At 54.6% G+C, this 57671-nt stretch carries 46 protein-coding genes and 14 pseudogenes (2 of these 60 running past the window's edge); 38 read left to right on the top strand and 22 right to left on the bottom strand.

The features are described 5' to 3' along the window. From rpsA to ihfB, 3 genes are all read left to right on the top strand, one after another. A protein-coding gene (gene rpsA, locus KGB20_RS13740; protein WP_007973639.1) for a 30S ribosomal protein S1 crosses the window boundary here: on the top strand, nt 1–1608 show its 3' portion. It extends 84 nt beyond the left edge of the window; 1608 of the gene's 1692 nt are visible here — the last part of the coding sequence; the start codon falls outside the window, past its left edge; its stop codon occupies nt 1606–1608. 210 nt (nt 1609–1818) lie between these two features. Further along, the gene (locus KGB20_RS13745; RefSeq protein ID WP_223532529.1) at nt 1819–2103 is read left to right on the top strand and encodes a hypothetical protein; all 285 of its coding nucleotides are present in this window, start codon (nt 1819–1821) and stop codon (nt 2101–2103) included. A gap of 149 nt (nt 2104–2252) precedes the next feature. After that, on the top strand, nt 2253–2555 hold the full coding sequence (gene ihfB, locus KGB20_RS13750; RefSeq protein WP_223532531.1) for an integration host factor subunit beta: 303 nt from the start codon (nt 2253–2255) through the stop codon (nt 2553–2555). Between the two features lie 255 nt (nt 2556–2810). On the opposite strand, the gene KGB20_RS13760 is transcribed toward ihfB, so the two are convergent. After that, entirely contained in the window at nt 2811–3137 is a 327-nt protein-coding gene (locus KGB20_RS13760) for a hypothetical protein (protein ID WP_223532626.1), read from the bottom strand. Between KGB20_RS13760 and KGB20_RS29290 the strand changes: the two are divergent. The 15 genes and pseudogenes from KGB20_RS29290 to KGB20_RS13830 form a co-directional block, all read left to right on the top strand. Then, a pseudogene (locus tag KGB20_RS29290) lies at nt 3030–3458 on the top strand (asparagine synthase-related protein). The gene KGB20_RS13760 and the pseudogene KGB20_RS29290 sit on opposite strands and share 108 nt — an antisense overlap. 45 nt (nt 3459–3503) lie before the next feature. Then, the gene (locus tag KGB20_RS13770) at nt 3504–4640 is read left to right on the top strand and encodes a glycosyltransferase family 4 protein (RefSeq protein ID WP_223532533.1); all 1137 of its coding nucleotides are present in this window, start codon (nt 3504–3506) and stop codon (nt 4638–4640) included. A 3-nt stretch (nt 4641–4643) separates the two neighbouring features. After that, nucleotides 4644–5888 (top strand): glycosyltransferase family 4 protein, encoded by a 1245-nt coding sequence (locus tag KGB20_RS13775; RefSeq protein ID WP_223532535.1) that lies wholly within the window; start codon nt 4644–4646, stop codon nt 5886–5888. Beyond that, nucleotides 5885–6742 (top strand): dTDP-4-dehydrorhamnose reductase family protein, encoded by an 858-nt coding sequence (locus tag KGB20_RS13780; protein ID WP_223532537.1) that lies wholly within the window; start codon nt 5885–5887, stop codon nt 6740–6742. The genes KGB20_RS13775 and KGB20_RS13780 overlap by 4 nt, the downstream gene beginning before the upstream one ends. Before the next feature lie 33 nt (nt 6743–6775). Continuing rightward, entirely contained in the window at nt 6776–7786 is a 1011-nt protein-coding gene (locus KGB20_RS13785) for a polysaccharide biosynthesis protein (protein ID WP_223532539.1), read from the top strand. Continuing rightward, nucleotides 7779–8906, top strand: a complete 1128-nt coding sequence (wecB, locus tag KGB20_RS13790; protein WP_150812250.1) for a non-hydrolyzing UDP-N-acetylglucosamine 2-epimerase — start codon at nt 7779–7781, stop codon at nt 8904–8906. The genes KGB20_RS13785 and wecB overlap by 8 nt, the downstream gene beginning before the upstream one ends. Nucleotides 8907–8925: 19 nt before the next feature. Next, on the top strand, nt 8926–9888 hold the full coding sequence (locus KGB20_RS13795; protein ID WP_223532541.1) for a UDP-glucose 4-epimerase family protein: 963 nt from the start codon (nt 8926–8928) through the stop codon (nt 9886–9888). A 64-nt stretch (nt 9889–9952) separates the two neighbouring features. After that, nucleotides 9953–10978: an MraY family glycosyltransferase gene (locus KGB20_RS13800; RefSeq protein WP_150812252.1), complete on the top strand. Its 1026-nt coding sequence runs from the start codon at nt 9953–9955 to the stop codon at nt 10976–10978. Nucleotides 10979–11079: 101 nt separating this feature from the next. Beyond that, the gene (locus tag KGB20_RS13805; RefSeq protein WP_223532543.1) at nt 11080–13074 is read left to right on the top strand and encodes a polysaccharide biosynthesis protein; all 1995 of its coding nucleotides are present in this window, start codon (nt 11080–11082) and stop codon (nt 13072–13074) included. Nucleotides 13075–13186: 112 nt separating this feature from the next. Then, nucleotides 13187–13315: pseudogene (locus tag KGB20_RS13810) on the top strand (competence protein ComEA); the annotation flags it as partial. A gap of 249 nt (nt 13316–13564) precedes the next feature. Then, nucleotides 13565–14527, top strand: coding sequence for an NAD-dependent epimerase/dehydratase family protein (locus KGB20_RS13815; RefSeq protein ID WP_223532622.1), 963 nt, complete (start codon nt 13565–13567; stop codon nt 14525–14527). After that, nucleotides 14524–15642, top strand: a complete 1119-nt coding sequence (locus KGB20_RS13820) for a glycosyltransferase (protein WP_223532545.1) — start codon at nt 14524–14526, stop codon at nt 15640–15642. Before KGB20_RS13815 ends, KGB20_RS13820 begins: the two co-directional genes overlap by 4 nt. Nucleotides 15643–16201: 559 nt before the next feature. Next, nucleotides 16202–16276: pseudogene (locus KGB20_RS29030) on the top strand (IS66 family insertion sequence element accessory protein TnpB); the annotation flags it as partial. After that, nucleotides 16272–16559, top strand: a complete 288-nt coding sequence (gene tnpB, locus KGB20_RS13825) for an IS66 family insertion sequence element accessory protein TnpB (protein ID WP_263293087.1) — start codon at nt 16272–16274, stop codon at nt 16557–16559. The pseudogene KGB20_RS29030 and the gene tnpB (KGB20_RS13825), both read left to right, overlap by 5 nt. An 18-nt stretch (nt 16560–16577) precedes the next feature. Next, nucleotides 16578–16901: pseudogene (locus tag KGB20_RS13830) on the top strand (transposase domain-containing protein); the annotation flags it as partial. Here the strand turns inward: KGB20_RS13830 and KGB20_RS13835 are convergent. The 3 pseudogenes from KGB20_RS13835 to KGB20_RS13845 all read right to left on the bottom strand — a co-directional run. Further along, nucleotides 16893–17224, bottom strand: a pseudogene (locus KGB20_RS13835) (transposase domain-containing protein); the annotation flags it as partial. The pseudogenes KGB20_RS13830 and KGB20_RS13835 sit on opposite strands and share 9 nt — an antisense overlap. 17 nt (nt 17225–17241) lie before the next feature. Further along, nucleotides 17242–17624, bottom strand: a pseudogene (tnpB, locus tag KGB20_RS13840) (IS66 family insertion sequence element accessory protein TnpB). 49 nt (nt 17625–17673) lie between these two features. Then, a pseudogene (locus tag KGB20_RS13845) lies at nt 17674–17808 on the bottom strand (helix-turn-helix domain-containing protein); the annotation flags it as partial. A gap of 689 nt (nt 17809–18497) precedes the next feature. Here KGB20_RS13845 and KGB20_RS13850 point away from each other — a divergent pair. Both KGB20_RS13850 and tnpB (KGB20_RS13855) read left to right on the top strand, forming a co-directional pair. Further along, nucleotides 18498–19385, top strand: coding sequence for an NAD-dependent epimerase/dehydratase family protein (locus KGB20_RS13850; protein ID WP_317850883.1), 888 nt, complete (start codon nt 18498–18500; stop codon nt 19383–19385). 234 nt (nt 19386–19619) lie between these two features. Beyond that, complete coding sequence (tnpB, locus tag KGB20_RS13855; protein ID WP_223532549.1) at nt 19620–19898, top strand: IS66 family insertion sequence element accessory protein TnpB; 279 nt, start codon at nt 19620–19622, stop codon at nt 19896–19898. Between the two features lie 30 nt (nt 19899–19928). Here the strand turns inward: tnpB (KGB20_RS13855) and tnpC are convergent. The 8 genes and pseudogenes from tnpC to KGB20_RS13890 form a co-directional block, all read right to left on the bottom strand. Next, nucleotides 19929–21389, bottom strand: a pseudogene (gene tnpC, locus KGB20_RS13860) (IS66 family transposase). 62 nt (nt 21390–21451) lie between these two features. Further along, on the bottom strand, nt 21452–21628 hold the full coding sequence (tnpB, locus tag KGB20_RS29105; protein ID WP_317850884.1) for an IS66 family insertion sequence element accessory protein TnpB: 177 nt from the start codon (nt 21626–21628) through the stop codon (nt 21452–21454). A 43-nt stretch (nt 21629–21671) separates the two neighbouring features. Continuing rightward, nucleotides 21672–21755, bottom strand: a pseudogene (locus tag KGB20_RS29110) (IS66 family insertion sequence element accessory protein TnpB); the annotation flags it as partial. A gap of 576 nt (nt 21756–22331) precedes the next feature. After that, complete coding sequence (locus tag KGB20_RS13870; protein WP_223532551.1) at nt 22332–23459, bottom strand: EpsG family protein; 1128 nt, start codon at nt 23457–23459, stop codon at nt 22332–22334. Between the two features lie 4 nt (nt 23460–23463). Beyond that, a complete protein-coding gene (locus KGB20_RS13875) occupies nt 23464–24372 on the bottom strand; it encodes a glycosyltransferase family 2 protein (protein ID WP_223532553.1) in 909 nt (302 codons plus the stop codon). A gap of 63 nt (nt 24373–24435) precedes the next feature. Next, nucleotides 24436–25722 carry a flippase gene (locus tag KGB20_RS13880; protein ID WP_223532555.1) on the bottom strand — a complete coding sequence of 429 codons (1287 nt, stop codon included), beginning with the start codon at nt 25720–25722 and terminating at the stop codon, nt 24436–24438. 565 nt (nt 25723–26287) lie between these two features. Next, a complete protein-coding gene (locus KGB20_RS13885; RefSeq protein WP_263293078.1) occupies nt 26288–27292 on the bottom strand; it encodes an LPS O-antigen chain length determinant protein WzzB in 1005 nt (334 codons plus the stop codon). A 222-nt stretch (nt 27293–27514) separates the two neighbouring features. Then, a pseudogene (locus KGB20_RS13890) lies at nt 27515–27793 on the bottom strand (hypothetical protein); the annotation flags it as partial. 499 nt (nt 27794–28292) lie between these two features. Between KGB20_RS13890 and KGB20_RS13895 the strand changes: the two are divergent. The 8 genes and pseudogenes from KGB20_RS13895 to fabF all read left to right on the top strand — a co-directional run bounded on the left by KGB20_RS13895 (nt 28293) and on the right by fabF (nt 36153). Beyond that, nucleotides 28293–29066 (top strand): annotated as a pseudogene (locus tag KGB20_RS13895) (IS5 family transposase). Between the two features lie 153 nt (nt 29067–29219). Next, nucleotides 29220–29438 carry a hypothetical protein gene (locus KGB20_RS13900; protein ID WP_223532559.1) on the top strand — a complete coding sequence of 73 codons (219 nt, stop codon included), beginning with the start codon at nt 29220–29222 and terminating at the stop codon, nt 29436–29438. Then, nucleotides 29417–29599: pseudogene (locus KGB20_RS13905) on the top strand (IS66 family transposase); the annotation flags it as partial. The gene KGB20_RS13900 and the pseudogene KGB20_RS13905, both read left to right, overlap by 22 nt. A 684-nt stretch (nt 29600–30283) precedes the next feature. Beyond that, nucleotides 30284–31033, top strand: a pseudogene (locus KGB20_RS13910) (DegT/DnrJ/EryC1/StrS family aminotransferase); the annotation flags it as partial. A 215-nt stretch (nt 31034–31248) separates the two neighbouring features. After that, nucleotides 31249–33124 (top strand): annotated as a pseudogene (locus KGB20_RS13915) (polysaccharide biosynthesis protein). A 112-nt stretch (nt 33125–33236) separates the two neighbouring features. Then, nucleotides 33237–33572: a ComEA family DNA-binding protein gene (locus KGB20_RS13920; protein ID WP_154910834.1), complete on the top strand. Its 336-nt coding sequence runs from the start codon at nt 33237–33239 to the stop codon at nt 33570–33572. A gap of 480 nt (nt 33573–34052) precedes the next feature. Then, nucleotides 34053–34847, top strand: a complete 795-nt coding sequence (locus tag KGB20_RS13925) for an SDR family NAD(P)-dependent oxidoreductase (protein ID WP_154910833.1) — start codon at nt 34053–34055, stop codon at nt 34845–34847. Nucleotides 34848–34878: 31 nt separating this feature from the next. After that, complete coding sequence (gene fabF / locus KGB20_RS13930) at nt 34879–36153, top strand: beta-ketoacyl-ACP synthase II (RefSeq protein ID WP_223532561.1); 1275 nt, start codon at nt 34879–34881, stop codon at nt 36151–36153. Here fabF and KGB20_RS13935 read toward each other — a convergent pair. From KGB20_RS13935 to rfbB, 6 genes are all read right to left on the bottom strand, one after another. Beyond that, entirely contained in the window at nt 36150–36707 is a 558-nt protein-coding gene (locus tag KGB20_RS13935; protein ID WP_223532563.1) for a TetR/AcrR family transcriptional regulator, read from the bottom strand. The genes fabF and KGB20_RS13935 overlap by 4 nt on opposite strands. Nucleotides 36708–36873: 166 nt before the next feature. Beyond that, the gene (locus KGB20_RS13940) at nt 36874–37041 is read right to left on the bottom strand and encodes a DUF2897 family protein (protein ID WP_223532565.1); all 168 of its coding nucleotides are present in this window, start codon (nt 37039–37041) and stop codon (nt 36874–36876) included. Between the two features lie 141 nt (nt 37042–37182). After that, complete coding sequence (gene eat, locus KGB20_RS13945) at nt 37183–38547, bottom strand: ethanolamine permease (protein ID WP_223532567.1); 1365 nt, start codon at nt 38545–38547, stop codon at nt 37183–37185. A 258-nt stretch (nt 38548–38805) separates the two neighbouring features. Next, nucleotides 38806–39675, bottom strand: coding sequence for a dTDP-4-dehydrorhamnose reductase (gene rfbD, locus KGB20_RS13950; RefSeq protein WP_223532568.1), 870 nt, complete (start codon nt 39673–39675; stop codon nt 38806–38808). Nucleotides 39676–39721: 46 nt separating this feature from the next. Further along, on the bottom strand, nt 39722–40597 hold the full coding sequence (gene rfbA, locus KGB20_RS13955) for a glucose-1-phosphate thymidylyltransferase RfbA (RefSeq protein ID WP_057713789.1): 876 nt from the start codon (nt 40595–40597) through the stop codon (nt 39722–39724). After that, nucleotides 40594–41676: a dTDP-glucose 4,6-dehydratase gene (gene rfbB / locus KGB20_RS13960; protein ID WP_223532570.1), complete on the bottom strand. Its 1083-nt coding sequence runs from the start codon at nt 41674–41676 to the stop codon at nt 40594–40596. The genes rfbA and rfbB overlap by 4 nt, the downstream gene beginning before the upstream one ends. Nucleotides 41677–42022: 346 nt before the next feature. On the opposite strand from rfbB, the gene kdpF reads away from it, so the two are divergent. The 6 genes from kdpF (at nt 42023) to KGB20_RS13990 (ending at nt 50119) form a co-directional block, all read left to right on the top strand. Next, on the top strand, nt 42023–42112 hold the full coding sequence (gene kdpF, locus KGB20_RS13965) for a K(+)-transporting ATPase subunit F (protein WP_007899818.1): 90 nt from the start codon (nt 42023–42025) through the stop codon (nt 42110–42112). Nucleotides 42113–42120: 8 nt separating this feature from the next. Then, nucleotides 42121–43830, top strand: coding sequence for a potassium-transporting ATPase subunit KdpA (gene kdpA, locus KGB20_RS13970; RefSeq protein WP_223532572.1), 1710 nt, complete (start codon nt 42121–42123; stop codon nt 43828–43830). Nucleotides 43831–43840: 10 nt separating this feature from the next. Next, nucleotides 43841–45898, top strand: coding sequence for a potassium-transporting ATPase subunit KdpB (gene kdpB, locus KGB20_RS13975; RefSeq protein WP_223532574.1), 2058 nt, complete (start codon nt 43841–43843; stop codon nt 45896–45898). A 143-nt stretch (nt 45899–46041) separates the two neighbouring features. Then, on the top strand, nt 46042–46587 hold the full coding sequence (gene kdpC / locus KGB20_RS13980) for a potassium-transporting ATPase subunit KdpC (protein WP_223532576.1): 546 nt from the start codon (nt 46042–46044) through the stop codon (nt 46585–46587). A 133-nt stretch (nt 46588–46720) separates the two neighbouring features. Then, nucleotides 46721–49372, top strand: a complete 2652-nt coding sequence (locus KGB20_RS13985) for a sensor histidine kinase (protein ID WP_223532578.1) — start codon at nt 46721–46723, stop codon at nt 49370–49372. A gap of 48 nt (nt 49373–49420) precedes the next feature. Continuing rightward, nucleotides 49421–50119 carry a response regulator gene (locus KGB20_RS13990; RefSeq protein WP_150812271.1) on the top strand — a complete coding sequence of 233 codons (699 nt, stop codon included), beginning with the start codon at nt 49421–49423 and terminating at the stop codon, nt 50117–50119. Nucleotides 50120–50272: 153 nt separating this feature from the next. On the opposite strand, the gene KGB20_RS13995 is transcribed toward KGB20_RS13990, so the two are convergent. Further along, a complete protein-coding gene (locus tag KGB20_RS13995) occupies nt 50273–51310 on the bottom strand; it encodes a patatin-like phospholipase family protein (protein ID WP_057713795.1) in 1038 nt (345 codons plus the stop codon). 221 nt (nt 51311–51531) lie between these two features. Here KGB20_RS13995 and KGB20_RS14000 point away from each other — a divergent pair, with 221 nt between their 5' ends. The 3 genes from KGB20_RS14000 (at nt 51532) to KGB20_RS14010 (ending at nt 53691) form a co-directional block, all read left to right on the top strand. Then, nucleotides 51532–51810 (top strand): hypothetical protein, encoded by a 279-nt coding sequence (locus KGB20_RS14000; protein WP_034150181.1) that lies wholly within the window; start codon nt 51532–51534, stop codon nt 51808–51810. A gap of 93 nt (nt 51811–51903) precedes the next feature. Further along, a complete protein-coding gene (locus KGB20_RS14005; protein WP_223532580.1) occupies nt 51904–52662 on the top strand; it encodes a CHAD domain-containing protein in 759 nt (252 codons plus the stop codon). A gap of 231 nt (nt 52663–52893) precedes the next feature. Then, nucleotides 52894–53691, top strand: coding sequence for an acyl-CoA thioesterase (locus KGB20_RS14010; protein ID WP_223532582.1), 798 nt, complete (start codon nt 52894–52896; stop codon nt 53689–53691). Here the strand turns inward: KGB20_RS14010 and KGB20_RS14015 are convergent, their stop codons facing one another. The 3 genes from KGB20_RS14015 to KGB20_RS14025 all read right to left on the bottom strand — a co-directional run bounded on the left by KGB20_RS14015 (nt 53692) and on the right by KGB20_RS14025 (nt 56690). After that, nucleotides 53692–54057, bottom strand: coding sequence for an Mpo1-like protein (locus KGB20_RS14015; RefSeq protein WP_057713798.1), 366 nt, complete (start codon nt 54055–54057; stop codon nt 53692–53694). A gap of 231 nt (nt 54058–54288) precedes the next feature. Continuing rightward, entirely contained in the window at nt 54289–55770 is a 1482-nt protein-coding gene (locus KGB20_RS14020) for a methyl-accepting chemotaxis protein (RefSeq protein WP_223532584.1), read from the bottom strand. Nucleotides 55771–55883: 113 nt separating this feature from the next. After that, nucleotides 55884–56690 (bottom strand): TatD family hydrolase, encoded by an 807-nt coding sequence (locus KGB20_RS14025; RefSeq protein WP_057713800.1) that lies wholly within the window; start codon nt 56688–56690, stop codon nt 55884–55886. Between the two features lie 237 nt (nt 56691–56927). Here KGB20_RS14025 and KGB20_RS14030 point away from each other — a divergent pair, with 237 nt between their 5' ends. Further along, nucleotides 56928–57671 carry the 5' portion of a transglycosylase SLT domain-containing protein gene (locus KGB20_RS14030; protein WP_223532586.1) on the top strand. It continues 678 nt past the right edge of the window, so the window shows 744 of its 1422 coding nt (coding positions 1–744); its start codon is at nt 56928–56930; the stop codon falls past the right edge of the window.

Consider the following 57671-nt stretch of genomic DNA (forward strand, 5'->3'; position numbering starts at 1 on the left):
GTTGATATCGATTACCAAGCTCGCTGGGTAACCGTTCACGCTGGCCTGAAGTCTGAAGCACTGATCCCGCTGGAGCAGTTCTACAACGACGCTGGCGAACTGAACATCAACGTCGGTGACGAAGTTCACGTTGCTCTGGACTCGGTTGAAGACGGTTTCGGTGAAACCAAGCTGTCCCGTGAAAAAGCCAAGCGCGCTGAATGCTGGATCGTTCTGGAAGCAGCCTTCGCAGCCGAAGAAGTGGTCAAGGGCGTTATCAACGGTAAGGTTAAAGGCGGCTTCACTGTCGACGTTAACGGCATCCGTGCGTTCCTGCCAGGTTCTCTGGTTGACGTCCGTCCAGTGCGCGACACCACGCACCTGGAAGGCAAAGAGCTGGAATTCAAGGTCATCAAGCTGGACCAGAAGCGCAACAACGTTGTCGTTTCCCGTCGCAGCGTCCTGGAAGCTGAGAACTCCGCCGAGCGCGAAGCTCTGCTGGAATCCCTGCAGGAAGGCCAACAAGTCAAAGGTATCGTCAAGAACCTCACCGATTACGGCGCATTCGTCGATCTGGGTGGCGTCGATGGCCTGCTGCACATTACCGACATGGCTTGGAAGCGTATCAAGCATCCTTCCGAAATCGTCAACGTTGGCGACGAGATCGATGTCAAGGTTCTGAAATACGATCGCGAGCGCAATCGTGTTTCCCTGGGCCTGAAGCAACTGGGCGAAGATCCATGGGTTGCTATCAAAGCCCGTTACCCAGAAAGCACTCGCGTTACCGCTCGTGTAACCAACCTGACCGACTACGGCTGCTTCGCTGAGCTGGAAGAAGGCGTTGAAGGTCTGGTACACGTTTCCGAAATGGACTGGACCAACAAGAACATCCATCCTTCGAAAGTCGTACAAGTCGGCGACGAAGTGGAAGTCATGGTTCTGGACATCGACGAAGAGCGTCGTCGTATCTCCCTGGGCATCAAGCAGTGCAAATCTAACCCATGGGAAGATTTCTCTGGCCAGTTCAACAAGGGCGATAAAATCTCCGGCACCATCAAGTCGATCACCGATTTCGGTATCTTCATTGGTCTGGACGGCGGCATCGACGGTCTGGTTCACCTGTCCGACATCTCCTGGAACGAAGTGGGCGAAGAAGCCGTTCGCCGCTTCAAGAAGGGCGACGAGCTGGACACCGTTATCCTGTCGGTTGACCCAGAGCGCGAGCGCATCTCCCTGGGTATCAAGCAACTGGAAAGCGATCCGTTCTCCGAGTACGTTCAAGAGAACGACAAAGGCGCCATCGTTAAAGGCATCGTGAAGGAAGTTGACGCTAAAGGCGCCATCATCACTCTGGCCGACGATATCGAAGCGACTCTGAAAGCCTCCGAAATCAGCCGTGACCGCGTTGAAGACGCGCGCAACGTTCTGAAAGAAGGCGAAGAAGTAGAAGCCAAGATCATCAGCGTTGACCGCAAGAGCCGTGTAATTCAGCTCTCGATCAAGTCGAAAGACGTTGAAGACGAGAAAGAAGCAATCCAGAGCCTGCGCGACAAGCCAGTAGCTACTGATGCTCCTGTGGCCACCACTCTGGGTGACCTGCTGCGTGCACAAATGGAAAAGCAGAACTAAGTTCTGACTTTCTGTAAAAAAGGGCGACTTCGGTCGCCCTTTTTTGTGCCTGGCGTTTGGTGAATTGCGTTCGGAAGCAGGTGCTTGGGGCGCGAACCAAAAACGCCGAAAGAAGGTCTGAATGTTTAGTCGGATCAAGCGCTTATTTACAGCTAGTCTTTAGCCTGAGACTAATGATCGCCTGGCAGGCTTTCTGGCAAAAGGACGTGAATGAACAAGCTCATTGTCGCAGTGGCAGTGCTGGCATTGGCGGGTTGTACCACCGGCGCCAAAACTCACGTAGTGCGTGGGGTTAGCGGTATTGAGGTCGATTGTTCGGGGCTCGGTTCGAAATGGGACAAGTGTTACAAGCGTGCGGCCAAGGAATGCAAGGGAGCGGGCTACCAGGTCGTGGCAAGGTCTGATGATCTCAAGGAAGACGAGGAGGAGGGTGGGCTTTTTGGGTTCAACCCGGCAGGTTTCCTGACGCGCACTATGCTGGTGATTTGCCGATGACAGGGTGATCGCCCAGAGTCTTCCCGTTCCGGGAATCAAGCATTTTGGGGGCCTGGGATGGATGGCAAAACTCAGACTGTTCAAAATCGTGCAGGCGTGCTAAAACCTTTGAAGCGCTGATCTAGCTGCTTGAAAAAGAAGGGAAAAATATGACGAAGTCGGAGTTGATCGAACGAATTGTCACCCATCAAGGGCTGCTCTCATCCAAGGATGTGGAGCTGGCCATCAAGACCATGCTTGAGCAAATGTCCCAATGTCTGGCTACCGGGGATCGTATCGAGATCCGGGGGTTTGGCAGCTTCTCTCTGCACTACCGCGCACCACGGGTAGGGCGCAATCCGAAAACCGGCCAGTCTGTCAGCCTCGATGGCAAGTTCGTTCCGCATTTCAAGCCCGGGAAAGAGTTGAGGGATCGGGTGAATGAGGATGAGGAAGATTGCAGTGATGATTAATTGGCGAGACAGCAGTCGCTTCAAGCGATTCGTGATCACAGGGTTTGTGTTGTTTGTATCAATTCCATGCCTGCTCTTCGTGCTAGAAAACCAGCAGCTTGTTGCCGTCTCCTTTTTAGGTTTTTCTTCACCACAGCTTCAGTTGTCGATTTTTGGCGTTGTTTCATTCTTGGTCGGAATGATTGTGGGGGGCGGTGTTGTGTCTGCTTATGCCTTGAGGGTCAGGAGCAGGGGGCGATAAGTTGAACATTGATTTTATTGGAATTTGTTTCTGGTGTTCAGCAGAGGCAATGATGCGGTATCCTGCGCGCGTTCGTTGACACGGGAATTCATTGCTGTTTGCGCTTTAGTTGTTAAGGTTTTCTGGCGCAAATGTAGTCGCAATGGAAACCTATAGACGATGTGGTGCTGGGTATTGACGGTCAAGATCAGGGTGACGTCTCTTGGGAGTCGATGGACGATTGCATCGAAGAGATGCGCCGATGGGAGATTTTTCAGTATTTGCGGGATGATCTGCTGGTAAAAGTCAACCGTGGCGCCATGAGCGCGAGCCTCGAAACCCGGGCACCCTTGCTCGATCATCGAGTCGCGTAACTGGCGTTTTCTTTGTCTTCAGAGCAGTTGATCAAAAATGGCGTCGGGAAATGGCCGCTTCGCGAACTGCTCAAGAGAAATGTACCTACCTCGTTCTTCGATAGACCAAAGGCGGGCTTCTCTATTCCATTGGCGAAATTGTTGCGTGGACCACTGAGAGAGTGGACAGAGGACTTGCTGGCTGAGGAGCGAATCAAGAGAGAGGGTTATTTCGATTGTCAGAAAATTCGCTCGGCGTGGCTCCAGCATCAAAACGGAACGTACGATCGTAGTCTTCATTTGTGGAATATTCTGATGTTCCAATCCTAGCTTGATAAAAATAGTCGCTAATTCAGATTGAGCAAAAGGTTTTCCATGAAGATAGTTTTCAACGCGCTCTCTGCCCGTCTAGGTGGAGGTCAGACATATCTGATTAACCTTTTTCAGTTCGTACCCTTCTACAAGGATCTTGAGATCCGCGTGTTCGCCCCTTCGTCACTCAAGCTGCCGGATCACCCAAAGGCCCGTCGAGTCGAACCTGCCTGGCCGACAGAAAATTCGATTGTCAGAGCCTTGTGGGAAAAGTGGGTGCTGCCCGGTATCTTGAAGGCTGAAAAGGCTGACGTGCTGTTTTGTCCCGGGGGAGTAGTTGGCGCTTGTGCACCAGCAGGTTGCAAGGTTGCGACGATGTTTCGGAGCATGATTCCATTTGATTTGCGCGTACGAAAAAGTTTACTGCTGGGGTTGCAACGACTCAGAAACTGGTTGTTGAACCGCATTATGCTCAAGAGCATGTCTGAAGCTGATCTGACGATATTTATTTCAAGCTATGCACGAAGTGTCATCGAATCGCTGACCAAGGCTAAAAAAACCGTTACTATCCATCATGGAATTGGCTCTGTGTTTTGGATGCACGGTAAAAGTACTGTTCGTCCGGACTTCTTGCCCGGGAAAGAGTACATTTTATATGTGTCGAAATTTGATGTTTACAAACACCATTTTCAAGTGGTCAGTGCTTGCGGGGAGTTGTCTAAGGAATTTTGCGAAAGGTTTTCGCTGATTCTTGTCGGGGAAACAAATCTGCCGGAAGCAGAGCGCGTAAAGGCTCTTATTGCAAGGCTAGGCCTGGAAGATCGGGTCCTGCTACTGGGCGCTATTCCTTATCAGGAACTTCCCCCGCTGTATCACCACGCTCATCTGAATCTCTTTGCCTCGTCGTACGAGAACTGCCCAAACATCCTTCTTGAAGCGCTCGCTTCAGGTCGGCCGATGATTTGTTCTAATGTTATGCCTATGCCGGAGTTTGGAGTGGACGCAGCAGTTTACTTTTCGCCGTTTGATTCCCAAGACATAGGTCAGGTACTGACAAAGGTTTTAACAAATCCCGAACTCTTGAAAAAGCTGGCCGTTGCGGCGGTTGCGCAAAGTGATGAGTTTAACTGGGAAGGTGCCTCAAGAAAAACGTGGTCCGAGTTGCTGGCGTTGGCCAAGTTGAACAAAATGGGTGTTTGATAAATGAGAGTTCTCGTGGTGTCGCAGTATTTCTGGCCGGAATCTTTTATTATCAACGACCTGGTCAAGAACTTATCTGCCCAAGGGCACGTCGTAAAAGTTCTTACCGGCAAGCCGAATTATCCGGATGGCGTTGTGTTCGACGGTTATCAAGCTTGCGGATATCAGGAAGAAAGTTACGAAACGACCGTTAGCGTATGCCGTGCGCCGCTTAGACCTCGCGGTTCGTCAGGCGCAAAAAACCTGATGCTGAATTATTTGTCCTATATCGTAAATGGACTGAAATTTTACCCGGACGCTGTAAAGGGTGAGAGTTATGACGCAATCTTTGTGTTTGCACCTTCCCCTATTACGTCAGTCATTCCTGCCATCTATTTGAAATGGAAACTCAAGAGTCATCTTGCAGTATGGGTCCAGGATCTCTGGCCAGAGAGCTTGAGTGCGACGGGATTCATCCGGAATAAATCGGTCTTGCGCGTGGTGGGGTGGATGGTCAGAGGCATTTACGCCTGTGTTGATACTTTACTCGTTCAGTCGAGGGCATTCCTGGAGCCGGTTGCTCGCTATGCTGATCCCGGCAAGGTCGTGTATTACCCAAACTCTTATCAGGACACTCCGCCAGTCTTCGAAGACACCCGGATTCCCGCACCGCTGCTCGCGGAGCTCGAAAACAGTTTCTGTCTCGTTTTTGCCGGCAATCTGGGGACCGCACAATCGGTCGAAACCCTGGTTGAGGTAGCAGACAGGCTTCGCCATCTCTCCGAACTCCGAATTGTTCTAGTCGGCAGCGGTAGCATGCTGAGCTGGATCGAAAGCCAGAAAAAATCCAGAGCATTGGACAACCTTGTCCTTGCCGGCAGGTTTGCGGCAAGTGAAATGCCACATTTTTTCAGTCGTGCCACAGGATTGTTGGTAACGTTGAAGCAAGATGAGGCATTCTCCTATACCATTCCCAGTAAGGTTCAGGCTTACCTGGCAGCAGGGAGGCCGATCATCGCCGCGCTTGATGGCGAAGGGGCTCGGGTCATTCAAGAGGCCAATGCGGGCCTGACGAGCGCGGCGCAAGATGTAGAGGGTATGGCCAGGTGCATCGAGCAACTTTTCCACATGAGTTCAGATGAACGGGAATCGTTGGGGCAGTCGGGCAGGGCGTACTACCTCGAGCATTTCGAAATGGAGCGTCAAAGCGCGCGTCTCGTAGAAATCCTCAGTACCAGGATCAATGAATTGAAGGGTAGCTTAAAATGAAAGTTCTAGTGTTAGGGGTCACCGGAATGCTGGGTAGCACTGTGTTCAGGCAATTCCTTGGACACCCGCGCTTTGAGGTGTGGGGCACTTTACGCAACCCGGGTGGCGCAAACTATTTTTCAGACGATGTTCGCAGTTCGCTGATCAGCAATGTTGATGTGCTGGACCAGGACTCGCTGGTTTCGGTGCTGGCACGGGTCAAGCCGGATGTGGTCATTAACTGCGTCGGCTTGATCAAGCAGCTGGCTGATGCCAAGGATCCCCTTTCAGCACTTCCCATCAATGCCATGCTGCCGCATCGCATTGCCAAGTTATGCGAACTGTCTGGCGCTCGCTTGATTCACATCAGTACCGACTGTGTGTTCTCCGGACGCAAAGGGCTTTACACTGAAGAGGATGTCTCCGATGCGGAGGATCTCTACGGTAAGTCCAAGTACATTGGTGAGCTTCATGCCCAGCCGAATGCAGTCACCCTGCGGACTTCAATCATCGGTCACGAACTGGGAAGCCATTACTCGCTGGTGGATTGGTTTCTATCTCAGAACGGCTCCGTCAAGGGCTACGACAAGGCCATTTTTTCGGGGCTTCCTACCGTGGAGCTGGCGCGTGTCATTCGAGATTACGTGATCCCGAATCCGAAGCTTCAGGGCCTTTATCATGTCTCGGTGGCACCCATTGACAAATTGTCCCTGCTGAAACTGGTGGCAGAAGTTTATGGAAAGGATATCGATATCGTCGCTGACAGTAATCTTTCTATCAATCGTTCGCTGGACTCATCAAAGTTCCAATCCGCGACCGGTTACGTTCCGCCTTCATGGTTGGAATTGGTTAAATCGATGCGCGCGCTGCGTTGATCATTAAATTCAATCAGGTTTTGGATTATAGTTATGTTCGATAATAAAGTTTTGATGATCACAGGTGGCACAGGGTCATTTGGCCATACAGTGTTGAAGCGTTTTCTGGATACCGACGTAAAAGAAATTCGTGTATTCAGCCGTGATGAAAAAAAACAGGAAGATATGCGCATTGCCCTGTCGAACGACAAGGTGAAATTCTATATCGGTGATGTTCGCGATCGCGATAGCCTTGATCAGGCCATGGTCGGTGTGGATTACATTTTTCACGCTGCTGCATTGAAACAAGTGCCTTCCTGCGAGTTCTACCCAATGGAAGCCGTGCGTACCAATGTTATTGGTACCGAAAACGTTCTGAATGCCGCGATTGCTTCGGGCGTTAAGCGCGTTGTCGTGCTCAGTACCGACAAAGCTGTTTACCCAATCAATGCCATGGGTATTTCCAAGGCCATGGCTGAAAAACTGATGGTGGCCAAGTCGCGGATGATTCCGGCAGCGGGACCTGTAATCTGCGCAACTCGTTACGGCAATGTCATGGCCTCGCGCGGGTCAGTGATTCCGTTGTTTATCAACCAATTGCAAAATGACGAACCGCTGACTGTCACCGATCCGAACATGACCCGCTTTCTGATGTCGCTGGAGGACTCTGTCGACCTGGTGCTGCACGCTTTCGAGCATGCCGAGCAAGGCGATATTTTCGTTCAGAAAGCACCTGCCTCGACAGTCGCGGACCTGGCGCAAGCGCTGAAGGAACTGTTCTCTCGCGATAATACTGTCAAGGTCATTGGCACCCGTCATGGCGAAAAACTCTACGAGTCGCTGATTTCCCGTGAAGAAATGGCCAAAGCCAAAGACATGGGGCGTTACTATCGAATCCCAGCTGACAATCGCGACCTGAACTACAAGAAGTTCTTTGTTGAGGGTGAGCAGGAGATCTCCGACCTTGAAGATTACACCTCGCATAATACCGATCGTCTCGATGTCGAAGGTGTGAAGAAAGTTCTTTTGAATCTGGAATACATTCAGGAAAAACTTGATGCTTAAGGTCATGACGCTAGTTGGCACGCGACCAGAGCTTATCAAGATGAGTCGTGTCATTGCGGAGCTGGATAAGCATGTCAACCATGTGTTAGTCCACTCTGGCCAAAACTATGACTTCGAATTGAATCAGGTATTTTTCGACGAGCTTGAAATTCGAAAGCCTGATTACTTTCTGGGTGCCGCAGGTGATACGGCTGCCAAGACCATCGCCGAGGTGATTTCGAAGGCGGATGAAGTATTTGAAGCTGAACAGCCGGACGCGCTTCTGCTCTATGGCGATACCAATACCTGTCTAGCAGTCATTGCCGCCAAGCGCCGCAAGATACCGGTATTCCATATGGAAGCCGGCAATCGCTGTTTCGATCAGCGAGTTCCCGAGGAACTGAATCGCAAGGTGCTCGATCACCTGAGCGATATTAATATGGTTCTGACCGAGCATGCCCGGCGTTATCTGATCGCAGAAGGGATTCGTCCTGAAACCATCATCAAGACCGGTTCGCACATGGAGGAAGTGCTCGACTACTACATGCCGAAAATTCTCACGTCCGACGTGCTGGTTCGAGAGAGTCTGGAGCAGGACAAATTCTTCATCGTCAGCGCTCACCGAGAGGAAAACGTCGATACACCGGAAAACCTCCGAGATTTGCTCAAGACGCTGCGAGCTTTGGCCGACGAATATCAGTTTCCGATCATCGTGTCCACTCACCCCCGGACCCGCCAGCGTCTGGAGGCGATAGGCGAATCGCTGGATCACCCGTTGATCCGCTTTTCCAAGCCGTTCGGTCTGCTTGACTACATCAAGTTGCAGATTTCCGCGTTTTGCGTCCTGTCCGACAGTGGCACTATTACTGAAGAAGCTTCTCTGCTGAACTTGCCTGCAATTACTATCCGTAATGCACATGAGCGTCCAGAGGGCATGGACGAAGGGACACTCATTATGAGTGGCCTGAAAGTGGATGGCGTTCTTAATGCCGTACGTGTGGTAACCAGTCAGCATGACCGTGATCGGCGTGTCATTCCCGTGGTCAGGGATTACCAGGCAGGTCCTGTGTCCAAGCAGGTGGTTCGGGTCGTATTGAGTTATACCGACTACATCAACCGTACTGTCTGGTCGAAACCCTGAGCGGCGTCGAGGTTTGAAAATGCGTGTTTTATTGACAGGTGCCACGGGTTTCGTAGGCAGTGCTGTCCTGGGCCGGTTAGCGGCTTCTGAAGATCTGGAACCGGTGGCAGCAATTCGTGGGCATGCCTTGCCCGACTGTCCGGCGAGCGTTACAACTGTTCGAACCGCCGGGCTCGATAGTGATGCCGATTGGTCGCAAGCGCTGGATGGGGCGGAAGTCGTCATTCACAGCGCGGCGCGTGTCCATGTCATGAATGATACCGAGTCCGATCCGCTGGAGGCGTTCCGCAAAGTGAACGTCGAAGGCACGCTGAATCTTGCGCGGCAGGCGGCCGGCCAGGGCGTTAAACGTTTTGTGTTCATCAGCTCGATCAAGGTGAATGGCGAAGGCACGCCGCTCAATAAACCCTATCTTGCAGATGCTCCACCCGCGCCAGCGGACCCCTATGGCGTTTCAAAAATGGAGGCCGAGCAAGGGCTGCGGGAAATCGCTACTGACTCAGGGATGGAGGTCGTGATTATTCGTCCTGTGCTCGTTTACGGCCCGGGTGTTGGGGCCAATTTCCTGAACATGATGCGCTGGCTGGACAAGGGGGTGCCGCTGCCATTCGGGGCTATCCATAATCGACGCAGTCTGGTCGCGCTTGATAATCTTGTTGATTTGATATTGACCTGTACTCGTCACCCTGCTGCGGCGAACCAGACTTTCCTTGTCAGTGATGGGGAAGATCTGTCTACGACGCAGCTGTTGAGGCGAATGGGGCAAGCGCTGGGCAAACCCGCACGATTGTTTCCTGTACCGAGTGTGCTACTTGAGCGAGGAGCGCAGATTTTAGGCAAGCAGGGTTTATCGCAACGGCTTTGCGGGTCGTTGCAAGTTGATATAAGCAAAACTCGAAAATTGCTGGGCTGGACTCCTCCCGTCAGTGTCAATGAAGCTCTTTTGTCGGCTGCGAACTACTACAAGGGCAGGCAGCGATAAGCTGGCTAACGACAGTGCTGGTTCAATTGCAAAATTGATTTTGGCTGTTTCAGGAAGTTGACCTTTGAACACAATCTGGTTGTTGGCGGCAGTGGTTGGCGTTTCATTTTTGGCCACGGGTGCGTTGCGCCAATATGCTTTGGCACGCAGCTTGATAGATATTCCGAATTCACGAAGTTCACATTCGGTCCCGACACCCCGGGGTGGAGGTGTGGCCATTGTCCTGAGTTTTCTGATTGCGTTACCGGCACTAGTCTGGACAGATGACATGGCCTGGCCCATTGCGTTGGCTCTACTTGGAGCCGGTGGGTGGATTGCAGTCATAGGCTTTCTTGATGACCACGGACACATTGCTGCCCGGTGGCGCCTGCTGGCGCATTTCGCTGGTGCCATCTGGGCATTGTTCTGGATCGGCGGCATGGCCCCGATCAATGTGTTCGGTTACGAAATAAGTCTGGGATGGTTTGGTTATGTCATCGGGGCTTTGTTTCTGGTCTGGATGCTCAACCTCTACAACTTCATGGATGGCATTGATGGTCTGGCGAGTGTCGAGGCTATTTGCGCCTGTGTCGGCGCTTGTCTGGTGTATTGGATTGGCGGCCATCCGAGTCTCTCCATTCCCCCGTTTGTGCTGACAATGGCCGTACTCGGTTTCCTTGTCTGGAATTTCCCGCCAGCGCGTATTTTCATGGGCGATGCCGGGAGTGGTTTTCTAGGAATGGTGCTGGCGGTGTTGGCCTTGCATGCCGCATGGACTGCCCCGGTGTTTCTGTGGGCATGGCTTATCCTGTTGGGAGTTTTCATTGTTGACGCTACCTTTACCTTGCTGCGCCGCCTGTTGCGTGGTGACAAAGTCTATGAGGCTCATCGCAGCCATGGATACCAGTACGCTTCACGGAAATTCGGCAGCCATCGTGTGGTCACAGTCGCAATAGCCGCTATCAATTTGTTGTGGTTATTGCCGGTCGCTATATTGGTTGTCATGCAGTATCTGGATGGTGCGACAGGATTGATTCTTGCTTATGTGCCGTTGGTGGCGCTGGCTTCCAAATTCCACGCTGGCGAGTTGGAAATCGCGAACAATGCGTGATGGTTGCTCTGGCTATCACGAAATGTCTGGTCCACAAAAGATGCCAAAAGCTGTAGTTGCTGTATCAATGCTAGGGGCTTCGAGAGGTGTTTAGAGGGGTTATGGATAAGATTCGGGCACATTTATTAAGTCTGCCAAGACGACATAAGCGCATTTTGCAGGTTCTGACTGATATTTTTCTGGTCTGGTTTGCCTTGTGGATGGCATTTGTTGTACGTCTGGGGCTAGACGAGATTGTCAACCCTCTCACTCAGCATGTTTGGCTTTTTGTCAGCGCGCCTGTCGTGGCAATTCCTTTGTTCATCCGCTTTGGCATGTACCGCGCGGTGATGCGGTATTTCGGCAATGATGCACTTATTGCCATTATCAAGGCTGTCACATTATCCTCCCTGATCCTAGGCGTCTTGGTGTACTGGTACAGCAATCATCAGAACATCGTTCCCCGCTCGATCATATTCAACTACTGGTGGTTGAGTCTGATCATGATCGGGGGATTGCGCTTGGCCATGCGCCAGTATTTTATGGGTGACTGGTTCAGCGCGGCTCAGCATGTCCCGTTCACGAACAGGGATGACGGCTTGCCAAAAGTTGCGATTTACGGTGCGGGGGCCGCAGGCAATCAACTCGTTGCCGCCTTGCGAATGGGGAGGGTCATGCGACCTGTTGCCTTTATCGATGATGATAGCGGTATTGCCGACAGGGTTATTTCAGGGCTGCAAGTCTATAAGCCTAAACATATCCAGCAAATGATCGAGAACACGGGCGCTCAGGAAATTCTCCTTGCCATCCCGTCGTCCAATCGTGGTCGCCGCCGCGAGATTCTTGGTTTTCTCGAAGGTTTCCCTCTGCATGTTCGGAGTATCCCGGGGTTCATGGATCTGGCCAGTGGCAGGGTCAAGGTCGACGACATCCAGGAAGTAGACATTGCTGACCTGCTCGGCCGTGATGCTGTTCCGGCCCAAGGGGAGTTGCTTGAGCACTGCATCAAGGGGCAGTCCGTTCTGGTCACAGGTGCCGGAGGCTCCATCGGCTCCGAACTCTGCCGTCAGATCCTTGAGCTCGGGCCCACGACACTTTTGTTGTTTGAACATAGCGAATTCAATCTCTACAGCATATTGTCCGAGCTGGAACAGCGAATTGCACGAGAGTCATTATCGATCCGTCTTTTGCCAATCCTGGGGTCCGTGCGCAACCAGGAAAAACTTCTCGATGTGATGAAATCCTGGCACGTGGATACGGTGTATCACGCAGCAGCCTACAAGCACGTGCCAATGGTCGAGCATAATATTGCCGAAGGTTTGCTCAACAATGTGATTGGCACGCTCAATACAGCCCAGGCCGCACTTCAGGCAGGTGTCTCCAACTTTGTATTGATTTCGACCGACAAGGCCGTGAGGCCTACCAATGTAATGGGCAGTACCAAGCGTCTTTCCGAGCTGACGCTGCAGGCGCTCAGTCGAGAGTTGGCGCCGGTATTGTTTGGTGACACGACCAACGTTTGTCGGGTGAACAAGACGCGCTTCACGATGGTGCGGTTTGGAAACGTTCTGGGTTCGTCCGGTTCGGTTATTCCGCTATTTCACAAACAGATCAAGTCGGGGGGGCCACTGACGGTCACCCACCCAAAGATCACTCGATACTTCATGACCATTCCCGAAGCCGCGCAGTTGGTTATTCAAGCGGGTTCCATGGGGCAGGGCGGTGATGTTTTCGTATTGGACATGGGGGAGCCTGTGAGGATTGTCGAGCTCGCCGAGAAGATGATTCATTTATCTGGTTTGAGTCTCCGTTCGGAAAAAAACCCGCATGGCGATATCTCTATCGAGTTCACGGGCCTGCGTCCGGGTGAAAAGCTTTATGAGGAATTGTTGATTGGTGACAACGTGGCTGCCACTCAGCACCCGATGATCATGACCGCTAACGAGGATTACCTGCCCTGGGATGTGCTGAAGGTCAAGCTGACCGAATTGCTCCGCGCCGTTGATCAAGACGATTATGCGCGTGTTCGCCAATTGTTGCGCGACACGGTTAGTGGCTACACCCCGGATGGTGAAATCGTCGACTGGATCTACCAGCAGCGACGCCTGGAACCCTGATTGTTTCATATTTTGCAATGTACATATTTTTGACGGCGCCATTACATAGCCTAAGTTTGAGGAGCAGCTTCGGAAAAGCTGCTTTCTAAAACGCCGTCATGGGGCTTCAATTATGCGTACAGGCTATTTCTACTCTCTGTTTTTTGCTCTTCTCACCAGTGTTCCCATCGTTGCTTTCGCTGCTCCAGCGACCAGTCCTGAGGTGGTCAAAGCACCTCAGGTACTGGATGTGGCCGCCAAGGAACGTAATACTCCTTACTCCAGCCTACGATGTGTTTTATACTGTTTCGCCAGGACGACAGAAAGGGCGCAGGTTCTTTGCGCTGATCAGAACACTTTCTGATAAAGTTTTAGACTCCTATTGGGTTAAGTAGGCGTACTGAGTAGATGTATTATGCTTTTTTAGCTATTTTAAATTTTTTATGGTGTCTGTTCGAATAGTAGGGCTTGGTTTGTTTGTGCATTTAATGAGTGAATCATCTTGAGTGCTGTGATAAATGATGCTGAATGCGAAGTTCGCGCTACCATTGAACAGCATATTGTGGCGATAGGTGGGGCTGGTGTTGTTGGTCAGCATTTACTCAGGTCTTTAGTTGATTACAGCAAAGAGTTCGAAATTGTTTTCGAGGTCCATCGAAGTGAACCACGTTGGTTAACAGAATCGTCTATACAGGTCAGATATTTTGACTTGGATGATAGCGTGTCATTAGAACAAATTTTGAATCGCGGCAGTATTGTTTTTAATTTGCTGCGGCCAGACGGCACCAGATGGTTCTTGTCTGCGATCAAGAATGTTTTGCGCGCTTGCGGAAATGCACGCGTTAAACGTTATATCCATGTTTCAAGTATTGACGTTTTTGGAGCAAGCCAAGACAGCATTTGTACTTCGGCGTCACAGATTGTGCCTAACACGCCTTATGAGCGTGAGCATGCCGCTGCTGAGAAGCTTGTGTGCGCAGTCAATGCCGAGCATTTCGAAATTTTGATTTTGCGTCTTGGCGCGGTATTTGGTATCGGGGGATTAAATGTTATTTCATTCGTAAGGGAAGTTTCGAGTGCCCCCGGCTGGAAACTCGCATTGCGTCGTTCATTGTACGGTGCGCAACGAATGCATTTGGTCAGTGTTGAAAAAGTAGTTTTTTTGTTTATTACAACTACAGCGCCAATAGTTCAATGGAGAGTTATTGTCGTGACTGAAGATGGCGACGCCGATAATAATTTTGCTTATCTCCAAGATTGTTTGCTGGAAGTATTTAATCGTACTGCAGTTTTGCATATACCTTTCCTTCCCTCGCGAGTGCTGCGTTTGGTGTTAAGTGTCAGGGGGATTAGTAATGCCGATCCAATGCGCAGCTTTCATGAGGGTCGATTGTTGCAACTTGGATTGTCTGATTTTTCACTGTTCGTCAATCGCCTTAATGGTTGTTTGAGTCACTTGAGGGCAACGGTATGAATGTTTTATTGATTAATATTTCTCTTGATGCACAACGTGGAGGTGGAACAGCGGAGCGCACAAGACATTTAGCCAATACCCTTGCGGATAAAGGCTGTTGTTGTCAAGTCATCGCGATGTCCGGTGATTCCTGGCAATCAGAATTTAATAGTCGAGGTGTTAAAACTTACATTACAGGAAAAATTGGTCACCGCTTTCCAATCCCATTGGTCAATTTTATACGACTGTGGAAAGCGGTGAAGTCTGCTGACATTATCCATATCATGGGCTATTGGAATTTGCTGAGCATTATTGCCGGCTTCTTCGCCGGGATCGCGCGGACGCCTTATGTGCTTTGCCCTGCGGGTGAATTTGCTTCTATCGGAAAACCTCGCCCAGTTATGAAGCTATTTCATTTATTGCTTGGTAAATCGCTTATAAATAGAGCGTCTGGGTTTATTGCAATTACTCAGTTGGAACGGGTACTGATTGCAGATATTACAGGTTTTTTGCAAGAGCGTATCCCGGTGTTTCCGAATGGGGTGGCGGAACCCGCGTTAACTCAAAAGCGTACACTGCAGTATCTACCTGAAGAGCCGTATATTTTATTTATGGGTAGGCTTGCCCCCATAAAAGGCCCTGACTTACTAATTAAAGCCTATCTCTCCACGAAGGCAGCCCACCATTATCCTTTAGTGCTTGCCGGGCCAGACTTTGGAATGCAAACTGAACTAGAAGCCTCTTTGATTGGTCATGAAGTATCTCATCAAGTTCATTTTATTGGATTTCTCAATGAAGCCCAGCGAAATGAAGCTTATCAACATGCATTGATGCTTGTCATTCCCTCTAGATCGGAAGCCATGTCACTTGTTGCTCTGGAGGCCGGAATTACAGGTTTGCCGGTATTACTCACAAGTACATGTGGCTTTGATGAAGTACAGGCGATCAACGGGGGGGCCGTAGTCGATCCGACAGTTGCTGGCATCAGTAGAGGACTTCAGATTATGCTTTCAGAGGTCGACGATTTGACGCTTAAAGGGCAGCGACTTAAATCGTTTGTGATCGATCATTATAGTTGGCATGTAATCGTAACTAATATGGTCGATTATTTTGAGGATTTTACTCGAGATAATTAAAGTGGTGCTTTAAAGTGAAAGTCAATTGATTGTTTTTGTTTGTTTGCTATCAATCTCAGCGCGATTAATCCCATAAGAAAAGCGGTTGTCTCAATCACGAAAAACAGGAACGCTTTTGGTGAATTCACTTGCACTATTAGATATGCCATTGCAACGCCGATGGTAGCACTTGTCATTACATTATTTAGTAGTCGCTTGGCGGCAAGCTCGATGCTATAATTCAAGAAGAATAATAGAGCCGTGCCAGCTAAAGCACGAGATAATTGCCACTGTAAAATAATCCTGCTATAGGGTCAGGGATTGTCATGAATGTAACGTTTTCGAATTTTTCATACTTTGCATCAGATATTCGCTGATATATTGATTGTGTACCTTGTGCTGGAACTTCCTTTAAGCCTCTCATAAAAAGATTTAAACCTAGAGTGCTGTTTTCGAAATAATTCTTCTGCTGTCTTGGCTGCGCTCTCCTTATCATCCAGCGCTCCATGAACCCCACATTCAAAGCGCTTAGCTGATCGGATGCTGTGCTCCCGACTCCCTCAGGAGCCAGCCCGCCATGATGCGACCCGATGCCAAAGTCGAAAAAGTCTATCTCTACCCCAAGCCCGTCGACTTTCGAAAATCCATTGATGGCTTGGCCGCGCTCGTCGAGCTGGATATCAAAGTCGCAGTATTCGACCCCCGTGCTTTTCGTTTTCCTCAACAAGCCGCGCAACCGCGTGAAGATTTTGTATTGGGAACGCAACGGCTTGTGCCTCTGGCTCAAGCGCCTCGAATCCGAGCGTTTCAAAACAGCGCCCGATGCCACTGGCGAGGCGATTGTTCTGACCGTTCAGGAACTGAACTGGTTACTGGATGGTTTTGATCTCTGGCGCAACCGCCTTCATCAGGTTTTGACACCGCGATTCGTGGCCTGATTCGGTATAATCCAAGGCATGATTTCCATGCCCGAAAACCTCCCTGATGATCCTGAATTGCTCAGGCAGATGCTTGCGAAGATGCAGTCCAGAGTCGGTTTTCTCGAAGAAGAAAACGCACTGCTGCGTCAGTGCCTATTCGGACGTAAGTCCGAGCAAACGGCTGATTCGGCAACGCCGCAGTTGGCCCTGTTCAATGAAGCGGAAAGCGTCGTAGAGCCCATCGATGAAGCCGCTGAAGAGGAAGTTGTTGCGCCGACCCAGCGGCGTGGCAAGCGAAAACCGCTGCCGGCCGATCTCCCTCGCATCGAAGTCATTCATGAACTGCCCGAGAATGACCTCGACACGCGGCAGCTCAGCCGACAATGCCTTACGTTTGCCTCGGCGCGGCACCGGGGAAACGACTTCTTCTTCAGTGTCGCCGATCAATGGCAACGGCTCGCTTTCGGGCTATTGAACAGTGCAAGTTGTGGCGTATTGGGTTCCGCTGTCTGCTCGGGCGTACGCCCGAACAAGCGGTCGCGCAACAGTTTGATCTGTTCTTTCAGGTCGACGATGTGAACCTGATAAGACTGGGCAACTTCTTCTTGGCGATTGAGTGCCTCAAGCAGCATCTGCTTGAGCAAAACGGGGTCATCAGGAAGATCGTTGGGCAGAGAAATCATGGCCCGGATTATACCGGTCAGGCTACGTAGCGTGGGGTCAAAACCTGGTGAGGACGGTTGCGCCACAGGTCAAAACCGTCGAGCAGCCAGTTCAGTTCCAGGACGGTCAGAACGATCACTTCATCGCTGAGATCAGGCGATGTTTTGAATCTCTCGGACTCCAAGTGCTTAAGCCAAAGGCAGAGCCGTTGCGCTCCCAGTACAAAATCTTCACGCGGTTACGGAGCTTGTTGAGAAAGACGAAGAGCACGGGATCGAACACCGCCACTTTTATGTCCAGTTCGACCAGCGCAGCGAGGCCATCAATGGACTTTCTGAAGTCCACGGGCTTGGGGTAGAGATAGACTTGTCGGGTCGCATCATGGCGAGCTGGCTCCTGAGGGAATCGGGAGCACAGCATCCGGCATCAGCTAAGCGCTTTGAATGTGGGGTTCATGGAGCGCTTACTTTACTTCTCCACGCTCGATTCGGCCCTTATAGCTGCGGTCGATGGTGCAAGCCAACGCCAGAGCATCCTGAGAAATCCGGCAGGCCTTCCTCTCCGCCCGGATGCGCTCCCCTAGCACCTTCGCCACCTTATCCATGACCGCCTCAATTCCACTCGAGGCAGCACTATCGTGTGTTTGCGGATGCACGAGCCACGGACTATAATCCGAATTTTTAGCTATTTGGTCGATATGATTTTGGATACATACCTGAGGTGTTAGCAACTTATCGAATTTTGCCTGTTAGCGCATCGCATTTTTCTACCGATGCGGGGAGGGTTAGTTTTGATAGAAATACGTATAAAGTTGCTGTTTGTTTTAATAATTGTTATGGTAAAATAATTGATGACTCCTTAATCATGAGTGGGCTACTTTTACTCACTGTTTTGTTTTTTCTTACGTGTGGGTAAACCGATCATTGCATTCAGGTATTTTAATTGCTCCTTTAAGTTTTTGTTTTCTGGGGGGGGGCAGGCGCAATATTACGAATGTGCGGAAGTTAGTTGCTTTTTGGGAGAGATGGATTCGCTGTAAGTGCATCTTGTTTTTATGTTGCTGCTGGGGCTAGGGTTGTAGTTTTTCTGGAAGCTTCATGTTGTCAAAATAATTATCCGGTTTGATATTTTATTTTTACGTTAAGGATTAGGTTGGTTGGTTGGTTTATTGATTGATTGATTGAGGTAGGTATCAGAGCGATAGCGGAATACGTAATGGTTTTATTTTAATTGTATTGAAATCAAATTAACTAATAAGATGTTTAATAATTTATGTCTAGAGCTATAGCGTGTGTGACTGGCGGAACCGGCATGGTTGGCCGAAGAATTGTAAGTGCGCTGCTAGAAATTGGCTATGACGTCAGAGTTTTGAGTCGTCAATATCATGCAGATGAGCCTAATGTAACGCACTACAAAGGTGATGTGAGTGATGAGTCAATACTTGTCAAGTTCATTGCTGGTGCTGAATCGGTCTTTCACTGTGCTGCTGAGCTAAATATATCTTCAGCTATGTGGCAGGCGAACGTAATAGGCACGGAGCAAATTTTGAAGGCGTGTCGCGCTGAAAAAATTAAATACTTTTGTTATATGAGTAGTGCTGGTGTTGTTGGCAGAACCAATCAAAAAATTATCACTGAAGACACGCTATGTCATCCGCAGGATGATTATGAGCATAGCAAGTTGGCTGCGGAAAAACTGGTTAAACAAGGTATTAACGGCGCCAGCGTTGTCATTCTTCGTCCTACTAATGTTATTGATTCGGATCGGCCGGGAGCACTAGGCTTAGCAATACACGCTAATATTGTAAGTCGTCTAAAGCTATTTATAAAAGGTGCCGAGTGTGCTCATATTGTTCATGCGGATGATGTAGCGGCTGCTGCTGTTTTTTTCATGGGCAAAGAATTTTTATCTCCTGAGTGCTTTTTTGTTTCATGTGATCATGAACTGCTTAATACGTATGCTGGTTTATGGGCGCTTTATCAAGCTGCTAAAGCAGGCTTGCCGGCTGGAAAGCTTAATTTTCCATTGTGCCTGCCTATATTTGTGCCATATCTCGTGCGAAAAATGTTTAGAGGCACTGGAAATAAGGGCGATGTGAGATACTCATCGGATAAATTAATTTCGTATGGATTTTATTTTAGCTGTGGATTGACAGAGATCGTTCGGCGTTTTGCAAGGTAGTTGTCGCGTCAGCCGTGTTTTTTATGCCGCCATTTTCAGTACCGGCTGTCATCGTCCTCCTGACCCACTGTTAATGGGAGAATCGCCAGGCTCCTGTCATCCTGCAGCATTTCCCCCCAAGTTCGTTTGCGTGACGGTCGCGGTAGGAATGTAAGCGCTCCATGAACCCCACATTCAAAGCGCTTAGCTGATGCCGGATGCTGTGCTCCCGATTCCCTCAGGAGCCAGCTCGCCATGATGCGACCCGACGCCAAAGTCGAAAAAGTCTATCTCTACCCCAAGCCCGTGGACTTCAGAAAGTCGATTGATGGCCTCGCTGCGCTGGTCGAACTGGGCATAAAAGTGGCGGTGTTCGATCCCGTGCTCTTCGTCTTTCTCAACAAGCTCCGTAACCGCGTGAAGATTTTGTACTGGGAGCGCAACGGCTTCTGCCTTTGGCTTAAGCGCTTGGAGTCCGAGCGATTCAAAACATCGCCTGATCTCAGCGATGAAGTGATCGTAAGCGCTCCATAAACCCCACCTAGCTAAAGGTGGGCTGAGCGTTTAGCCATACACCTGAAGTGTACACTTCCACGGCAGCAGGGCTTCGTAGTCTTCCACTGACGAAGCATGCGGCAACTGCTCCAGCGCGTGGCGCAGCCAGGCATAAGGCTCTTGGCCGTTGGCTTTGGCGGTCTCGGCCAAGCTGTAGAGCTGGGCACTCGCCGTCGCGCCTCTGGGCGTATCGCTGAACAACCAGTTCTTTCTTCCGATCACGAAGGGCCTGATCGCGCGTTCAGCTGGGTTATTGTCGATCGGCAAGTAGCCCTCCTCGACATACCGTTCAAGTTTGCTCCAGTTGTTGGCCAAGTAGGTCACAGTCTTGCCAAGTGCGTTCTGTGTGGTGACACAGGGGGGCGTTTTATCGACCCAGACTTTCAGTTCGCTCATCACACTGCGACTTAAATCCTGACGGCCTCTTTTGCGCCTCTCATCGCTACTGTCTTTATAGGCGTTCTCGATGCCGTATAGCTTGCTGATCATCTTCAACGCCATGTCCGCACGTCCCGTCCTGCCTTTGGGCTGCACTTTTTGCGCTTCAACAAACTTGCGATGTGCATACGCCCAGCACCCTAAACGCTCGACGCCAGTCTGCGCGCCCAGTGCGTTGTAGCCGGCGTAATCATCGGACATCAAATAGCCGCGATAGCCTTCGAGCAGGTGCGTCGGCACCTCCTATGCACGGCTGGTTGAGTAGTCGAAAAGGATCACCGGTTTGTCGGGCGGACCGCCGGTCTGCACCTACATCCAGGACTGGCTGCTCGGCTGTCGGTCTGGCTCTTTCAAGGCCTGCACGCGGGTTTCATCGCAGTGGATGACGCGGCTTATTAGCAGTTGGTCGCGCATCAGATTCAGCAGAGGCTGAAAGTGCTCGCCGCACTGGATGACCCAGCGAGCCAAGGCCTGGCGCGGGATGTCGATGCCGTGACGGCTCAGCACTTTTTCAAAACGGTGAAGCGGCAAACCGTCCACGTACTTGGTGGTCAGCAGCATGGCCAGCACGCTGGGGCTGGCCATGCTTTTTTCGATCAACTGGGCTGGTTTGTCTGCCGTTATCGGTGCGCTCTCGCAGTCGCGGCAGCCATACACCATGCGCACGTGTTTGATGACGCGGATCTGCATTGGCACGATTTCAAGCTGTTCGCTGACTTCATCGCCAATGACGTGTTTGCGGCAGCCGCACATACAGGTCAGTTCATGTTCGGGCAGTTCATGGATGATTTCGATGCGCGGCAGATCGGCAGGCAATGGCTTGCGTTTACCGCGTCGACTGGCAGGTGAAACCACTTCTTCTTCAGCCGCTTCGTCGAGGGGATCCTCTCCGTGCTCAGCCTCGTTGAACAGCGCCAGTTGCGGCGTCGCGGGATCGACCGTTCGCTCGGATTGTCGGCCAAACAGTCGTTGGTGCAGCAGCGCTACCTGTTCTTCCAGAAAGCCGACTCTGGATTGCATCTTCGCAAGCATCTGCTTGAGCAATTCGGGGTCGTCAGGAAGGCGGATGAGGGCGGTTACGCCAGAGGTCGAAACTATCCAATAGCCAGTTGAGTTCCTGCACCGTCAGAGCAATCGCCTCGTCGCAGGCATCGGGCGATGTTTTGAAACGCTCGGATTCCTGGCGCTTGAGCCCAAAGGCAAAAGCCGTTTCGCTCCCAGTACAAAATCTTCACGCGGTTGCGAGGCTTGTTGAGAAAGACGAAAAGCATGGGGGGCGAATACCGCAACCTTGATATCCAGTTCGACGAGCGCAGCTAGGCCGTCAATGGATTTTCGGAAGTCTACGGGTTTGGGGTAGAGATACACTTTTTCGACTTTGGCGTCAGGTCGCATCATGGCGGATGGGCTCCAGCAAGAAATCGGGAGCACAGCATCTGGGGTCAGGTGGTGGGGTTGAATGTGGGGTTCATTGAGTGCTTACGGTTGTTTGGGGTAAGAACTCAAGTGGAGCATATATCCGACTCGGATACCTGACTTCATACCCCGGCCATACGGTAGGTGGGGTTTATGGATCGGTTTCAAAAGACAGGAATGAGTGAGTGATCTGAGCGCTTTGGATCGACTTGCCACTTTCAAAATCGGCGGTGGCCGAAGTCAGCCAGAAACATATAACTACTTCAGACCTTCCCTAAGTCTCTGGAACTTGACCAAGGAGATCGCTGGTGAGGTTGTGGCGATCGGCAAGATAGTCGTGCAGAGAATCTTCGAGTTGGGTTGTCGACAGGAAACATTCAAAAGCAGCTCGGCCGCTAAACTAATCCACAGTTGCTGATGCAGAAATCAACAACTTGCTGTAGTTCAAATTTCAATTGGCAGAGTGGGTCAATTTTCCATCAGCGCCAACACCCAACCTATCAAGTTTTCTCACAGCCAGCCTAATAAACTGCTCGGCAACTATTTTTAAACAAAAAATCAAAACTTAGGAACAATATCAATGTACGGAACCAACGGATATAAAAAATTAGACAGCGGATACCTTATCAGCACATTTATATTTGAAATAAACAAGCACAAAAACAACAGTAAATACAGAATATATCTAAAATCATCCCTTATACTTACTCTCAACATAAAAACGCTAAAAACAACAAAAGAAAATTGCCAAAGCCTATCACCTATAGCTCCAAGAGACGTAGCAAACACCAAAGCAGACAATGCAGGAACTGAAGAAATTAAAAATGGCAACAAAGTCCTTCCTTCAAGACCCATTGATTCCAAGACATATTTTCTCGACGACACGACTTTATAGAAAAACCCCCCAACTAATAATATGCCCGCCAATGAAATACTATTAATCCCAACCGACTCAACATATTTGCCACTGTAGTCTTCCATTTTACTTACATTCAATAGAGTAAGAGCGTTGGCAACAACTAACCCACTCACCCCCAATCCGATCCCTGTCAAGGCAAGCCTTAACGCACTTTGACTGAAAAAATTATAGAACAACCAAAAAAAACAAAAAAAACAAAAAACAAAAGCCGCCTGCACGTGAAATGCAGTAGAAGAAACCAAGAGAGCAAAGCCAATAAGTTTTCTATCTTTTAAAAGGCAATAACCACCAAAAATAATTAAAGTCAAAGCACAACCGGCGCGTATTGCATTAGCCTCAAACAATGTAATCGCGTAAATATTTATCAGCACGATCCAGGCCCAATTTATACCAAGCCTTCTCATGATGAAAACCCTCGTCATTAGCGATATCGTAGCAATTAACGCGTAGACCAACTCTGGGCTTTCAGTGATAAAAAACAGAGCTCTCACAAACAGTACAAAACCAACCTCCAACAGGCCTGAAGGGGGAACACTTACGTAAATAATTGGCAAATTACTTTGCAGCGATAAAAAAATATCACTCAGCTGCATTTTTTGTATGGCGTCAAAGTAGCCTATATAAAAAACATAATCATATGAAAAACTTTCCCGCGCAGAATAAAACGAGCAGAAAGCCAGTATTGAAAAGAGCACATATAAATTAAAATCAAAAAGACTTCGCGCCGCAGAATAAACGGCGCGATACCCTTGCTGTTTATCTTGCACTTAATTACACCTTACCTAACAATGACAAGAGCCTTAAATAAATGCTGGCCTTAGCACTCTGAAAATAAACACTCGGATTAATTGCGAACATAACCCTCCGGCGAAAGCTACTATCGTGATTGCAATACCTATCAAGAATCACATAGTTTTCCTTGCTAAGCGACTTGCCAAAAAACTGCATAAATTCTTCGGCCTGAGCGCGGAACGGGCTAACATTTGACAACCTGGAAAATCGTGAAATAATTTTCTTCTTTAAAGACCTTGAAGCTCCGATTACATTACTACCATGCTGTCTATATTTTATCGTAGGATACTCACTGTAGATAAGTTTCCCGAATGCAGAAATCACTAAATACACCCATGCATCATGCATAACAGCATGGCTAGGCCTTACCGACCTGATTATCTTAAATGCTTGTTCATTCATTAGAATTGATGCGCCACTCGCGACAGATTCAACGATGGCATTTTTAAAGTTCAAACCCTTTCTAGGTACTTTTGAGTAGCCTATAGGGCCTAAAGACTCATCAACAATCTGTAATCGTGTAAAGACAGCAACGGGAATACCATTCCCCTCTTTCTTCAACAGGTCTACAGAATGCTTGATTTTGTCAATCACCCAAACATCATCAGCATCTGAAAATCCATAATAATCCCCGACAAAATCACAGCAGAAAACTGCTTCAATAAACGATTTGCACGCACCTAAGTTTTTTCCCTTCTGTATAAACACCCTGTCATCATTGGCATATTTTTCACTAATCAAACTAACTGTACTATCAGTTGAGCCATCATCTCTGATCCAAAGCTTTACATTTGCCGACTCCTGGCGAAGTATGCTATCGATTTGCTCAACTACATATTTCTCGCCATTGAACACCGACATAATTATCACAACATCATGAACTTTCACATCAAACTTCCTATAGCGGCGTCAATTAAATTCAACCTGGCATAGCAAAGTCGAAACTCTGAGTTAGCCATATTTTACTGTTGCCAAACGCGAATCAAGGATGTGCTTTGCACAAGCAAACATCAATCCGGTATCAAAAATTATGCGCAACAGCCACGCCCATGCTGAACCCTCGACACCATAGTTAATGGTAAGCCACCAGAGGGCTAGCATGAACATTGGAAACTCGACTAAATGTATCAGCGCTGTCCATCGAGCATGCCCACTGCTCTGAATCAAAGTAAATGGAATATGTGACAGACTATTAATCAGTATTCCGACTGCAAAGATCTGCAGGATTGTTGCACTCTGGTTGGCAAAATCCTCGTTAATCCACCGACGCATGATTTCGTGGGCGAAAAGTATCAGCACAACCACAATTGGTGTCATCGCAAGAAAAAGCCAGAGCAGAACTTTCTTGAAAAGTTCGCGCGTTTCTCCTCCGCCGCGACTGATCTGCGCGGCAAAGGTTGGGAATAGTACGGCTGTCAATGCAGCAGGGAATATCCAGAGTTTGGTAACAATCTCATTGGGTGTCGCGTAATACGTGACAGCTGCAGTCGAAACCAATGCCCCGATGATGAAACGATCAATGTAACCCATCAAAGGGCTTATGACATTGCTCACAGTTAACCAGCCACCATTGACGCATAACGGTCGAACCCAGGTTCGTTTGACAACCAGCCCCCTATACTCTTTCGGCAAAGAGCGAAAGGCATACCAAGCGTGCACGAGACACCCCAAGACTCGCCCCATAACAAGTACCCAGGCTATCAAGTCCAGTCTAGGCTCATCAATCCAGACCACCGCAGCCGGCCCGAGAAAAGTGAAAAGCCCCATGGGTATGCGAATCAAATTAATAATTCCGAAGGCTTGTCGCGCTTCGAGTACGCCGCGGAATCCTGATGTCAGAACAATGAATGGCATCGCAACAGCCATTGCGTACAGAGCACTAATAGCTTCGGACTTATTAGGAACATCCTTAATCTGATCAACAAGAACTGGCGCTATCAAAGCCATAATCAGACCCGCGCAAAGGCCAAGGACAAGCATAATGAGATAGGCGGTTCCTGTGATTGACGGTAAATCTTGTTTTTCATCACGTGACCATGTGATAGCGATCTGCTGGGTCAGTGCACGCCCTAGTCCAAAATCAAACAAACCGAAGTAGCTAACGACAGCCCAAATCAAGGTCAACAGTCCGAAGCGCTCAGGACCGAGCTCTGCTATTAAATACGGTATAGTAAAAATTGCCGCCAGCAACGGACCGCCAAGCCCAATTAAATTCAATAGAGAGTTACGCAATAACATTAACAAGCCTCCCCCCAATAAAAAGAAACACAATAGTTAAGTCGCAGCCTTCATTCCATAGGGGAAAATAGCTTTTTTGACACTTAATTCAAAACATATATAACCCTGCATTATTTGCTTTATGCCATCTAATTTTCTTACCAACAAGGAATTCGAATAACTCACACAAAATTTTTCACGACTGGATATACCTGAATAAAAATTCATACACCTAACAGGTACTAAGTACTGATAAAGCTAGAATCGCGATGCGCGACCTCGAGTTCATTCTGTTTATTGCGGTGTCGTCGCACTTCACCAAACTGTTGCTTAGCCCCGCCTCACCACCGCAAAAAATCGTACCTCTGATGAACACATAAATTTGCCGGATTCTACATGTTTCGGTGCCCACAGGGCTCAGAAGGGTTACGACCTCCTAAAATACTCGGTGAAACGGTTGCCCCACGAAAAGTCGAGGAGGATGGGGAGTTGGGCGGTAATTTCCTTCGCCCAATGTACCTTCCTGGATGTGGCGTTGGCTATTTTTAACTCCTACTCCCCTCAGTAAACGGTAGAGGAGGTGTGTTTAGGTCATGGCTAAACGTTTTTTAAGCATCAGACGAATCAGAGCGATGAAGAGACCAAGCATACCGCCAAGAACCACGCCAAGCGCCAGAATCAATGCCTTCCTGGGCTTGATGGCGGCATCCGGCATTTCGATATTACCATCTTGACGGAAGACCGCGACTCCTTCTGTGTCGAGTTTTACACCGGCATAAAGCTCGTATTGTTCCTGAAGGTCCCGCAGGTTGGGAATGAAGGGGTCGTCAGATTCGCGTGACTTAAGCACCTGCAATTCTGCTCGCAGCGCCTTGGCTCCGCGCATATACATCAAGCTATCACCCATAAATGCGGTGAACTCGCCGTCATTTCGCCCAGTAATCATCGAAGGTTTTTCAAGGCCAATTTCCTCGGCAACCTTCAGCGCCTCTTGCAGTTGAGTGATGCGGTCCTCACGACGAGCTTTGGCGGAATCCCGCTGGGTTTTTATCTGCCGCTCAATATTTCCGGCCTGCACAGAGAGTTCACTTTGAGCGTTTTTCAGCATTTCACCGAGGGATTGCCGAGCTATCAGGTCGATATAGCGTTTGGCCCAATCCGCAGCTTGGCCTGGGTCGTGACGCTCAATAACAATGGTATAGCGATCTGGCTGACTTTTGTCTAACGCCTTGACGCTTAGTGATCCAGAAAACTCCATGTAGAGCCTATCCAGAGAACTTGAACGCTGCTCTTCGTCCAGTGAAGGCAAGTAAATTTCCTTGAAGAATTGACGGCGAACTTCCTCGGTTTGCAGGTTACGAGTGAAAACAGCATATACATCGTTGACCGAAAAAAGCGTCAGTCCACGCAACCCATTCCGTCCCTGGTTGAAGCCAGCAATGTTACTCAGCGAGGGCGGTAGTACAGAAATACGCGCCTCGTAAACCGGCTTACTGAGAAACGCATAAAAGGCGGCACCAGCAGTGATCGTCAAGGTGATCAGTATGATTAGCCACTTTTGCATCCATAAGCTCAGCAGCAGTTCAACCAAGTCAGTCTCATCATCCTTAAGAGTCCGACGGGGGGAAATATCATTAGTCACAGTCGATCCATATTTTATTGAGTAGTCTTGTTTAAGCAGGTTTTATTGAGTAGTCTTGTTCAAGCAGATAACAGTCTTAAGCTCTGATCGCCCGCACAAAAAACTCCGGCATTACCTTATGCGCGCGAAACCGAGGGTGATTTTCCAATGGCTCGAACCTTCCTTATCGCACTTTAGTGGGTCTTCGTCGTGCCATTCAGGGCGCTGAGTAATGATCTCGTTGTACAGGTGCAGGCAAATATCACAACTCATGGCCACCACCATGGCCTCGCCATTCTGTGCCTGATTGTGCTCCTCGAAGTGCGCCACCAGATCGGTGGCCACACTCTCAATACAAGGCTCGGCGCCTCTACTTTTTCCAGCGCCCACCCAAAGTCTTTTCAGACGGGACTGCTGCCCCTCCACCTCGTCTTCGGCCAGCAAATCGACTTCTTCATCGATATGCGCCAACGCAGCAGCCACCAAGGGGGCGCATAAGCTCTACTCTGTTCACCCACGGGCTTTGGCATAGAGCTTTGCATAACAGCGTTCAAAACACCACCCCCACCTCTTCATAACGACTCAAGCGGCTTTCCCAGAATGGGGTCAGCATGCCGTACTCAAACACTTTTGTTTTGACTGTTTCGACCAACTGTTTCATCGACTCGGAGCGCTCGCTAAGCGCGTCAATGATGAACCCGATTCTGATCGACAACTCCTTAGTAAGCGTCCGGCGAAGTCACCTACCCGATCCCGGCGATAAAGGCGATGGTGTCCACTTAAAAATGCGTGGACACCATCGTCCTTATCGTCAAGATTACCATGCGCCAACGACCCTCTTATCCCAAACCCTTTAAAGCCCAGATCATCAAGGAATGCCTGCAGCCTGGCGTGTCGATGGCTAGGGAAACTCTGAAGAAGACTTCCTGATTTTGGCAAAATACCCAGACTCCACCCGCCGAGTTTTTCGATGAAGCAAATGACTTTCGCCGATGCCGAGTACGCCGGCAAACGCAGGCAGACCCTTAAAGAGTTGTTCCCGATCGAGATGGATCGGGTGGTGCCGTGGAAGGGTTTGATTATTCTGATCGAGCGGTACTACCCGAAGGGGGATGGTGGTCGTCCGCCCCATCAGCTGATGGCGATGCTACGTGTCCATCTGATGCAAAACTGGTTCGGCTACAGCGATCCAACAATGGAAGAGGCACTGTATGAGACGACTATTCTGCGCCAGCTTGCTGGGCTGAGCCTGGAGCGCATTCCCGACGAAACCACCATCCTCAACTTCCGTCGTCTGCTGGAAAAGCACGAGTTGGCGGCAGGGATTCTGGGCGTGATCAATGGCTAGCTGGGTGATCGCGGCCTGTCGTTGCGCCAGGGCACCATCGTCGATCCCACGCTGATTCATGCGCTGAGTTCGACCAAGAGCCAGGACGGCAAGCGCGACCCGGAAATGCACCAGGCAAAGAAAGGCAATCAATGGTACTTCGGCATGAAGGCCCATATCGGTGTGGATGACGAGTCGGGCCTGGTGCATAGCGTGGTGGGCACGGCGGCCAATGTGGCAGTTGTTACGCAGGTCGATAAGCTGCTGTACGGCGACGAAAGCGTGGTCTGTGCCGATGCCGGTTATACCGGAGTGGAGAAACGCCCCGAGCATGAAGGTCGCGAGGTCATCTTGCAGTCGAATCTGTGGATGGCCCGCCGACATTTACTGAGCAATGCAGGAGAGGTGCGCCTGTAACCTGGGGAATAGCCGCAGCGAGGTGCTCGCTCCGGCTAAAAAGTCAGGAGTGAGTGATCTGAGCGTTTTGGATCGACTCGCCACTTTCAAAATCGGCGGTGGCTGAAGTCAGCCAGAAACACATGGCTACTTCAGACCATCCCTAGCGTAGCCTTGCGCCACGGCATCAAAACCGACCTCGTTCGTAAATGGATACCTGCTTATCGTGAACGTCAGGCGCCGGCGTTGTCCGCTTTCGTTCCGATGAAACTAGAGTCCCGAACCCAGCCCGATCAGCAAATGTCTGTCAGCATCGTGGTTCCTTTTGTGCAGCAAAAACTCACCGTGAAGTGGCCATTCTCAGATCCTGATGCAGCCAGCGAAAAACACTGATCCGAGCACCGGTTCCCGCGCAGGTAATCGACAAGGGTATCCCGACCGCAGGACTGCTGGCCCATGTCATGTTGGCGAAGTTCGCTGACCACTTGCCGCTGTACCGGCAGGAGAAAATCTTTGGCCGCTCCGGGCTGATGATCGCTCGCTCGACGCTGGCGTAGTGGGTTGAACAAACTGGCGTACAGCTTCACACCATGGCATTGCCGCCAAGTTGTGAAGCTGAGTCATGGTGGGACGGATGCGGCCGCTAATCTTGAGATCTACGCACCTGCGTTGCCCAAGGGATGTGCAATTTGCCAATGTGGACGATGTATAGCCGGGTGCCCAATGGCGCTTTGCTGGCCACTGCCTCCTTCGCGCATAGTCTGTTCACCAGTCCCCGTCGTGACCGGCACTAGAACGCCGACCATTCCGCAGTCTACTTCCTGAATCCGCGAGGCTCTAGAAAAAGGGAGTTTATCTAAATCGAACCCGCACGAGTCTGGCGTGCAAAATTAAAAATTATGGGAAAATGCGTCTAAAATGGTAGCCGTAGGAATAACCATAATTGCAGTTTGCGGCATCGCTTTAATTCTAGCCATTCCACTCGGAAATATGGCTGGAGTTAGAATGAACTCAGGTCGATTTACGCATATTGATGGGATGCGTGCCATCGAGGCAATTATGGTAGTTTGCTCACACTATTTAATTCATGCGCACCTACTTGAGGGTTAGCCTGTATCATCGCCGTTTCAGGTGGCATTTGGGACTGTGGGTGTGCAAATCTTCTTTTGCATCACTGGCTTCCTTTTTACGCGTAAAGCAATGAGCGGACAGATAAATATATCGGAGCTTATCTCTTCGCAGCACTTCATGATGTCAAGGTAATCGAAGATTGCGCCCAGGCACATGGTGCGAAGTATAAGGGACGCCCCATAGGTTCCATTGGTTATATAGGTGCTGGTCGTTTTGCCAGGACAAAATTATGACCACTGGAGGGGAGGGTGGGATGGTCATGACGAATGACCGCACCCTCTGGTTGAAAATGTGGGAATTCAAAGATCATGGCAAGAGCTGGGAAGCCATTTACGAACGAGCCCATCAACCAGGCTTCCGGTGATTGCATGAGAGCTTTGGTACGAACTGAGCGGTCATAGGTCGGATTCAGCTTCGTCACGTGGCGCAGTGGCGTGCTAGCCGAATCAATTATGCGGAACGTATTTGGTCGCAGGCTCGTGAGCTTAAAGGTTTGCGTGCTCCAGCGGTTTTCGAAAACTATGCTCACGCTGCCTATAAATGCTACGTGTTCGTAGAGCCGCAGCAGTTGAAGGCTGACTGGAACCGAGACCGTGTTCTGTCCGAGATTTCTGCTCTTGGCGTTCCATGTTTTTCGGGTTCTTGCTCTGAGGTGTACCTCGAGAAAGCTTTCGACGATACGGGCTGGCGTCCAGAAGTACGACTAGCTATTGCGAAAGAGCTGGGGTGAGACAAGCTTGATGTTTTTGGTACACCCGACGTTGACTGAAGCCGAAATCGAAAGGACTTGCGAGTCGATTCTTGCTGATGGGGAAAAGGGGGATGGCGAAAAACCGCCTGATATTCGCAATATCTGATCCCCTTCTCCTCACGGTTTTCAGTTCTTGCCGGTAGTATCGGTCGAGGCCTGCATTCCTTGTACACGCCCTGTGATGGTGATTTAGCTCCCTTATGGCGCTACCGCTTTCAATGTTTTGAACCAGATAAGTTATTTCAAAGTTACGAGAGCGTCGGAGACGTACGCTCGTCAGCATGATCAATGGGTGAGCGGTTAGAGGTGTACGACGGAGTTATGGATAAACTGCGCAAACTGTTGCTTGAGCTGCCACGCGGTCAAAAAGGCTCATTCAGGTCACGGCCGACGTCATTCTCATGTGGGTAGCGTTGTGGTTGGCGTTTCTGGTTCGCCTTGGCATTGATGATTTGGTCAATCCACTGCTCGTCCATTCCTGGCGTTTTTTGAGTGCCCCGGTCGTCGCAATCCCGTTGTTTATCCGATTTGGCATGTATCGCGCTGTCATGCGCTGATTCGGCAACGATGCGTTGATTGCGATCATCAAGGCGGTCAGCTTGTCGTCACTGATTCTTGGTGTAGTTGTTTATTGGTACGGCATTCACCAAAACGTCGTCCCACGCTCAATCATTTTCAACTACTGGTGGTTGAGTCTGATCATGATCGGCGGGCTTCGCCTAGGCATGCGTCAGTACTTCTTGGACGACTGGTTCAGTGCGGCTCAGCATGTCCCGTTTACCAATCGGGACGATGGCTTGCCGAAAGTTTCCATTTACGGTGCGGGCTCAGCCGGTAACCGGTTGGTCGCCGCCTTGCGGATGGGGCGCGTCATGCGCCCGGTGGCGTTTATCGATGACGATAGTGGGATTGCCGACAGGGTTATTTCTGGTTTGCAAGTCTATAAACCCAAGCATATCAAGCAAATGATCGATAACACCGGGGCTCAGGAAGTCCTGCTGGTCATCCCTTCGTCAAACCGTGGGCGGCGGCGTGAAATTCTTGGTTATCTCGAAGGTTTCCCGCTTCACGTTGGAAGCGTTCCCGGTTTCATGGGCCTGGCCAGCGGACGGGTAAAGGTCGACGACATCCAGGAAGTGGACATCGCTGACCTCTTGGGCCGGGATACGGTTCCGGCCCAGGGCGACTTGCTTGAACATTGCATCAAGGGACAGTCTGTTCTTGTCACCGGGGCCGGTGGCTCCATCAGTTCAGAGTTATGCCGACAGATTCTTGCCCTACATCCAACTACGCTGCTGTTGTTCGAGCACGGTGAGTTCAATCTCTACAGCATCTTGTCCGAGCTTTAGCAACGGGTTGCCCGTGAGTCTTTGTCTGTACGTTTATTGCCTATTCTCGGTTCCGTGCGCAATCCGGAGAAGTTGCTCGACGTGATGAAAACGTGGCGTGTAGACACTGTCTACCATGCCGCCGCGTATAAACATGTGCCGATGGTTGACCTACCAATGTCATGGGCAGTACCAAGCGCCTTGCGGAATTGACGTAGCAAGCGCTGAGTCGTGAGTTGGCTCCGGTGTTGTTCGCAGATACGAGTAATGTTTCGCGTGTGAACAAAACACGCTTCACCATGGTACGGTTTGGTAACGTCCTGGGATCGTCGGGTTCGGTCATTCCGTTGTTTCACAAACAGATCAAGTCGGGCGGTTCGCTGACGGTCACGCATCCGAAGATCACTCGATACTTCATGACCATCCCTGAAGCGGCACAGCTGGTGATCCAGGCGGGCTCCATGGGACAGGGCGGTGATGTCTTTGCCCTGGACATGGGCGAGCCGGTGAGGATCGTCGAGCTGGCCGAGAAGATGATCCATTTGTCCGGCCTGAGCGTGCGCTCGGAAAAAAAACTGCATGGCGACATCGCTATCGAGTTCACCGGGCTGCGTCCGGGCGAGAAGCTTTACGAAGAGTTGCTGATCGGTGACAACGTGGCGGCCACACAGCACCCGATGATCATGACGGCCAGCGAGGATCACCTGTCCTGGGATTTGCTGAAGGGCAAGTTGAGCGAGTTGCTCGCGGCGGTGGATCAGGACGACTATACGCGCGTCCGCCAGCTGTTGCGTGACACTGTCAGCGGCTACACCCCGGACGGTGAGATCGTTGACTGGATCTACCAGCAGCGCCGCCTGGAACCCTGATTGTTTCATATCCAGTAACGTACACATTTTTGACAGTTCAATAGCATCGCCTAAGTTTGGAGAGCGGCTTCGGAAAAGCTGCTTTCTCAAACGATGGCATGGAGCTTCACTAATGCGTACAAGCAGTTTCTACTCTCTGGTATTCGCCCTTCTCACCAGCGCCTCTCTTACGGCAATCGCCGCACCTGCCAAGGCTCCTGAGGTGACGAATGCGCCTCTGGCGCAGGATGTGGCCGTCAAGGCACCATCCGGCAAAGTCGATCTCAATAGTGCTGATGTATCTACGCTGCAACGTGAGCTGGCTGGGGTGGGCGAGGCCAAAGCGAAAGCAATTGTTGCTTATCGTGAAAGTAATGGTGCGTTTGCGTCAGTTGACGAATTGCTGGAAGTGAAGGGTATCGGCAAAGCGCTTCTGGATAGAAACCGCGACAGGATCGAGGTGAACTAACGGCGAGACTGGACGACAAAGGTCGATCATTGATCGGCCTTTGTCTGTAGCGAGAGTTATGCTCGGCGGGCCAGCCGCAGTACTTGAATGGTTTGTCGGTTACCCGAAATCAGGCAAAGTACAGGTTCGCGTTGTTCAGCAGGGTCGCCAATCAGACATCGCTTTGATCGACTTTCGGGTTGGTTCGACGCATGAAAGTCCTGTCGCTCAGTCACCGTTGAATGCGCACTGTTCATCCGCCCACCATTTATCGGTCGGCCCGTAGTACCGTTCATTCCATCGCAGAGGTTCGGCGCGGTTTTGCGTTGATTCAGGGTCTACTCTCTCATTCTGGCTTGGGCACCGACGAGAGCCGACCGCTTCGTGGATATGGAAAATTACGACTATCATATTACGTTTGAATTATGCGTATAATAAATACCGCTTGCGTCGAAGTGCCTTGGCGTCAGGCGTCCTTCAGCATTCTCCAGGAGCACCGTCATGAATTCAGTTCAGTCCCAAGGTACGGCCCTCGTCACCGGCGCTTCTTCAGGTATCGGGGCGGTTTACGCTGAGCGGTTGGCAGCCCGTGGTTTTGATTTGTTGCTGGTGGCTCGCGACGAGCCGCGGCTGGAGGCGGCAGCGAGTAAGCTGCGCTCCGAGCATGGGATCAAGGTCGAAGTGCTGAAGGCGGATCTCACCCAGAAGGAAGACGTGCTGCAACTCGAACAGCGGTTACGCAGCGATTCGAGTATCAGCCTGTTGCTCAATAACGCCGGTGTGGCGGCGGACGGGCTGTTGGCCAATGCCGATACCAATCAACTGGAGCGAATGATTCAGTTGAATATCACCGCAGTCACGCGATTGGCCTCGGCGGCTGCGGCCAGCTTTACCAAGGCCGGGCGCGGCACGATCATCAATATCGCATCGGTGGTGGCATTGTTTCCCGAGCGTTTCAACGCGACGTACAGCGCCAGCAAGGCCTACGTATTGAGCTTGACTCAATCGTTGAACGCAGAGCTGGATGGCACCGGAGTGAAGATCCAGGCGGTGCTGCCGGGTGTGACACGAACCGAGATCTGGGAGCGCTCCGGTATCGATGCTTCACAAATTCCAGCGGAAATGGTGATGGAGGCGGGTGAAATGGTCGATGCTGCGTTGTCGGGTCTGGATCAGGGTGAATTGATCACTATCCCTTCGTTGCCCGATGCGGCGGATTGGGATGCGTTCGTGGCGGCGCGTCATGTAATGGCGCCTAACCTTTCCAAAAGCAAGGCCGCTGCCCGTTATCGGTAAGCGCCATCAATCGGCTTGAGGTGTATTTGGTATGAGTGATCGTCGAGTAGTTGTAACGGGCATGGGCCTGGTGTCACCACTGGGGAGCGGTGTCGAAGCAGTCTGGGCGCGGCTGTTGGCCGGGCGTTCCGGGCTGCGCAATTTACCGCAAGAGGTGGTTGCCGATCTGCCGGCCAAGGTTGGCGGTGCAGTGCCTGCTCTGGCTGACGATCCGGAGGCGGGGTTCGATCCGGACCGGGCAACCTCACCCAAGGAGCAGAAGAAGATGGACCGCTTCATCCTGTTCGCCATGGAAGCGGCGCGTCAGGCACTGGAGCAAGCCGGTTGGCAAGCGCTGGATGCCAATGCCCAGGAGCGCACGGCCACCATCATCGGTTCAGGTGTAGGTGGTTTCGGCGCGATTGCCGAGGCGGTTCGCACCACCGATAGCCGTGGTCCGAGACGTTTGTCTCCATTCACTATCCCTTCATTTCTGGTCAACCTCGCGGCAGGTCATGTCTCGATCCAGCATGGTTTCAAGGGGCCATTAGGCGCGCCGGTCACGGCATGCGCCGCCGGGGTTCAGGCGATTGGTGACGCGGCGCGGCTGATCCGTACGGGGGAGGCGGATATCGCGGTGTGCGGCGGTGCGGAAGCGGCGATCGACCGGGTCAGCCTTGCCGGGTTTGCGGCTGCTCGCGCCTTGTCCAGCGCTTACAACGAAACGCCTGAGCGCGCTTCGCGACCGTTCGACAGTGGTCGTGATGGATTTGTCATGGGAGAAGGGGCCGGGCTGCTGGTCATCGAGTCTCTGGACCATGCGCTGGCCCGGGGCGCACACCCGCTGGCGGAGCTGGTCGGCTACGGCACCAGCGCCGATGCCTATCACCTGACCGCCGGCCCCGAGGACGGCAGCGGTGCGCGGCGAGCGATGTCGTTGGCGTTGGCACAAGCAGGTGTTTCACCGGCTCAGGTTCAGCATCTGAATGCGCATGCAACCTCGACTCCGGTGGGGGATCTGGGAGAGCTGGCGGCGATCAAGGCATTGTTCGGCGCGCAAAACGGCATCGCCGTGACATCGACCAAGTCGGCGACCGGGCATTTGCTCGGTGCAGCGGGTGGACTCGAAGCGATCTTTACCCTGCTGGCGATCCGCGACCAGATCGTGCCGGCGACCCTCAACTTCGAAAACCCGGACCCTGCCGCTGAAGGCGTGGACATCGTTCATGGCAATGCTCGGCCAATGGCCATCGAATACGCATTGTCCAACGGCTTCGGATTTGGCGGGGTCAATGCCAGTGTGCTGTTCAAGCGTTGGCAGGGTTAATCCTGCGCGTGTTTGAGGTGTTCGCGTGCGACGTCGAGAATCCGTTGGGAAAATTCGGCGTCGGCAACGCTGCGCGATAACAGCAAGGCGCCGACCAGCGTAGACATGATCACAATGCTGCGCTCGGCGGTCCGCTCTCCGTCAAGGGTGTGCTGGATCTGATCGAGTCGCGCCTGGAGCACGACGTCGCTGGTTGGACTCGGTTGACCACGCAGTCCCAGTTCCGAAGAAATGGTCAACAGCGGGCAGCCTTCCTGAGGTGAGGTTTGATGCCATTCGGACAGATAAGCGTCGATGAAGGATTCGAGTGGATGCTCCTCGGCGAAGATTTGCGCGCACAACTCGTCGACTTGTGCGCCAGCCTCTTGCAAGGCTTTCTCTACCAGTTCGTCTTTGGACTTGAAGTGCGAGTAAAAGCCACCGTGGGTCAAGCCCAGTGCTTTCATCAGGGGTTGCAGCCCGGTCGCGCCGATACCGTCGCGTCGAAATCGTGCTGAAGCTTCCTTGATTATGCGTTGGTGGGTCTGGGCTTTATGGTCCTGCGAGTAACGCATCTGATATCTCCGCATCAATGCGGACATATTAACCAATGAAAATTGCATGGTGACTGTACTTCTACTTCTAAAAAACATGCAGATGCTTCGATATGGGTCAAAAGCGGCATGATTTCAGGTGCTTTCACGCAAAAACAAACCCCGCCGTTCCAGGCGGGGTTTTCAGTCAGCGGTCCTGCGCTTCCTTGGCGTCCATTTCCGCATTGCGTTCGGCGACGCGCTTACGTTGCTCTTCGGTCAGTTCGACCTTGTTGGCGGTGTCGCGCAGCATCATCAGACCACCAACGATCGAGCCGATGGCAACGACCATAATTAACCAGGCATACCAGGGCATAGGACTCTCCTTGAAAGCAGGCGGGTTGGCGAGGGCTTGCCAACCGATCGTGCATACCACTTTGAGTGATGGGGTTTTGTCGCAGTTCCATCGCTATCACCCCCATTCTATGCCTGTTGTTTAAGGTTCACTCGAACGCTTTCAATGTCCGGTCAACATCGCATCCGCCGGTGCGTCGGCGCGTAATTGCGCAGTGAGCATGAAGTACAGGAAACCGGCCGCCATGAAGCCCAGGAAGATCAGGCCGATCAGCGTGTTGAACCAGGCCATCGCCACCAGGCACACCACCGCCAGTATCAGTGCAATGAACGGCAGCAGCGGGTAGCACGGGGCGCGGAAGGTGCGTTCCAGGTTCGGCTCGGTTTTACGCAGTTTGAACAGGCTGAGCATGCTCATGATGTACATCACGATGGCGCCGAACACGGCCATGGTGATCATCGCGGCGGTCAGTGTCATGCCGCCGAGGTTGATCAGGCCGTCGCTGTAGATGGCTGCAATGCCGATTACACCGCCGGCGATGATTGCCCGATGCGGGGTTTGAAAGCGTGACAATCTGGCCAGGGAGGAAGGCAGGTAACCGGCCCGGGCGAGGGCGAAGAACTGCCGCGAATAGCCAAGGATGATCCCGTGGAAGCTCGCCACCAGGCCGAACAGGCCGATCCACACCAGCATGTGCAGCCAGCCCGAGCTTTCGCCGACCACGGTTTTCATTGCCTGCGGCAGCGGGTCGTTGATGTTCGACAGGGTGCGCCAGTCACCGACACCACCGGCGAAGAACATCACACCCATCGCCAGCAGCACAAGGGTCAGAATACCGCTGATGTAAGCCTTGGGAATCGTGCGTTTCGGGTCCTTGGCTTCTTCGGCGGCCATGGCTGCGCCTTCGATGGCGAGGAAGAACCAGATGGCAAAGGGGATGGCCGCGAACATCCCGGCGATCGCCGGAGCACCGAACACGTCGGAGCCGGCCCAGCCATTGAGCGCGAAGTTGCTGAAGCTGAATGCCGGGGCGACCACGCCCATGAACACCAGCAATTCAGCGACCGCCAACACGCAGACCACCAGTTCGAAGGTCGCCGCCAGTTTCACGCCGAGGATGTTGAGGCCCATGAATACGAGGTAGGCACCGACTGCCGCGTGTTTCGGGTCCAGGGCGGGAAACTGGACATTGAGGTAGGCGCCGATGGCTAGGGCAATCGCCGGTGGGGCGAAGACGAATTCGATCAGTGTCGCCAGCCCGGCGATCAAACCGCCTTTTTCGCCAAAGGCGCGACGACTGTAGGCAAAGGGACCGCCAGCGTGAGGAATGGCGGTGGTCAGTTCGGTGAAGCTGAAAATGAAGCAGGTGTACATGGTGGCGACCATGAATGAAGTCACCAGAAAACCCAAGGTTCCGGCCACGCCCCAACCATAGCTCCAGCCGAAATACTCTCCGGAAATCACCAGCCCGACCGCAATGCCCCACAGGTGCAAGGTGCCCAGCGTGGGTTTGAGTTGTGTGTTCATGGGTTTGCTCCCTGAGTGGTTTGGAAAGCTCAGGGGAGGCCAGTGCAGTGGGCGTGCCATTTCACGATTGCACGTCGTAATGGACTGAAAGCTGTCGTATCGGGGATGTTCGCCACTGGATGCGCAAATATTGTGCGTCAGTCAGGGGCGCGCCGGTTTCAAATGCGGCTTTCGCGAGCAAGCCCGCATACCCGCTCCCCACACCGCTGCAACGCGCAGGTTTGGTATTTCAATGCCGGTGCGGGCAGCGGTTGATATTCAGGCTTGCAGATTGAGGCACTCGCGCAACGCCGTTTGCCAGTCTGGTTGACTGACACCCCAGTCGCGTTGCAAGCGACTGCAATCCAGGCGCGAGTTGAGCGGCCGGGCTGCGGGTGTCGGGTAGTCGCTGGACGGGATCGGTAACAGGTCGGCGCAGGGCTTGCCCTGTTCTCGCAGCGCTTCACCGATCGCCTGGGCAAAGCCGAACCAGGAGGTCTCACCTTGAGCGCTCAGGTGATAAGTACCCCAGTTGGCAACCTGACCCGTCTGCCAGCGTTCAATCAGGGCAAGGGTGCTATTGGCGATTGTACCGGCCCATGTAGGTGCACCGATTTGATCGGCGACTACACGTAGCTCAGGTTTCTCTTGCAGCAAACGTTGCATCGTCAGCAGAAAGTTGCGGCCATGAGTTGAGTAGACCCAACTGGTACGCAGGATCAGGTGTTTACCTTGCACGTCCCTGACGGCCTGTTCACCGGCCAGTTTGCTCTTGCCGTACACCCCAAGCGGATTTGGTGTGTCGTCCTCGTTGTAAGGCCCGTCTTTCGTCCCGTCGAATACATAGTCCGTGGAGTAATGTATCAACGGGATGTCGAGAGCCAGTGCTTCTTCGGCAAGGATTCCGGGAGCTACGGCGTTAATGGAAAAGGCTGATTGCGGTTCACTTTCTGCCAGATCAACCGCGGTATGGGCCGCCGCGTTGATGATCAGATCGGGTCGAATGTTTTGCACTTGACGGCGAATCTGATCGGGCTGCGCGAGATCGAGCTGATCGCGACCCAATACGAGCAGTTCGCCGACAGCCCCCAGCCGCTGTTGCAATTCATGGGAAACCTGACCGTGTCGGCCATTGATGAGTATTTTCACGGGAACAGTCCAGTCTCGTTACCGGGCGAATCGTGCTCGCACAGGTTCATTGCTCTTCCCCTGCCAGCTTGGCCAGGTACTGGCCATACCCGGTTTTGCCAAAGTACCGGGCGCGCTCCATCAACTGTTCGCGATTGATCCAGGCATTTTCATAGGCGATCTCTTCGAGACAGGCGACTTTGAGACCCTGGCGGTGTTCGATGGTCTGCACGTACTGAGAGGCTTCGAGCAAGCTATCGTGGGTGCCGGTGTCGAGCCAGGCGAAACCTCGACCAAAACGCTCGACCTGCAGATCGCCACGTTGCAGATAGGCATTGTTGACGTCTGTGATTTCCAGCTCGCCGCGAGGCGAAGGTTTCACCGCCTTGGCGATCTCGATCACATCGTTGTCGTAGAAGTACAGGCCGGTAACGGCATAACTGGATTTCGGTGCTTTCGGTTTTTCTTCGATCGAAAGGGCACGGCCATCGCTGTCGAAATCAATCACGCCGAAGCGCTCGGGGTCCTTGACCCAGTAGCCGAACACGGTGGCACCGGAGGTGCGTTTTGCCGCGTTCTGCAATTGTTCGCCAAAGTGCTGACCATGGAAGATGTTGTCGCCCAGGATCAGGCACACAGGGTCATCGCCAATGAACTCTTCGCCAATCAGAAAGGCCTGGGCCAGACCGTCCGGTGATGGCTGCTCGGCAAAGCTGAAATTCACCCCGAACTGGCTGCCGTCACCCAGCAGATTGCGATATTGGGGCAGATCCTGCGGGGTGGAGATCAGCAGAATATCCTTGATGCCGGCCAGCATCAGCACCGAAATCGGATAGTAGATCATGGGCTTGTCGTAGACCGGCAACAGCTGTTTCGACACTCCAAGCGTAATCGGGTGCAGGCGCGTGCCCGAGCCACCCGCCAAAACGATGCCTTTCATCATGCGAGCAGCTCCTTGGGATTGATGGCGCCAAGGCGTTCGCCCTGATAGCTGCCGTCTTGAACGCGGCGGCACCATTCCAGATTGTCCAGGTACCATTGAACGGTTTTGCGCAGGCCGGTTTCGAAGGTCTCTTCGGGCACCCAGCCCAGTTCGCGTTCAATCTTGCTGGCGTCGATTGCGTAGCGCAGGTCATGCCCAGGGCGATCCTGGACGAACGTGATCAGGTCGGCGTAATGCGCAACGCCCTCGGGCTTGTGCGGTGCCAATTCTTCGAGCAGGGCGCAGATGCCACGCACCACGTCGATGTTCTTTTGTTCGTTATGCCCGCCGATGTTGTAAGTCTCGCCGACGGTGCCGGTGGTCACCACTTTGAGCAGCGCACGGGCGTGATCCTCGACGAACAGCCAGTCGCGAACCTGCAGGCCATTGCCATACACCGGCAGCGGCTTGCCGGCCAACGCATTGAGGATGACCAGCGGAATCAGTTTCTCGGGGAAGTGGAACGGCCCGTAATTGTTCGAGCAATTGGTCAGCAGCACCGGCAAGCCATAGGTCCGTTGCCAGGCGCGGACCAGATGGTCGGACGCTGCCTTGCTGGCGGAGTAGGGCGAGCTCGGCGCGTAGGGCGTCGTTTCCGTGAACAGATCATCGACACCGTGCAGGTCGCCGTAAACCTCGTCAGTGGAAATGTGATGAAAGCGGAAGGCGCTTTTCTCAGGTTCCGGGAGGGCTTGCCAATAGGTTCGGGCGGCTTCGAGCAGGCTGTAGGTGCCGACAATGTTGGTCTGGATGAATTCCGATGGCCCGTCGATGGAACGATCGACGTGGGACTCCGCTGCCAGGTGCATGATCGCGTGAGGCTGAAAGCGCGCCAGCACTGCACTGACGGTCGCCTGATCGACAATATCGGCCTGAACGAACTCGTAGCGAGTGTCGTTGGCAATGCTGGTCAGCGACTCGAGATTGCCGGCATACGTCAGTTTGTCCAGGTTGAGCACTTCATGCTCAGTGTGTTGAATCAGCTCGCGGACAAGGGCCGAGCCTATGAAACCGGCTCCGCCGGTAATAAGGATACGCACGTTGGGCCAGCCTTCTTCAGTAATGCGAATAGAGGTAGCTTGCAGGCGCAAGCGGGGAGGTGCAAGAGATCCTGACCCCATTCGGTTGCGTCGCGTCATTTGGGCTGGATTATCCATGACTTGCAGCCTTCACTCACTACTCGCGCGCACAATTTAGAGTGCTATGTGCGACGCCCCGCCGTTTTTCTCCTTTCTGGAGCGCCTTCGCGCACCCTGTAACCCCGGCGTAAACCCACTCTTTACGCATTCTTTATGCCCCGCCCGCACCCTCGATCTCGTTCCTTTACAGCCTCCTTCCCGACAATGACTCCACACGCGGCAATACGCCGTAACACGGAGAACTTCCATGAGCGTTCTGGATGGGGTGTCGCTGCTGCTGGCAGTGGGGCTGTTCATTTATCTGTTGGTTGCGCTGCTGCGCGCGGACCGGAACTAGGAGCGGCTATGCACAGTTATGACTATTGGCTGATCCTCGGTTTTTTTGCCCTGGTTTTGGTCCCGGCGCCGTTTCTCGGGCGCTTCTACTACAAGGTGATGGAGGGGCAGCGCACCTGGCTGACGCCGATTCTCGGTCCGGTCGAACGTGGTTGTTATCGTCTGGCCGGCGTCGATCCGCAAGCCGAACAGAGCTGGCAGAAATACGCCCTGGCCTTGATTGCCTTCAACCTCGCGGGTTTCCTGCTGCTGTTCACGATCCTGTTGTTCCAGGACCTCCTGCCGCTCAACCCGCAGAACCTGCCGGGTCAGGAGTGGACGCTGGCGTTCAACACCGCCGTCAGCTTCATGACCAACACCAACTGGCAGGCCTACAGCGGCGAAGCGTCCCTGAGCTACTTGAGCCAGATGGCTGGCCTCACCGTGCAGAACTTCGTCAGCGCCGCCACCGGTCTGGCGGTACTGGTCGCGCTGTGTCGCGGCATCGGCCGCAAATCCACCCGGACTCTGGGCAACTTCTGGGTCGACATGACCCGTGCCACCCTCTACGGCTTGCTGCCGCTGTGCCTGCTGCTGGCGCTGTACCTGGTCTGGCAGGGCGTGCCGCAAACTTTCGCGCAGTACGTGAATGCAGTGACTATGCAGGGTGTTGACCAAGTGATTCCGCTGGGACCGGCTGCCAGTCAGATTGCGATCAAGCAATTGGGCACCAACGGTGGTGGCTTCTTCGGCGTGAACTCGGCGCATCCGTTCGAGAACCCGACGGCGTGGAGCAACCTGTTCGAAGTGGCCTCGATCATCCTGATCCCGGTGGCACTGGTGTTCACCTTCGGTCACTACGTAAAGGACCTGCGTCAGAGTCGCGCGATCATCGCCTGCATGCTGGCGCTGTTCCTGATCGGCGGCGCGACCTCGCTGTGGGCTGAACACCAACCTAACCCTGCCTTGAACAACGTCGCTGTCGAGCAGACCGCGCCGCTGGAAGGCAAGGAAGCGCGTTTCGGCACCACCGCCACCGTGCTTTGGTCGGTGACCACCACGTCCGCGTCGAACGGTTCGGTGAACGGCATGCACGACAGCCTCAACCCACTGAGCGGCATGGTGGCCCTGGTCAACATGATGGTCGGCGAAGTGATCTTCGGCGGCGTTGGCGCAGGGCTCTACGGCATGTTGCTCAACGTGCTGATCGCGGTGTTCCTCGCCGGCCTGATGATCGGCCGCACTCCGGAATACCTCGGCAAGAAACTGCAGGCCAGGGAGGTGCAATTGCTGGTGGTGACCCTGATGGTCATGCCGATTGGCGTACTGGTGCTCGGCGCGATCGCCGCCAGCCTGCCAGGCCCGGTGGCTGCGGTGAGCAACCCTGGGCCTCACGGATTCAGTCAGCTGCTCTACGCCTACACCTCGGCCAGTGCCAACAACGGTTCCGCTTTCGCTGGCTTCGGCGCCAATACCCCCTTCCACAACCTGATGCTGGGCCTGGGCATGTTGATCGGTCGCTTCGGCTACATCCTCCCGGTCCTGGCCCTGGCCGGCAGCCTGGCGCTGAAGAAAACCGCCCCGATCGGGCAGAACAGCTTCCCGACCCACGGCCCGCTGTTCGTGACCCTGCTGACCGTGACCATTTTGCTGGTGGGTGGATTGACCTTCCTGCCGACTTTGGCACTGGGCCCAATCGCTGAACATCTGGGTATGGCTGCTTTTGGGTTAAAGAGCTAAGGAGCTGATGATGAATATGCCCGTAACCAAAACCGTCGCCGCCAAGGCACCGGAACAAACTAAAACCGCGATCTCGGCCCTGTGGCGCCCGGCGCTGCTGCAAGCCTTCGTCAAGCTCGACCCAAGGCAATTGCAGCGTGCGCCGGTGATGCTGGTGGTCGAACTGACGGCGATCCTGACCACCGTGCTGTGCTTCATTCCCGACACCGCAGTGCCGACTTTCGTCGCCGCGCAAATCGCTGTGTGGCTGTGGTTCACCGTCTTGTTCGCCAACTTCGCCGAGGCCTTGGCCGAAGGTCGCGGCAAGGCCCGCGCCGACAGCCTCAAGGCCGGCAGCGAAGGCCTCGGTGCCCGGCGCAGGACCGGCAACGGCAGCTTTCAGGTGGTGCCCGCCGCTAGCCTGCGAAAAGGGGATGTGGTGCGCGTCGAAGCCGGGGAGATGATCCCCGGTGACGGCGAGGTGATCGAAGGCATCGCGGCGGTCAACGAAGCGGCGATTACCGGTGAATCGGCCCCCGTGATTCGCGAGTCCGGTGGCGACCGTTCGGCCGTCACCGGCAACACTCGGCTGGTGTCCGACTGGCTGCTGGTGAAGATTACCGCCAACCCCGGTGAGTCGACCCTGGACCGCATGATCGCCCTGGTCGAAGGCGCCAAGCGCCAGAAAACCCCGAACGAAGTGGCGCTCGATATCCTGCTGATCGGCCTGACCCTGATCTTCCTGCTGGTGGTCGTCACCCTGCAACCGTTCGCCCACTTCGCCAATGGCAGCCTGCCGCTGGTGTTCCTGGTGGCGCTGTTGGTCACGTTGATTCCGACCACCATCGGCGGCTTGCTGTCGGCCATCGGTATCGCCGGTATGGATCGCCTGGTGCGCCTGAACGTGATCGCCAAGTCCGGTCGTGCGGTGGAAGCGGCGGGGGACGTGCACGTCCTGCTGCTGGACAAGACCGGCACCATCACCTTCGGTAACCGTCGTTGCTCGGCGGTGTATGCCGCGCCTGGCGTGACAGCCGGGGAGTTGGCCGAAGGCGCGTTGCTGGCCTCGCTGGCCGACGACACTGCGGAAGGCAAGTCGATCGTCGAGTACTTGCGCGGCACCCATCCGCAACCGGAACCGTCCGCTGAAGTGCTGACAGCCGTGCCATTCAGTGCCGAAACCCGCTTGTCCGGTGTTGACTATCAGGGGCGCGTGTACCGCAAGGGCGCGGTGGATTCGTTGCTGGCGTTCGTTGGCCTCAAGCGTGCTGACCTGGCACCGGCCCTGTCCCGTGAAATCGACAAGATCGCCCAAAGCGGCGGCACCCCGTTGCTGGTGTGTGCCGACGGCAAGTTGCTCGGGGCGATCCACCTCAAGGACGTGGTCAAGCCCGGTATCCGCGAGCGTTTCGCCGAGTTGCGCAAACTGGGGATCCGCACCGTCATGGTCACCGGCGACAACCCGTTGACCGCCGCTGCCATCGCCGCTGAGGCGGGTGTGGACGATGTGTTGGCCGAAGCCACGCCGGAGAAAAAACTGGCGCGCATTCGTCACGAGCAAAACGACGGTCGTCTGGTCGCCATGTGCGGCGACGGCGCCAACGACGCCCCGGCCCTGGCCCAGGCGGACGTCGGCATGGCGATGAACGACGGCACGCAGGCGGCCCGTGAAGCGGCCAACATGGTCGACCTCGACAGCGACCCGACCAAGCTGCTGGACGTGGTGCAGATTGGCAAGGAGTTACTGGTCACCCGCGGTGCGCTGACGACCTTTTCCATCGCCAACGACGTGGCCAAGTATTTCGCAATCCTGCCGGCGCTGTTCGCCGCGATCTATCCGCAACTGGGCGTGCTCAATGTGATGCACCTGAGCAGCCCGCAGAGCGCGATTCTCTCGGCGATCGTGTTTAACGCCCTGATCATTGTGGTGCTGATTCCGCTGGCGCTGCGAGGTGTGCGGGTTCATGCGGCGAGTGCGGCAGCGTTGTTGCGGCGCAATCTGTTGATCTACGGCCTGGGCGGGATTCTGGTGCCGTTCGTGGGGATCAAGGCGATCGACATGCTGTTGACGGCGTTGCATCTGGTTTGACTGAACACCCCCCTGTAGGAGCGAGCTCGCTCGCGATGGTGGTTAACGATAACGAGTGCTTCCTGACTGTACGCGGCGCTCTCAATTGCATCGCGAGCAAGCTCGCTCCTACAGGTTTTTCCTGTGAATTCGAGGATTTTCAAATGTCCACATTGATACGCCCGGCCCTGAGCCTGCTGGTCCTGATGACGCTGATCACCGGCGTCGCTTATCCACTGGTGGTCACCGGCGTGGCCCAAGTCGCATTCCCGGATCAGGCCAACGGCAGCCTGGTGCGGGATGCCGAGGGCAAGGTCCGCGGGTCCTCTCTGATCGCTCAGGATTTCGTTGGCGACGCCTGGTTCCACCCGCGCCCTTCGGCCGGTGCCTTTGCTACCGTGTCGAGCAGTGCCAGCAACCTGTCGCCGAGCAACCCGGCGCTGGCGATGCGGGTGATCGACGATGCCAGCAAACTGCTGGTGCCAGGCCAGGGACCTGTGCCATTGGCGCTGGTCACTACGTCCGGCAGCGGTCTCGATCCGCACTTGCCACCGGCGGCGATTGCCTATCAACTGGCGCGTGTCGCGACGGCGCGCAATTTGCCGGTAGCGACCCTGCAACAACTGCTGGACGCCCACGTCGAGCAGCCATTGGTAGGTCCGCCGGTGGTGAATGTGCTTGAGTTGAATCTGGCGCTGGAAAACCTGTAGATCGGCGACGCAGCCATTCGCGAGCAGGCTCGCTCCCACAGGAGTATGCATTCCAGCTTGTGGGAGCGAGCCTGCTCGCGAAGGCGTCAGAACAATCGCTATATCAATTCCAGAAAAAAAGAGAGCCTCATACATGAGCAACTCCGGCCGCGCCGACGCGCTGTTAGCAGACCTGCCCCGCGATGGCCGTGGCCGGCTCAAAGTGTTTCTCGGTGCCGCGCCGGGTGTCGGCAAGACCTACGCCATGCTGCAAGCGGCCCATACCCAGTTACGCCAAGGGGTGAAAGTCATTGCCGGCGTCGTCGAAACCCACGGCCGGGCCGAAACCGAAGCACTGCTCGGCGGCTTGTCGCAGCAGCCGTTGGTACGATCCGAATACCGTGGCGTGATGCTCGAAGAAATGGACCTCGACGGTCTGCTCCTCGCCAAGCCGAAGCTGGTGCTGGTCGACGAACTGGCGCACACCAACGCACCCGGCAGTCGTCACGAAAAACGCTGGCAGGACATTCAGGAACTGCTCGCCGCCGGCATCGATGTGTACACCACGGTCAACGTCCAGCATCTGGAAAGCCTCAACGATCAGGTGCGCGGCATCACCGGCGTGCAGGTCCGCGAAACCCTGCCGGACTGGGTATTGCAGGAAGCCTACGAACTGCTGCTGATCGACTTGCCACCACGGGAACTGCTGGAGCGATTGCGCGATGGCAAGGTCTATGTGCCGGAGCAGGCGCGGGCGGCCATCGATGCGTTTTTTTCCCAGACCAACCTGACGGCCCTGCGCGAACTGGCGATGCAAACCGCGGCGGCTCAAGTCGATAACGATCTGGCCCAAGGGTATCGTCAGTTGGGGCAAGCGGCGCCGGCCGTGCGCGGGCGTTTGCTGGTAGGGGTCGACGGCGATGCCCAGGCCGAGCGCCTGGTGCGTCATGCCAGTCGCGTGGCCCAGCGGCGGCACCTGCCCTGGAGCCTGGTGCACGTGGACAACGGCAGCGTGCGTGACGAGCAGTCCCGCCTGCGCCTGCAAAGCGCCCAGCAACTGGCCGAGCGCCTGGGCGGCGAAGTGGTGTTGCTGCGCGCCGGTGAAGTGGCGAAAACCTTGATCCAGCATGCCGCCGAACGCCGCGCCAGCCTGGTGCTGGTGGGCCAGTCCCGGCCGCGTTTGCGCCGACGTCTGTTCGGTGGCGGGCTGGCGGCGCGTCTGCTGCGTAATGCGCGCGGGCTGGAAATCAACGTTCTCGACAGCGATCACCAACCGCATCAACCCAATCAGCGGTCGATGCATTCACTGGTCTGGTTCGACTACGCATTGGCCGTGGTGGCGACGATTTCGGCCAGCGCTCTGGCCTGGGCCGTGGCGAGCGTACTGCCACTGCCGAACATCTCCCTGGTGTTCCTTGCGGCGGTATTGCTGGTGGCGGTGCGCAGCAGTCTCGGGCCGGCGCTGGCCTGTGCGGTGCTGTCGTTCCTGACCTATGACTTCCTGTTCATTCCGCCGAATTTCTCTTTCAGCATCCAGCGCGAAGAAGACGTGCTGACCTTACTGTTTTTCCTGCTGATGGCGGCCCTCACCGGCAACCTCGCGGCGCGCCAGCGCAGGCAATTGCAGGCACTGCGCGATACCCAGGAAGAGACCACCGAACTGCTCGACCTGTCACGTAAACTGACCGCCGCCACCGACCGCCAGGCCGTGGTCAGCGGGGCTGCCCAGCACCTCAACGGTTGGAGCGACGTGCAACTGTGCCTGCTCAATCGCGACGGGCAAAACGGCTGGAAAGTCGAAACCGGTGGCCCACTGGAGTTCACCGAAGCTGAGCGCGCCGCCGCCGATTGGGCCTGGCAGCACGATCAACCCGCGGGTGCGGGCACCGGCACCTTGCCGTTCGGTCGCTGGTGGTGGTGGCCATTGTCGGTGGACGACGGCCCGCTGGCGTTGCTCGGCGTGTGCGCCAGGGAAGGCCAGACCCTGAGCGGCCAACGCCGACGCTTGTTGACCGCGCTGACCCAACCGCTGGCCCAGGCGCTGGCCCGGGCGCAACTGGCCGATGATCTGGAAGCGGCTCGGCTGCACGGCGAAACCGAGCAATTGCGCAGTGCCTTGCTGGCTTCGGTGTCCCACGATTTACGCACACCGTTGACATCCATGCGCGGCAGTATCGATAGCCTGCTGGCCCTGGGTGAAGCGATCCCGCTGGAGGATCGACGTGAACTGCTCGAAGGCACCCGCGATGAAGCCGAGCGCCTGGACCGGTACATTCAAAACCTGCTTGACATGACCCGGCTCGGCCACGGTGCCCTGAAGCTGGCGCGGGACTGGGTATCGCCGGCAGACATCGTCGGCAGTGCGCTCAACCGGCTGCGGACAGTCCTTGCGCCGTTGCAGGTCAGCACCGACGTGCCAGCCGAGTTACCGTTGCTGTTCGTGCATGCCGCGCTGATCGAGCAGGCACTGATCAATGTGCTGGAAAACGCCGCGCGGTTTTCGCCGTCCCACGGGCGTTTGCAATTGTGCGCAGGGGCTGATGACAGTGAGCTGTTTTTCTCGGTCAGCGATGAGGGCCCGGGGATTCCGGAGGAGGATCGGGCGAAGATTTTCGACATGTTCTACACCGCGGCGCGGGGTGATCGCGGCGGGCAGGGTACCGGGCTGGGGCTGGCGATTTGTCAGGGCATGGTCGGTGCCCATGGCGGGCGTATCAGCGTCGCCGACGGCATCGAGGGGCGCGGCACCTGCATCACGTTGCACCTGCCGCTGCAGGCTCAGCCGGGATACGAAAGTGAAGCCTGATCGCGCTTGCGCTACTCTCTTGCCACTTCTTTGTGTTGATGTGAATTCATGAGCCAGACCGCGACCATTTTGGTCATTGACGACGAACCGCAGATCCGCAAATTCCTGCGCATCAGCCTCGCTTCCCAGGGCTACAAAGTGCTGGAGGCGGGCACCGGCAGTGAGGGACTGGCGCAAGCTGCGTTGAACAAACCGGACTTGCTGGTACTCGATCTCGGCTTGCCGGACATGGACGGCCAACAGGTATTGCGCGATTTTCGCGAATGGTCGACGGTGCCGGTACTGGTGCTCTCCGTGCGCGCCAGTGAAGGGCAGAAAGTCGAGGCCCTGGATGGCGGCGCCAATGACTATGTGACCAAGCCATTCGGCATTCAGGAGTTCCTGGCGCGGATCCGTGCGTTATTGCGCCAGGCGCCCGCAGGCGAGGTGCAACAAGCGGAGCTGAACTTCGGTCCGTTGACGGTCGACCTGGCGTATCGCCGGGTGCTGCTCGACGATGTCGAAGTCGCACTGACTCGCAAGGAGTACGCCGTGCTGGCGCAACTGGCGCGGCATCCCGGGCGGGTGATCACCCAGCAGCAATTGCTCAAGGACATCTGGGGGCCGACTCACACCGAAGACACTCACTACCTGCGCATCGTGGTCGGGCATTTGCGCCAGAAACTGGCGGATGACCCGACCCGGCCACGGTTCATCGTGACCGAGGCTGGGGTGGGGTATCGGTTGTTGAGTGAGGGCAACCTTTAGGTTCTGTGCTGAATGAACCGGCCTCATCGCGAGCAGGCTCGCTCCCACATGGGATCCTGGTCAGACACACATTTTGTGAACACCAAAGATTCACTGTAGGAGCGAGCTTGCTCGCGATGAGGCCCTTGCATTCAATCGAGAACTTTCAGGCGTTCAGTTCTGCTCATTCTCATACCGGTCCAGCGTATCCCGCGCAATCTCCCGTCCCAGCGCGATCAACTCCGGCGCCTTGTAGAACTCGAAAAACCGACACACGCGCTTGGGCACGTTGATCAGGATGTCCGGCGGATACCCGGCAATCTTGTACTGCGCCAGCGACGTCTGCATCACCTCGAAACTCTGGTTGATCAAATCCAGCAAGGACGCCGGTCCGACGTTGTCGATGATGAACGAACCGGTGGCGGAGCGGGGGGCGCCACTGGTTTCCGGAGCGGCCGCGGGTTGCTGCGCTTGGGGCTCGGCGGATTCGATCCACGGGTTGAGCTCCGCCCCTTCGGCCTTCAAGGCTTCCTGTTCCAGAATCAACAATTGCTCGGCTTGTTTGCGCCGGAACGGCAACTTCGAGCCGACGGAGTTGATCAGGCTGTCGAAGCGGGTCTTGAAGGCGGCGGGACGCTGGATGACCGGTAATTGATAGTGGCGCTGGTTGGTGGCGTTGAGGTTGACCGCGATGATCAAATCGCAATGGCTCGACACCACCGGCACGATCGGCAGCGGGTTGAGAATGCCGCCGTCCACCAGCATGCGGTTGCCTTGCATCACCGGGGTAAACAGGCTGGGAATCGCTGCCGAGGCGCGCATGGCCTGATGCAGGCAACCTTCCTGGAACCAGATTTCCTGCTGGTTGGTCAGGTCGGTGGCAACCGCGGTGTAGGGGATGCGTAAATCTTCGATGTTGATCTCGCCGACGATCTTGCGGATCTGTCCGAAGACTTTCTCGCCACGGATCGCCCCCAGACGAAAACTGACGTCCACCAGACGCAACACGTCGAGATAATCCAGGCTCTCGATCCAGTCACGGTAGTCATTGAGTTTGCCGGCGGCGTAGATCCCGCCCACCACCGCGCCCATGGAGCATCCGGCGATACAGGCAATGTCATAGCCGCGCCGTTCGATCTCTTCAATGACCCCGATATGTGCATAACCCCGGGCTCCACCCGAGCCCAATACCAGTGCGACACGCTTTTTCATGAATCGCCCTCGTTTGAATGATTCAACAATGCACCCATCGAGGGCCTTGCTTCAATCGCCATGGTCGTTCGAGGGGACAAGAGCGTCGTATTTTCGACACTCCATGGCGGCACATGGTTATTCTCGTCGGCGCTATAGTTTGCACAGCGGACCAACGGCACTTTTCAGGTGCCACAACGTCTTACCTGCATGACTGTTGACCTATTCTTGAGGAGTGAGTGATGAAAGCCTGGATCTGCGTGCCATTGATTGCCTTGGCGCTGGCCGGTTGTGCCGGCAAAACCGCTTATCGCGACAGCTGCGGTAGTAACCTGGATGCGGCATGGCATGAACTGGACCTGGCCAAAGCCGAAGGTTTCGCCGGGACCGTCAGCTACTCCAAGGCCCTGTCGCTGTTGACCGCGGCCAAGACCCAGCAGCAATTCGAGGGATTCGAAGGCTGCACCAAGAAAGCCGAGAAGGCTCGTTTCTATATTCGTGAATCGCGCGCAGGGCGTTAAAAGCAAAAAGCGGTGACAAGCTCTAAGCTGCAAGAGCCTTCGAGCTTTCAGCCTGGAGCTTGCAACCTGGCGCTGTTTACGGAGTAAACCCCCATGATCGATCGGTTGGTGGCTCGGGTTCTGGGCCTGGAAGTTCGTCTGCTGGCCTGTCAGGCCCGCTTGAAAGAGCGTACAGACCCGGAAGCGTTACATGATCTGCGCACAACCATGCGACGGTTACGCAGCCTGTTGCGACCCTTGCGCGGGTTGCCCGGTGTCGAACAACTGGAAGCGGCGGCCTCCCGGGTGGGCGATCTGACCACACCATTGCGTGATCGCGAAGTGCTGGCGGCGTACCTGCTCCAGCACCATCAACCCCAAGCCGCACAGTGGCGCATGGCGCAAATGGCCGAGGCTTACCCGGCCGTGGCGACCAGTCCCGAACTCGCGCAGATGCTGATCGTCCTCGATGCGTTTCCGCGTTTTCTGCGTGCCGCCCAGCGCCAGGGATTGCTCAAGGGCCTGCGCAAGCGCATCGAAAAACGCCTGGGCAAGCAATGGAAAAAACTCGACGAGGCACTGCACGATCCAACCCACGACCGTCATCGGCTGCGCCTGCTGATCAAGCGCGTGCGCTATGGCATCGACGCTTACCCCGAACTGGACCGTTTGCCGAAAGCGGCCATGCCCCGGCTGAAATCGGCCCAGGGTGCGCTGGGCGACTGGCACGATTGCGTGCAATGGCTGGCGATGGCTGAACGGGAAGCGGATTTGCAACCCTGTGTTGCCGTGTGGGAAGCCACCATGGCCGAGGCCGAAACCCGAGCGGACCGGGTGCTGGAAAAGCTCAGCAAGGCCTGTTTCAAATCCTGAAAACACCGGGGATCCATTGTAGGAGCGAGCCTGCTCGCGATGAGGTCGTGACATTCAATATTGATGTTGGCTGTCCGGGCGCTATCGCGAGCAGGCTCGCTCCTACAGGTTATATGTCCGGCACGAGCCTTGTGCGGCTCATCTGTCAGTCAATTTGGCCGGAATAGGCGATGTATCAACGTCGCCAGATGGTTAAGATCCCTTCATCTTTTTCCATTCCCAGAGGTTTTCATGCGTTTTTCCGAACTGCTCAACGCTGTCCGCAGCCAGCCGATGGAGCTGTCTATCCCGGCCTCCTGGGCCCAGGGGCGAGCCAGTTTCGGTGGCCTGGTGGCCGCTTTGCAGTACGAAGCCATGCGCGCCCGGGTTCCGGCGGATCGGCCGGTGCGTTCGTTGGCAATCACCTTTGTCGGCCCGGTTGAGCCCGAGGTGCCGGTCAGTTTCGAAGTCGAGGTGCTGCGCGAAGGCAAGGCCGTCAGCCAAGTGCTGGGTCGGGTGATGCAGAAGGGCCAGGTGGTGACGTTGATCCAGGGCAGCTTCGGCGCCTCGCGACCTTCGGAAGTGGCGGTGGCCGCTGAACCGGCACCTGAAATGAAGCACTGGGACGAATGCCAGGAATTGCCTTTCGTCGAAGGCGTCATCCCTGAGTTCATGCGGCATCTGGCGATGCGCTGGAGTGTCGGCGGGCTGCCGTTCAGCGGTAGCACATCCCGGCAAATGGGTGGCTGGGTACGCTTGCGCGGCGACGTAAAGGAAGAGGCTATCGGCGAGGCGCATATCCTGGCGCTGGTGGACGCCTGGCCGCCGGCCCTGATGCCGTTTTTGAAGAAGCCGGCGATGGGCAGCACGCTAACCTGGACCATCGAATTCGTGCAGCCGCTGCTGGAACTGAACACCCTGGACTGGTGCAAATACCTCGTCGAAACCGAATACGCCGCCGACGGCTACGGGCATGCCGCCGCAAAAATGTGGAGCGCGGATGGCCGGTTGATCGCCATGAGCCGGCAGACCGTGACTGTGTTCGCCTGATCAGTGACGGCGGTGGCGCTCACGCCAGGCGCGCCACCAGCCGCCGCTGAGGAAGAACCGTGGAAACGTCAGGAACTGCTCGACCAACAGGCGTGATACCGCATCCTTGCGATCACTGAAGGGTTCGGAGGCTTGGGTCTCCAGGTTGTGGCCGTGGCGTTGCAAGGCCAGCGCCGCAATCACACCGATTACGCCGATGGCGATATTTGCCAGGCTCAGGCTGAACACCCCGGTCACAATCAGCAGAAATGCCACGATGAACAGCGGCACCGCGATCAGGTGCAGCACCAGATTGGTCGGATGCTGATGATTGTTCGGGTACGCTCGCCATTGCCAGGCGGGTAGGTTGGGGTGACGTTTGCCCATGATGCTGATCCTCGATCCATGTTGAACACATGTGATTAAGAATAGGCCCGGTCTATGCTGGCGGCGAATCAAGGATGGCTATAGAGCTGATAGGGGCAATGGTCAAATTTGATGTTGTTAAGGCAGACGCCTTCGCGAGCAGGCTCGCTCCCACAATGAGTCTGTGTTGAACCTGAATTTGCGGAGCACTGAAAGTCCTCTGTGGGAGCGAGCCTGCTCGCGATGGGGCCCTTACAGTTTGAGCTGACCGATAGCCTTGCTCAACTCACCGGCCAATGCCGCCAGCTCATTGCTGGTGGTCGCCGAAGTCACCGTCTGATGCACCGTATTCTCGGTCACGTCACGGATGCTCACCACCGCCCGGTTCATCTCCTCCGCCACCTGGCTCTGCTGCTCGGCCGCCACCGCGATCTGCGTGTTGCTTTCACGCATCTGCGCCACCGCTCCGGTGATCTCGGCCAATGCCGCGCCGGCCTCTTGCGCCTGTTGTACGCAGTCGTCGGCCTTGAACGAGCTCTCTTGCATGAAATCCACGGCGTCCCGTGTGCCGGCCTGCAACGCCGAGACCATGAGGGTGATCTCATCCGTGGAGGCCTGCACGCGTTTGGCGAGGTTGCGTACTTCATCGGCGACTACCGCGAAACCGCGACCCATTTCGCCGGCCCGGGCCGCTTCGATGGCGGCGTTGAGCGCCAACAGGTTGGTCTGCTCGGCGATGCTGTGAATCACTTTGACCACGCCGTTGATTTTCTGGCTGTCCTCGGCCAGGCGTTGAATCATCTCGGCAGTCTGCTGGACGCCGGTGGACAGTCCGGCAATCGACCGCTGCACCCGTGTCACAACCGCCTGCCCGCTGCCGGCCAGGGTATCGGCCGATTGTGAAAGGTCACGGGTGGCACCCGCGTGTTGAGCGATGTGATAGACCGTGGCGGTCATTTCATTGATCGCTGTGGCGGCCTGATCGGTTTCGCTTTGCTGGCCCAGCATGCCGTGGCGCACCTCATTCATGCTGGCCGCCAGCCGTGCGGCGCCGACGTCCAGTTGCCGGGCGGTGTTGGCGACGGTGTTGACCACCCGTTGATAACCGGCCTGCATGGCGTTGAAGGCGTTGGCCATTTGCCCGACTTCGTCGCTGCAGGCCAATGGCACGCGGGCCGACAGGTCGCCGGTTTTCTCCACGTGCAACATGACGTCTTTCAAGGTGTTGAGCTGGCTGAGCAGGAAGCGGATCAATAACTGCGATGCACCGAGCATTGCCAGCATCAGGATGAACACCGCCACCGCGTAGTTGGCAAAACGCTCGTTGAACACCTGGCTCAGGCTCGGACCATGGGCAATCACGGCGACCCGCTGGCCGTCGGCACGGGTAAACACTTCGGCACCCATCAGCGGATTGTCACCGAACAGCGGCATCACGTTGATCTCGACCCAGCCATTGGCGTCGGCCAGTTCTTGCACGGGTTGCTCATTGAGCGTGGGTGCCTGTCCTCGGCTGAACGCAAGGAAGTTGTCGGCGTGGGGCAACGTTTGCCCGGCGGGCCAGGCTTCGAGCAATCGCGCCTGAGCCTGGGCCGAAGCCTGGGCGGCGCGACTGCGGGCCTGCTGTTCGAGTTGCACCGCGTACAGCACCAGCAACAGGGTGGTGACGAAAGCGACGGCGTTGACCGCCCAGAATTTGTATTTCAGCGAGATATTGCTAAGCCAGGCACCCATGGAGGTCTTCTCTGATAGCGGAAACAGTTTTGGCAAGACGCCATCATTGTGCCGCTATACAGGTGACTGACTCTTGATGCAGATCAACTTCAAACCTGTGGGATTTATGGCAATCAGGAGATCAATGGCAGACCATAAAACGCCCGCGCGCACGCGGTGGTATGCGCTGCCAGATCTTCCTGGCTTTCCCCGCGATGCAGTGCCACTTCGCGTAGTACTTCGGTCAGGTACGCCGGCTCGTTTCGCCCGTTTTTCGGCTTGGGGCGCAGGCTGCGCGGCAGCAGATACGGTGCGTCGCTTTCGAGCATCAGGCGTCCGCGCTTGATCTCCTTGACCAGTGGGTGCAAATGCGTGCCCCGGCGCTCGTCGCAGATCCAGCCGGTAATGCCGATGTGCAAGTCCAGGTCGAGATAGCTGAACAGTGCCTTCTGCTCTCCAGTGAAGCAGTGCACTACGGCGGCAGGCAGTCGGTCGCGGAAGTCGCGCAGGATTTCCAGCAGACGCTGGCTGGCGTCGCGTTCGTGCAGAAAAACCGGCAGCTGCAATTCGACGGCCATGGCCAGGTGTTCTTCGAGGACCTTTTCCTGTTGCGGGCGCGGCGAGAAATCACGGTTGAAATCCAGCCCGCATTCGCCTACGGCCACCACATTCGGCTCCAAGAGCAAGCTGCGCAAACGTCGGGCGCTGTCGGCGTTCCAGTCGCTGGCGCAGTGAGGGTGAATACCGGCGGTGGCGAACAGGCGCTGGGCGCTTTCGTCCAGTTGCTGGCACAGCTCAAGGGCCTGTTCACTGCCCTCGACACTGGTGCCGGTCAGCACCAGTTGGCACACGCCGGCCGCGTAGGCGCGGTCAAGTACGGCCTGGTGTTTGTCGGCAAAACTGGCGTTGGTCAGGTTGACGCCGATATCGATGAGTTGCATGGTGCTACCTCGGCCCAAAGGCCGGAAAGCATATCAGAGCCGTGGATTTATAAGAAAAACCAAGAACTACAACGGGTTAACGCTGTCTCTTGAGCCGCGGACCAGGCCTGGTTGGTAGTTTTGCCATCATTGTGCCAGTCTTTCGCACGTTGCCAGCGCCTTGGGCGCTCTGTTTTTGTCGCCGCGCTTGATGGTTTTCGTTATTGAAGCGGGCCTCATATTCTTTCCGGAGAGTGGATGATTCGTCCCTCGGTTTTGCTACTGCTGTGTTGTTCGCTGCTACTGCCGATGACGGCGGTCGCGCGTCTGCCCGGGCCGTTGCAAGCCGTACCGGCCAGCAAGGTGCGCGATCTTGCGGAAATACGCAGCAGTCGTGTGCTGCGGGTGTTGGTCAACCAGAGCCGCAACAGTTCCGGTGAAGTCCAGGGGCAGGCGATCGGGGTCGAATACCATCGCCTGAAAGCGTTCGAGCAATACCTCAACGGCCACGCCCGTGACGGTCAGGAAATCACCCTCAAGATCATTCCCAAGGCCAAGGATCAACTGCTTGGCGCATTGCAGCGCGGGGAGGGCGATCTGGTGGCGCCAGGCGAGTTGCTCGATCTGCAACCCGGCTTCGCCGTCAGCACCAGTGAGCCGATTGCCAGCAACATCCCGTTGGTCCTGGTGGGCATCAAGGGCGAACGCCGCTACACCAGGCTTGAACAGCTTTCCGGCAAGACCCTGGCATTACCCGCAGGCAGCGCCGCCGGGGATGCCGTCAGCCAGATCAATCAAAAGCTCGCCTTGCACAAACTGCCACCGGTCACGATCGAATGGGTCGATCCGAGCCTTGCCGTCGAGGATGTACTGGAGATGGTGCAGGGCGGGATCTTCCACCTGACCATCGTCGAGCAACCGATCGCCGAACGCTGGGGCAAGATCCTGCCCAAGCTGCGTTTCGACAAACAGGTACTCGTCAGTGATCCGGGAGAGGAATTC

Source organism: Pseudomonas sp. BF-R-30, from assembly GCF_019956175.1.
Taxonomy (GTDB): domain Bacteria; phylum Pseudomonadota; class Gammaproteobacteria; order Pseudomonadales; family Pseudomonadaceae; genus Aquipseudomonas; species Aquipseudomonas jessenii.

Bases quoted from the DNA above. Each gene is read 5' to 3' on its own strand.
- KGB20_RS13985 (WP_223532578.1), top strand. From the start codon at position 46,721: ATGAGCAACTCCGGCCGCGCCGACGCGCTGTTAGCAGACCTGCCCCGC.
- KGB20_RS14005 (WP_223532580.1), top strand. From the start codon at position 51,904: ATGATCGATCGGTTGGTGGCTCGGGTTCTGGGCCTGGAAGTTCGTCTG.
- KGB20_RS14025 (WP_057713800.1), bottom strand. From the start codon at position 56,690: ATGCAACTCATCGATATCGGCGTCAACCTGACCAACGCCAGTTTTGCC.
- KGB20_RS13940 (WP_223532565.1), bottom strand. From the start codon at position 37,041: ATGCCCTGGTATGCCTGGTTAATTATGGTCGTTGCCATCGGCTCGATC.
- fabF (WP_223532561.1), top strand. From the start codon at position 34,879: ATGAGTGATCGTCGAGTAGTTGTAACGGGCATGGGCCTGGTGTCACCA.
- KGB20_RS13920 (WP_154910834.1), top strand. From the start codon at position 33,237: ATGCGTACAAGCAGTTTCTACTCTCTGGTATTCGCCCTTCTCACCAGC.
- KGB20_RS13760 (WP_223532626.1), bottom strand. From the start codon at position 3,137: ATGATCGAGCAAGGGTGCCCGGGTTTCGAGGCTCGCGCTCATGGCGCC.
- tnpB (WP_223532549.1), top strand. From the start codon at position 19,620: ATGATGCGACCCGACGCCAAAGTCGAAAAAGTCTATCTCTACCCCAAG.
- tnpB (WP_317850884.1), bottom strand. From the start codon at position 21,628: ATGCTTTTCGTCTTTCTCAACAAGCCTCGCAACCGCGTGAAGATTTTG.
- KGB20_RS13795 (WP_223532541.1), top strand. From the start codon at position 8,926: ATGCGTGTTTTATTGACAGGTGCCACGGGTTTCGTAGGCAGTGCTGTC.
- wecB (WP_150812250.1), top strand. From the start codon at position 7,779: ATGCTTAAGGTCATGACGCTAGTTGGCACGCGACCAGAGCTTATCAAG.
- KGB20_RS13995 (WP_057713795.1), bottom strand. From the start codon at position 51,310: ATGAAAAAGCGTGTCGCACTGGTATTGGGCTCGGGTGGAGCCCGGGGT.
- KGB20_RS13935 (WP_223532563.1), bottom strand. From the start codon at position 36,707: ATGCGTTACTCGCAGGACCATAAAGCCCAGACCCACCAACGCATAATC.
- KGB20_RS13990 (WP_150812271.1), top strand. From the start codon at position 49,421: ATGAGCCAGACCGCGACCATTTTGGTCATTGACGACGAACCGCAGATC.
- kdpF (WP_007899818.1), top strand. From the start codon at position 42,023: ATGAGCGTTCTGGATGGGGTGTCGCTGCTGCTGGCAGTGGGGCTGTTC.
- KGB20_RS13745 (WP_223532529.1), top strand. From the start codon at position 1,819: ATGAACAAGCTCATTGTCGCAGTGGCAGTGCTGGCATTGGCGGGTTGT.
- KGB20_RS13820 (WP_223532545.1), top strand. From the start codon at position 14,524: ATGAATGTTTTATTGATTAATATTTCTCTTGATGCACAACGTGGAGGT.
- rfbA (WP_057713789.1), bottom strand. From the start codon at position 40,597: ATGATGAAAGGCATCGTTTTGGCGGGTGGCTCGGGCACGCGCCTGCAC.
- KGB20_RS13775 (WP_223532535.1), top strand. From the start codon at position 4,644: ATGAGAGTTCTCGTGGTGTCGCAGTATTTCTGGCCGGAATCTTTTATT.
- KGB20_RS13880 (WP_223532555.1), bottom strand. From the start codon at position 25,722: ATGTTATTGCGTAACTCTCTATTGAATTTAATTGGGCTTGGCGGTCCG.
- KGB20_RS13805 (WP_223532543.1), top strand. From the start codon at position 11,080: ATGGATAAGATTCGGGCACATTTATTAAGTCTGCCAAGACGACATAAG.
- kdpC (WP_223532576.1), top strand. From the start codon at position 46,042: ATGTCCACATTGATACGCCCGGCCCTGAGCCTGCTGGTCCTGATGACG.
- KGB20_RS13770 (WP_223532533.1), top strand. From the start codon at position 3,504: ATGAAGATAGTTTTCAACGCGCTCTCTGCCCGTCTAGGTGGAGGTCAG.
- KGB20_RS14020 (WP_223532584.1), bottom strand. From the start codon at position 55,770: ATGGGTGCCTGGCTTAGCAATATCTCGCTGAAATACAAATTCTGGGCG.
- ihfB (WP_223532531.1), top strand. From the start codon at position 2,253: ATGACGAAGTCGGAGTTGATCGAACGAATTGTCACCCATCAAGGGCTG.
- KGB20_RS13925 (WP_154910833.1), top strand. From the start codon at position 34,053: ATGAATTCAGTTCAGTCCCAAGGTACGGCCCTCGTCACCGGCGCTTCT.
- kdpA (WP_223532572.1), top strand. From the start codon at position 42,121: ATGCACAGTTATGACTATTGGCTGATCCTCGGTTTTTTTGCCCTGGTT.
- kdpB (WP_223532574.1), top strand. From the start codon at position 43,841: ATGAATATGCCCGTAACCAAAACCGTCGCCGCCAAGGCACCGGAACAA.
- KGB20_RS14000 (WP_034150181.1), top strand. From the start codon at position 51,532: ATGAAAGCCTGGATCTGCGTGCCATTGATTGCCTTGGCGCTGGCCGGT.
- KGB20_RS14010 (WP_223532582.1), top strand. From the start codon at position 52,894: ATGCGTTTTTCCGAACTGCTCAACGCTGTCCGCAGCCAGCCGATGGAG.
- KGB20_RS14015 (WP_057713798.1), bottom strand. From the start codon at position 54,057: ATGGGCAAACGTCACCCCAACCTACCCGCCTGGCAATGGCGAGCGTAC.
- eat (WP_223532567.1), bottom strand. From the start codon at position 38,547: ATGAACACACAACTCAAACCCACGCTGGGCACCTTGCACCTGTGGGGC.
- KGB20_RS13780 (WP_223532537.1), top strand. From the start codon at position 5,885: ATGAAAGTTCTAGTGTTAGGGGTCACCGGAATGCTGGGTAGCACTGTG.
- KGB20_RS13785 (WP_223532539.1), top strand. From the start codon at position 6,776: ATGTTCGATAATAAAGTTTTGATGATCACAGGTGGCACAGGGTCATTT.
- tnpB (WP_263293087.1), top strand. From the start codon at position 16,272: ATGGCTTGGCCGCGCTCGTCGAGCTGGATATCAAAGTCGCAGTATTCG.